Source organism: Aliirhizobium smilacinae, from assembly GCF_006335145.1.
Lineage (GTDB): Bacteria > Pseudomonadota > Alphaproteobacteria > Rhizobiales > Rhizobiaceae > Neorhizobium > Neorhizobium smilacinae.
In genome coordinates, this window is record NZ_VDMN01000004.1 from 1 (window position 1) to 56,208 (window position 56,208).

Sequence of the window (56,208 nt, forward strand, 5' to 3'; positions counted from 1 at the left end):
GACACGCCGCGCAAGTGCCTAGGGTTTCAGACGCCGAAGGAGATGTTCAGCCGGCATCTCTTGGCTTTAGAACAGTGATGCGTGTAGATTTCCGACCAGCGTTGCATTCAATCTGGAACCAGCACGGGTGCATTCTAGTTTCAAGCGCGACATGTCAATGATTTCAGTGTTTTCGTTTCCGAGATTTAGGCATGCCCGGTGTTATACGCAGAACCCCCTCGCCGATCATCGGTGCCTGCATCACCTGCAAGCTGGCTGAGCACGATGGATTGCGAGTGTCGCGCGTGTCGCTGCGCGGCTGGATGGTTGATGCAGGACTTTGACTGTCAAAAGCAGCGCCGGACATTCATCAGTCACCGTTGCGGCGCGAAGCAGAAGCTCAGCGGACTGTGCAAATACCAAGTCACTGCCTGCATGATATGCCTGCCCGCAAAATCACGTCCCTTGAAGTCGTATTTCGAGTGCTGCTTCAGCCTTTCGGCAATGGTATCCAGTAGTATCAGCAGGCTCCGCAATAAGAGAACCCGAATTCGAGCCGATCCTTGCACTACGATCACGTATATGTGCGTTCATCGGTGTAACTTTGCCTGCCTCATCTCCGTATTTAACGGAAGTAAGGTTTCATTGGAGGATTTGGACGTGGTGAACAGACGCGGACTTCTCAAGACTGCAGCTTTTGGAGCGATCGCCGTGCATTTTGCATCGATTGCCCGCGCTGCCAATCCACCCGGCAATTTTGCGGTGACACATACGGAGGCGGAATGGCGCAAACTGCTGACGCCGGACCAGTTCTCGGTGCTGCGGGAAGAAGGTACTGAATATCCCAACAGCAGCCCGCTCCTGCATGAGGTGCGCAAAGGCAACTTTGCCTGCGCGGGCTGTGATCAGGAGGCCTTTTCTTCGGCCACCAAGTTTGAGAGCGGTACCGGCTGGCCAAGCTTCTGGGCTCCTCTCGACAACACGATCGGAACCACCTCGGACAAGACTTTCGGCATGGTGCGTAACGCCGTTCATTGCGGACGCTGCGGTGGTCATCTTGGCCATGTTTTCAACGACGGCCCGAAACCCACCGGTCTGCGATATTGCCTGAACGGCGTTGCTCTCAAGTTTCACCCGGCGTCGGTGTAACCGACAAGGACCAGGTAAATGCTGCTTTTCCTTCTCGCCTATCTCGGCGGCGTGCTGACCATTGTCAGCCCTTGCATTCTGCCGGTGCTGCCCTTCGTCTTCGCCCGCGCCGGAAAACCGTTCCTTCAGAGCACCTTGCCCATGTTGATCGGCATGGCGGCGACATTTGCTGGAGTGGCGACGCTTGCTGCCGTCGGTGGCGGCTGGGCCGTCGAGGCCAACGAATACGGCCGGCTTGCGGCCATCGCGCTGCTTGCCGTGTTCGGCGTCATCCTGTTGTTTCCATCGCTGTCCGAACGCCTGACGCGACCGCTGGTCGCCCTCGGCGCACGGCTGTCTCAATCGGCGGACCAGGAAACTCGCAAAGGATCAGTCGTTGCCGGCTCGCTGGTTCTGGGTGTTGCCACGGGCCTTTTGTGGGCACCTTGCGCCGGGCCGGTTCTCGGGTTGATCCTGACGGGTGCAGCCCTTCAGGGTGCGAATGTCGGCACCTCGTTGTTGTTGCTCGCCTATGCGCTTGGAGCAGCCACCTCGCTGGCGTTTGCGTTGCTGATCGGCGGGAGGGTGTTTCAGGCGATGAAGCGGTCGCTTGGCGCTGGCGAATGGGTCCGTCGAGGCCTCGGTGTTGCGGTTCTGGTCGCGGTGGTAGCGATCGGCCTCGGGCTTGATACAGGCTTTCTGACGCAGGCATCGCTTGCGAGCACCTCGAAGCTTGAGCAGAACCTCATCGACAAACTGCAGGGCGAACGCTCACAGTCCATGGCTGGTAATCCCGGCGGGGCAATGCAGCCCTCTGTGGTCATGCCGAAGAACGCGATGCAGGGCGAAGCCATGCAGGCTGGCGGCGCGATGATGGCCGGCAACACCCAGATGATGATGCAGGGCGGCAATGACGCCATGCGAGGCAACGCCCCGGCGATGGCTGGCGCCAATCCCAATATGATGATGATGGGCGGCTCAAATGCCATGATGATGCAGGGCAAGCCTCCGGAAAACGCCGCCCCCACCCTACCGGTCGAAAATACAGTGCCGTCGCTGCTCGGTGCCGTGGAATGGCTGAACTCGCCGCCGCTGACGATGGATCAGTTGAAAGGCAAGGTCGTCGTCATCGATTTCTGGACCTATTCTTGCATCAACTGCCTGCGCGCCGTTCCCTACGTTCGGGCCTGGGCAGAGAAATACAATGATCAGGGTCTGGTGGTGATCGGCGTGCATTCGCCGGAATTCGCCTTCGAGAAGCGTATCGACAATGTCAGGAAGGCAACGACCGATCTCGACATCGGTTATCCGGTCGCAGTCGACAACGATTATGCCATTTGGAGAGCCTTCAACAACCAGTATTGGCCGGCACATTATTTCATCGATGCCAACGGCCGCGTGCGTTACCACCATTTTGGCGAGGGTGAGTACGACCAGTCCGAGCGCGTCATCCAGCAACTGCTGGCCGAGGCCGGCAATACCGAGGTCGCAAGGGACGTGGTGGCCGTCAATGCCAGCGGCGCACAGGCCGCTTCGGACAGCGCCGACGTGCAGTCGCCGGAAACCTATGTTGGTTATGAACGCGCCCAGAACTTTATCGGGCAGACCGATATCCAGAACGATGTCGCTCACCTCTATGCCGAGGAACGGCCTCGGCGCAATGAATGGGGGCTGACCGGCAATTGGACGGTCGGCGCCGAGCATGCAAGCCTGAACGATGGCGGCGGCAGCGTTTATTACCGCTTTCATGCCCGTGATCTGCACCTCGTTCTCGGGACCGGCAAGGATGGCACGCCGGTGCGCTTTGAGGTTACCATCGACGGAAAGCCGCCAGGAACTGATCACGGCATGGATGTCGATGCCGACGGCAAAGGCACGATCACCGAGCAACGCCTTTATCAGCTCATCCGCCAGAACGGGCCGGTAGAAGACCACACATTCGAAATCCGCTTCCTCGACGCAGGTCCGGAAGCCTACGCATTCACCTTCGGCTGAGGATATTGTCATGAAGACCAGACTGTTTTTTGGAATGCTCGCGGGTTCCGCACTTCTGATATCCGGCTTGACGCTGGGCGCATCCGGCGCGTCGGCTCAGGAGGGCATAGCCATCCCGGCACCGGCCGTGGACCTGGCTGCCGGTTCCGCCGCAACAGAGACGGCAATATTCGCGGGCGGCTGCTTCTGGGGCGTCCAGGGCGTGTTCCAGCACGTCAATGGTGTCACCAACGCGGTCTCCGGGTATGCCGGCGGCGCCAGGGAGACAGCACAGTATGAAATGGTCGGCAGCGGCCGCACCGGTCATGCGGAAGCCGTGAAGGTGACATTCGACCCCAAAAAGGTCACCTATGGTCATCTGTTGCAGATCTACTTTTCCGTGGCGCATGACCCGACCGAGCTAAACCGCCAGGGACCCGATACCGGCACGCAGTACCGGTCGACGATCTTTCCGGCCAATGACGATCAGGCTCGTGTCGCCAAAGCCTACATCGCCCAGCTCAACAAGGCTCGACTGTTCGACGCCGCCATTGTCACCACGATCGAGCCGGGACACGCCTTTTACAATGCAGAGGCCTATCATCAGGATTTTCTGACGCAGAACCCGACCTACCCTTATATCGTCTACAACGACCTGCCGAAGATCGAACATCTGAAGAAACTGTTCGCCTCCGACTATCGCGCAGAACCTGTGCTGGTCGCTTCAGCGGGCTTGAATTAGGTCAAAGAGGTGGCTCGCCAGCGGGCCTTGCAGGCTCGCTGGCGATTCCTCCAGACCGCGCTGGGATACATTTTACTTCTAGAAGCGGCATGCCAATGATTTCAGTGGCTTCGTGCTGAAGATCTTGGATATCTCGGTGCTGTTCGCAGCTCACCCTTGCCGATCGTCGACACCTGATCACCTGGTCGGGTCAAAAGTTCCGCAAGCTGGCGGTGATGTAGGGGATCGGTACGGGCGCCTCTGCGTGGCGAGATCATTCCGATACCTGCGCACTGGATAGCAAACAGACATCGCGAAGTCGATGAAATGCATATAAGGTGGCCCTAAATGAGAGGGCGTGGTTGTGGTTCAAATCTACGGCGATGTGTCGAGTTTCGTCCAACCCGATACCGTTGAATTTTGAGCGCCGTTTTTTCGGGCCACGCAGGAACGTTCGGGATAAGCATCCGTTTCAACGCTGCTGATTGGGATTTATTGACGCCCCTCTCATGGGGCTCACGGTGTGGAGGAGAAGGTCATGGTGAGTGGTCAACTTAAAGCATTACTCGGTGTACTGGCTGTCGCCGGATATCAAAACAGAGACAAGATCGCAGAGGTCCTGCGGGGAATACAGAAGCCGCAACCTGCAGGCACAGATGCCGAGCCTGGCAACACTTCGGCGCAAACGGGGGGCCTGGACGACCTGTTGGGCAAGCTGACGGGTGGCAATGGCGCCGGCGGCCTTGGCGGCATCCTTGGTGGCCTGACATCGGGCGGTATCCTCAGCGGTGGTCTGGGCGACCTTTTGAAGACGTTTCAACAGAACGGACTTGGTGAGAAGGCCGAGTCATGGGTGAGCCCGGGCACGAATGAGGACATCGACGGGGATCAGCTCGAGCAAGCGATAGGACCGGATGTGCTCGACGAACTCGCGACAAAGACCGGCCTGTCGCGAGATGAAATCCTCTCGCGCCTGAGCAAGGATTTGCCGCGCGCGGTGGACGATCTGACGCCGGATGGTCAGGTACCACACGACGACGGGTTCAGATCGGCCTGAGAAGCGGCCTCGTGGCGCAGCTCAGCGCGTTGTCTGCTCACCGGCGAACACGGTCAACGCATCTCCGGTGAGCCGATAGCGGATCCATTCCTTCTGCGGTTCGGCGCCGATTGCGTCATAGACCCTGATCGCCGGCTCGTTCCAGTCGAGCACGCTCCATTCGAAACGGCCGCAGCCGTTTTTCAGTGCAATATGGGCCAGTCGTTTCAAGAGTGCCTTGCCGGCACCCAGCCCACGGGCGCTCGGCGTCACGTAGAGATCTTCAAGATATAGCCCATTGCGGGCCTGCCATGTGGAATAGTTGAAGAACCAGATCGCCATGCCGATCGCCTGCCCGTCTCGTTCGCAGACCAGCGCCTGCGTTACCGACCGGGGACCGAAGATCGATTCCTCGATCGTCTCGACGGTGGCCGCCACCTCGTGCTCAGCCTTTTCGTAGATCGCCAGTTCGCGGATGAAGCCGAGCAGAGTTGCAGCGTCCTCGCGCATGGCGGGGCGAATGGTGAGCGACATGTCGAATAGTCTCCAACGGATAGGATGGCGCCGGATGGAGCCGCACGATTATTCGGCGGCGTCCTTCACTTCGGTGATCTCCAGCTCGTAGGCGTAGCCGTCGAGCATGACATAGGCCTGCTCGATCGTCTTGATCTCCGTTTCGGATTTTCTGATCGCCTCGCCTATCGTTTCGGAGCGCGCCTTCAACATGCGCCCGAGTACATCGGTTCCCGGCTTGCGGCCCATGCGGTCCATATGGTTGCGAATGCGGGCGCGGTGACGTTCCATCTCCAGAATATGGAACCTTGCGCTGACGATACGATCGGTCAGCTTGCGGCGCATCGAGGCAACCGGATCGAAGGAGCCGGGCTCGCGCTCGTCGAGGATCATCTCGTTGACGAGTGTCTCCAGGATGACAAGACCCTGCAAGTCCTTTGTATCAGCCAATTCGGGATCATAACCTGTATCGTCGAAAACCTTGCGGCGCACCGGATCCAGCAGGAGTTCATAGGCAAGCTTCAGGTCGCCGAACATCTCCGTATCCCCACCCGTATCGGGATGGGCCGTTTTCACACGCTTCCTGTAGGCGGATTTCACGGCCGCGCTGTCAGCCTCTCGCGAAAGGCCCAGAATGTCATAGGGGTCGATCAAGGAGCGTCACCTGTCTTCGGCATTACATGCATAATCGTAAGCGTTAAGCCACGACGGCTCAACCCCTTACCCATTCTTATGGCCAATTATGGGCGCGGCTCAGCTGTTTCGTCGCCCCTGCCCGCCTTGCCCACAGCTATTGTTTTCTGAAGCGGAACGGGCGCTTTCCTTCGGCGACCGGGGCCATCAGGAAACTGACGAGAATGCAGGGCAGAAGCACAAGGAAGGTCGCTGAAAGGCTCACATGTTCGGCGATGAAGCCGAGCAGCGGCGGAACGCCGATGGTGGACAACATCAGCGTCAGAGACAATGCGGCCAGGTTTTCGGAGGTCTGGCCCTTACCGAGCGCGATCGTCGTCGCCACCGCGAGCGGAAAAGCCAGTGCGATGCCGCAGCCGATCAGGAAAAGTGCCGCACCGGCAAAGATGTAGTCCGATGTCGAGACCAGCAGAATCACGCCAACCGCGACCGCGACCGCCGAAAGACGGATCAGGATGATCGCACCGAGGCGATCCCGCATCGTGTCGCCGAACATTCGGGTCAACCCCATGCCGACGGTGAAGGCGGCATAAAGCGTGCCGGCGAGTGCCGGATCGACACGCAGTTCCTCGCGTAGGAAGAAGATGCCCCAGTCATAGATCGCGCCCTCGACGATGCAAAGGCCGAAGACCATCACGCAAATCAAGAGGATGGTCCGGTCCGGCAGAACATAGGCAGAGCGTCGCACTGCAGGGGCCGCGTGCGCAGGATCAGGTGGGGTAAGCAGGAAGACTGTCAGACAGGCCAGAATAGCCATGCCGGCCGCCATGCTCTGCTGCACGGTCGATGAAACGCCCTCCTCCGCCAGAAACCCCGACGCCAGAGAACCGACCAGCAAGCCGACCGACCAGAAACCGTGGCTACGAGAGAGGACTTTCACGCCGGTGCGTCTCTCGATACCCGCAGAAATCATGTTCGCGGCGACGTCGAAAATCGTCCGGAAAAAGCCGAACAGAAAAAAGCAGAAAATGAAACCGGGCAGCGGAAGGAGCGTGAGAAGCGGGGTCAGCAGCGCGCAGATCGGCAGCATGACGATTGCGGTCATCCGCGGCGTCAGGCGATCGGTGACCCTCCCCGCCAAAGGCAATGCCAAAAATGTTCCAACCGGCGCGCTGAGCAGCGCAAGTCCAAGAACGGCCTTGTCTATTTCCAGCGAGGCCTGGATGGACGGAAGGCGGGTGAAAAGGGAAACGAAGAGAATGGCATTGCTGAAATAGAGCAAGGCCGGAGGCAGCAGGGTCATCAAAATATCCGGTCGAATCAGTCGTGTCATTGGTGGCAGCAGGACGGATCGACGACAACCGACGAAGACGGGACCCTGCCCTGCGCGTTCATGCAAGGACGGCGCGCGAACTTACTGCCGCGCAAAGATGACGCCGGAGTGACTGAAAAAGCCGAAACCACATCTTTCCCGCGGGCAAAAAAGCGCTACCCTTGGATATCTTGCTGGAGACCATCCGATGGCTGCACGATTTTCTTCTCTCGTTGCGTTCCTGATGTTTGCGTTTGCCTTGCCTGTCCATGCTGAAGATCCTGCCGCTGAAGCCCAGGCAATCATTTCGGCCCAGATCGATGCGCTGATGGCGGAGGATGCCGATCGAGCCTATGCACTCGCCTCCCCGGATATCCGCGGTCTCTATCCCGACAAGGATAGCTTTTTCGCCATGGTGAAGAAGAACTACGAGCCGGTCTACCACGCCGGAAACTATGCCTTCGGCCGCTCGAAACTGGTTGGTGGGGGCGAGATGGTGTTTCAGGAAGTGATGATCACCGGCCCGGACGGCAAGGACTGGACGGCGATTTACGAAATGCGGCTGATGGATGACGGTAGCTACAAGATAAACGGAGTCCGGATGATGAAAAATTCCACAAGTACGGGCATTTAGAAAGCGTCTGCATTTACCGGCCGGGTCATCCAGGAATGATCAAGGCGAATGGACGTAATCAATGGGCAGACGCCATCATCTCATCCGCCTCGTCTCTGTTTAGCCCTATGACCCGCCGAGATACTTCCTGGCTGAAGCCATTGCGCGCCAGTGACGATAATTCCCTCACAATCCTTTTGTCATCGGCTATGTCGCGACGATAAGGCCCAAAGCCACGTCGCCTCACATACGCGAGGGCAGCATGAAAATCATCGATATCCTCAAGGGCGGTCGCTGCCGTGTCGGAATCGATGCCCTTCTCATGCAACTTCCGCTGCAGCATCCGCCGCGAACGGCCTGTTCTGACACCGGAACGCACCTTCGTCTCGGCATATGCCTTGTCGTCCAGACAACCGAAGACACGGCCGCATTCGAGTGCAGCCGCTACCAGAACCTGAAGGTCTTCTTCAGGAATATCCTCGAACTTCTGCTTTGCCTTGCGCCTGATGGCATCTGCCAGCTCTCGCTCCGACATCATCCGGCGTGACAGCCGGTAGACCGTGGAGTTACGCGCCCAGCTCAGCATGCGAGCGGTAACGCCGGTGGCTTGATCCTGTCCGTCCTCGCCGCTCACGCTGCCCAAAATCCTCAGAGCTTGTCGATGTCGCCCTTGGCCCAGGCTTCCTGGGTCTCGGCATAGAAATCCGCGAAACGGCCCTCGGCGATCGCCTGACGGATGCCCTTCATCAGATCCTGGTAATAATGCAGATTGTTCCACGAGAGCAGCATGCCGCCCAGTGCCTCGTCGGCGCGGCACAGGTGGTGCAGGTAGGCGCGGGAATAATCGCGTGCCGCCGGGCAGCTCGATTCCTCGTCCAGCGGACGCATGTCCTCCGCATGGCGGGCATTACGCAGATTGACCTTGCCGCGACGGGTGAAAGCAAGGCCATGACGGCCCGAGCGGGTCGGCATGACGCAGTCGAACATGTCTATGCCGCGTGCGACCGATTTCAGCATGTCGTCCGGCGTGCCGACGCCCATCAGGTAACGCGGCTTTTCGGTCGGCAGGACCGGAAGCGTCGTATCGAGCATGGAGAGCATGACATCCTGCGGCTCACCGACGGCCAGACCGCCGACCGCATAACCCTTGAGGTCGAGCTGTTTCAAGCCTTCGGCCGAGCGGATACGCAGCGCCGGCTGGTCGCCGCCTTGGACGATGCCGAACATCGCCTTGCCCGGCTGCTCACCGAAGGCCACCCGGCAGCGTTCCGCCCAGCGCAGCGACAGTTCCATCGCCCGCTCGATTTCCTTCGGCTCTGCGGGCAGCGCCACGCATTCGTCGAGCTGCATCTGGATATCGGAGCCGAGCAGCCCCTGGATCTCGATCGAACGTTCCGGCGACATATGATGCAGGGAGCCATCGATATGGCTCTTGAAGGTTACGCCCTTTTCGTCAAGTTTTCTCAAGCCCGACAGCGACATGACCTGGAAACCGCCCGAATCCGTCAAGATCGGGTGTTCCCAACGGATCAGCTTGTGCAGGCCACCAAGTCGGGCGACGCGCTCGGCGCCGGGGCGCAGCATCAGGTGATAGGTGTTGCCGAGAATGATATCGGCGCCGGTATCCTTCACTTGATCCAGATACATGGCCTTGACCGTGCCAACGGTGCCGACAGGCATGAAGGCCGGTGTGCGGATCGTGCCCCTGGGCATCGACACTTTACCGAGACGTGCTCCGCCATCGGTCTTTTTCAGGGTGAACTGGAAGTTCTCGGTGCTCATTTAGTCTTTCCGGAAAAGCAGGCTGGAATCGCCATAGGAATAAAAACGATAGCCTGTCTGAATGGCGTGGGCATAGGCATGCCTCATCGTCTCCAAGCCGCAAAAGGCCGAGACGAGCATGAACAGGGTGGATTTCGGCAGGTGGAAATTGGTCATCAGCAGGTCCACCGCCTTGAAGCGATAACCGGGCGTGATGAAGATGCCGGTCGGGCCGCTCCAGGGCAGGATCTTCCCGTCCTCCGAAGCTGCACTCTCAATCAATCGCAACGAGGTGGTGCCGACGCAGACGATACGCCCGCCCCTCGCCTTCACCGCGTTGAGCCTTTCAGCAATCTCGGCGCTCACGTAGCCGATTTCCTGATGCATCTTGTGATCGACGGTGTCGTCGACCTTCATCGGCAGAAATGTGCCGGCGCCGACATGCAAGGTAACGAAATGTCGTTCGATGCTGGCGGCGTCGAGCTTTGCAAAAAGATCGGGCGTGAAATGCAGTCCTGCGGTCGGAGCGGCCACTGCGCCTTCTTCGCGGGCATAGATGGTCTGGTAGTCCTGCCGGTCCTTTTCGTCTTCCGCGCGCTTGGCGGCGATATAGGGCGGCAACGGAATATGGCCGACGGACATGATCGCCTCATCGAGCGCCGGCCCGGAAAGATCGAATCGGAGGGTGACTTCGCCGCCCTCGCCTTTCTCTTCAACCGTCGCCATCAGCGAACCGAGCAGGCAGGTCTCCGTCCCATGGCCGAATTCGATACGGTCGCCGACCTTGATGCGCTTGCCGGGCTTGGCAAAGGCCTTCCAGACATCCTGTTCGGTGCGCATATGCAGCGTCGCAGAAACCTGCTGGCCGCCGGCGCCTTCTCGGTGCCGGATACCTTCAAGCTGGGCCGGAATGACCTTGGTATCGTTGAACACCAGCGCATCGCCGGGCTTGAGAAAATCGGGGAGTTCAAAGACCCGATGATCCGCCAGCACGGGCTCTGCTTCCGGGCGCACAACAAGAAACCGAGCGCTGTCGCGCGGGTTTGCGGGCCGCAGAGCGATGTTTTCTTCCGGCAGATCGAAATCGAAAAGTTCGACGCGCATAACGTATTTTCAGGCCTGTTCTTGAAATGCGTAAGCCCGCCCCGCCTTAAGGGACGGAGCGGGCCAAAGGTAAACGGTCAAATCAGACGTCGGCAGCGACGCGGACCGAAACGATCGAATCCGGATCCTGAACGGGCTCGCCCTTCTTGATCAGATCGATAATGTCCATGCCTTCGGTGACCTGGCCCCAGACCGAGTACTGCTTGTTCAGCCAGGGAGCGTCGGTGAAGCAGATGAAGAACTGCGAGTTGGCCGAGTTCGGGCTCTGCGAACGGGCCATCGAGCAGGTGCCGCGGACATGCGGTACGGCCGAGAATTCTGCCTGCAGGTCCGGCTTTTCGGAGCCGCCCATGCCGGCGCGTGACGGGTTGAAGCTTTCGCCGCCCTTCTTGCCGAACTTGACGTCGCCTGTCTGGGCCATGAAGTCGGGGATGACGCGGTGGAAGACAACGCCGTCATAGGCTTCTTCGCGGGCCAGTTCCTTGACGCGGGCAACGTGGCCCGGTGCCAGATCAGGAAGCAGCGAGATCACGACCTTGCCCTTGGTGGTTTCCATGATGAGGGTGTTTTCGGGATCCTTGATCTCCGCCATGTGCGTCTCCTTTTTCGCCTTTCGAGGCTTTTCTCTGGTTTAGGAATTGGGGCGCAGAGCGCTCTTACTTCTTGCCGACCGTGACCTTGATCATCTTGTCGGGATTGCTGACTTCACCGTTGCTGCCTGCGCCGCGCTTGATCTTGTCAACGAATTCCATGCCGGACACGACCTGGCCGACGACCGTATACTGGCCGTTCAGGAACGGACCTTCATCGAACATGATGAAGAACTGCGAATTGGCCGAATTCGGGCTCTGCGAGCGAGCCATGCCGACGGTCCCGCGCTTGAACGGTACCTTGGAAAATTCGGCCTGGATGTCGGGCATTTCCGAACCACCCATGCCGGCGCGCTGCGGATTGAACTTCGCACCGCCCTGCTTGCCGAACTCGACATCACCCGTCTGTGCCATGAAGCCCTCGATCACCCGGTGAAAAACGACATTGTCGTATTCGCCCTTGGAAGCCAGAGCCTCGATCTGGGCCACATGTTTCGGTGCCACTTCGGGCGCCAGCTTGATGACGACAGGGCCATCCTTCAGCTGGATCGTCAGGAACTGATCTTCGGCCAGAGCCGGCGTCATCATGGATGCCAGCGCAATCAGGCCGGCAAAGGCAAGGTGAAGCAATTTCATTTGAAACTCCGTGGTTCTGAACAAATCAGCGCGCAAATCTTGATTTCAAGGCCGCGAGCACGGTCGGCGGCACAAAAGCAGCCACATCTCCCCCCATGGCCGCGATCTGACGGACCAATGTGGCGGTTATGGGCCGGGAGGCCGTTCCCGCTGGCAGGAACACCGTCTGCACATCCGGCGCCATCTGGCGGTTCATGCCGGCCATCTGCATCTCGTAGTCCAGATCGGTCCCGTCGCGCAGGCCGCGGATCAGGAGCTTGGCACCATTGGCGCGGGCGGCATCGACGACGAGGCGGTCGAAGGAGACGACGTCTATGCTGGCTGTTTTTTCCGGCAGTGCGTCTTTGAGGGATGCCCGGATCAATTCCGCGCGTTCCTCGAAGGAAAACAGCGGCGTCTTGCCCGGATGAACCCCGATCGCAACGATCACATGGTCGGCCACCTGCAGCGCCTGAACCAGAACGTCGAGATGCCCGTTCGTCATCGGATCGAAAGATCCGGGGTAGAAAGCAGTTGTCATGCCTAGGCCCCAGCCCCTGACTTCGCCGGTTGAGATTCAACGGCCTTTTGTCACGTCGGCCCCTTCTCTGCAAGGGTCGAGCCGCAGTCGTCGCCGTGAATGGCGGATGAACGGTCCATTCAAGGTCGTTTCAGCGGCGGTTTGTTTTACTCCGGACAGAGACAGGGGTTCCTGTCCGTTCATGGAGAAACAGATGCTGGTTGTTATTGTCCTGTGCGCCGTCTTTGCAGCGCTGATGCTCGAAGGAGTGCTCTTCGCACTCGGTCAGGACGATGCCTGAGGCGTAAGAAACCTGAACGCCAGATGAACAACCCCTTCAGGGAGGCTTCAGAGGCGATAGGTTAAGTTTCTCTCAAAATGCGGTGGAACCTGTCAGCGCTCGTCGCAAACAGGCCAGTAAGAAGGAATGCGGAGATGTTTACCAAGAAGAACCCGATGATGCTCGACAAGGTCACCATGATCAACGTCGTCTGGACGTCGATGATCGCAGTGATGCTGACGGCAACGGTCACGCTCTATCAGAGCAAGCCCGATTCTTCCGAGATGAACTACTCGCAGGTAACCGGTCGGTACCACGACGTTTCCTACTATTGATATCGAACCGGCGAAGAGCCGAATGGTGAGCCATGTTAGCGACGTTGACATTACTTGCAGCCTTTATCAGCAGCATGTCCGTCCTATCTGTGGCCTACACAATCTCCGAGCTTCACCGCGAGCATAGGGATTTGGAAGATTTTGCCCGCCGACGCCCATTCTAGGCATCGGGCAGGTTTGAGCCATTAAGGTTCGAAGTCGCCACAAGATCGACAGGTATGACAAATTCAAAAAGCCGGAGAACATGTTCTCCGGCTTTTTTCATGTCTTGCTTCAGGATGGATCCTGATATTTCGGGCGGAAAAGAAGCGGCGCGCCTTACGCGCCGCTGTCGTCACCTTCAGGTGTCTCACCAGCCGTCGGACCAGCATCTGCAGCATCGACTGTGGACTCTTCGCCCTCAACGCCGTTTTCCTCTTCGCCTTCCGGCTCGCTGATACGTTCGACGGAAACCACCTTCTCATCCTTGGCTGTCGAGAAGATTGTGACGCCCTTGGTCGCACGGCTGGCGATACGAATGCCGTCTACCGGTACGCGGATCAATACGCCGCCATCGGAGACGAGCATGATCTGGTCCTTTTCCTCGATCGGGAAAGCAGCAACCTGTTCGCCGATTTCCGAAGTCTTCGAGGTATCGGTGGCACGGATACCCTTGCCGCCGCGTCCCGAAGTGCGGAAATCGTAGGAAGACGAGCGCTTGCCGTAACCCTTTTCGGAAACCGTCAGAACGAATTGTTCGCGGGCCTTGAGGTATTCGTAGCGTTCGTCGGACAGCTGTCCTTCTTCGACCACTTCCTCACCGACGAGAGCGATATCCTCTTCATCGACGCCGGCCGCACGCCGTTCGGCGGCTGAGCGCTTCAGATAGGCAGCGCGTTCCCATGGCTCGGCATTGACGTGACCGACAATCGTCATCGAGATGATGCGGTCGCCGTCGGCCAGTGAAATGCCGCGCACGCCGATCGAGTTGCGGCCCGCAAAGACGCGGACTTCATCGACCGGGAAGCGGATCGCCTGACCAAGCGCCGTCGTCAGCAGAACGTCGTCACCTGGAATGTCGAGATCGTGGTTCGGCGCGGTGCAGGTCTCGACGGAAAGGATTTCATCGCCCTCTTCCTCGAGCTTCATGGCAATCTTGCCGTTGCGGTTGACCTGGACGAAATCCGACAACTTGTTGCGGCGAACCGTGCCGCGGGTCGTCGAGAACATCACATCAAGGTTTTCCCAGGATGTTTCGTCCTCGGGCAGCGGCATGATGGTGGTGATGCGTTCGCCGGCTTCGAGCGGCAGCATGTTGATCAGGGCCTTGCCGCGCGATTGCGGCGTGCCGATCGGCAGGCGCCAGACCTTTTCCTTGTAGACGATACCACGCGAGGAGAAGAACAGCACCGGCGTGTGGGTGTTGACCACGAACAGACGGCTGACGAAATCCTCGTCGCGCGTTGCCATGCCGGAGCGGCCCTTGCCGCCGCGACGCTGGGCGCGATAGGTCGCCAGCGGCACGCGCTTGATATAGCCGAGATGCGAAACCGTGACGACCATGTCTTCGCGGGCGATGAGGTCTTCATCGTCCATGTCGAGGCCGGCATCGAGTATCTGCGTGCGACGCGGCGTACCGAACTCGTCGCGAACGGCGGCGAGCTCGTCCTTGACCAGCGTCTGAATGCGGATGCGCGACGACAGAATGTCGAGATAGTCGCTGATTTCGGCACCGATCTTGTTCAACTCGTCGGCGATTTCATCGCGGCCGAGTGCCGTCAGGCGGGCCAGACGCAGTTCGAGTATGGCGCGGGCCTGCTCTTCGGAAAGATTGTAGGTCGCGTCCTCGTTGATCTTGTGGCGCGGATCATCGATCAGACGGATCAGTGTTTCGACGTCGTGCGCCGGCCAGCGGCGGGTCATCAGCTGTTCGCGGGCGGTCGCCGGATCGGGCGCGCGACGGATCAGGGCGATGACTTCATCAATGTTGGCAACCGCAATCGCCAGACCGACCAAGACGTGGGCGCGATCGCGCGCCTTGCGCAGAAGGTATTTCGTCCGACGGCTGACGACTTCCTCGCGGAACGAGACGAAGGCGCGTAGCATGTCGAGCAGCGTCAGCTGTTCCGGCTTGCCGCCGTTGAGCGCCACCATGTTGCAGCCGAACGAGGTCTGCAGCGGCGTGTAGCGGTAAAGCTGGTTGAGAATGACGTCTGCGTTGGCATCGCGCTTCAGTTCGATGACGACGCGATAGCCCTGGCGGTCGGATTCGTCGCGAAGGTCGGAAATGCCCTCGATACGCTTGTCCTTGACCAGTTCGGCCATCTTTTCGATCATCGTCGCCTTGTTCACCTGGTAGGGAACTTCGGTAACGATGATCTGCTCGCGGTCGCCGCGCATCGGCTCGACCGTGGCGACGCCACGCATCATCACCGAGCCGCGACCGGTCTCGTAGGCCGAACGAATGCCGTGCTTGCCGAGGATCATGGCGCCGGTCGGAAAATCCGGACCCGGAATGATCTCCATCATTTCCGGCAGATCGATCGCCGGATTTTCGATCAGCGCGATACAGCCGTTGATGACTTCGACCAGATTGTGCGGCGGAATGTTGGTGGCCATGCCGACGGCGATACCGCCCGCGCCATTGACCAGCAGGTTCGGGAACTTTGCCGGAACCACAACAGGTTCCGACATCGTGCCGTCGTAGTTGTCGCGGAAATCGACGGTTTCCTTGTCGAGGTCGTCGAGAAGCGCGTGCGCGACCTTCTCCAGACGGCACTCGGTATAACGCTGAGCCGCTGGCGGATCACCGTCGATCGAGCCGAAATTGCCCTGACCGTCGATCAGCGGCATGCGCAGCGACCAGTCCTGCGCCATACGGGCCAGCGCATCGTAGATCGCCGAGTCGCCGTGCGGATGGTATTTACCCATCACGTCACCGGTGACACGGGCGCTTTTCACGTATTTCTTGTTCCAGTCGAGCCCCAGCTCGTTCATCCCGTAGAGAATGCGGCGATGAACCGGCTTCAGGCCGTCACGAACATCGGGAAGCGCGCGGCTGACGATCACGCTCATGGCGTAGTCGAGATAGGAGCGCTGCATTTCCTCTATAATGGAAATGGGTTCGATGCCTGGTGGCAGCTTTCCGCCGCCGGGTGTGCTTTGCTCAGTCAAATCGGATCACGATCTCTGTACGGAATCAGTTGCATTTTTATAGCGGAAAGAGATAACGAGCGCCAATTTCCGCAAGCGTTTTGAACAGCTTTCGACGCCATTCACGGCAAGACTTTGTCCATCGCCGCAAGCGCGGCAAAGGTCGTGACTTCCCGTTAAGCCGAGACTGTCCTAACAATCATCCATCGTGTTCGCAAGGAACTCGAACCATCAGGGAAAATATACATGGCGACTGCCGACGCGCTGATCAACGCGATGACGACGATGCTGGTGACGCTGGACCCACCCGGTCTCGCTCCGGTTTTCCTCGGCCTGACGATCGGCATGACCGCAGCGCAGCGCAAGCAGGTCGCCCTGCGCGGCTCGATCATCGGCTTCGGCATCCTTACCGTCTTCGCGCTGTTCGGTGCCGGCGTGCTCGGTCTTCTCGGCATATCGATGGGAGCATTCCGCATCGCCGGCGGCCTGCTCCTGTTCTGGATCTCTTTCGAAATGGTTTTCGAGAAGCGGCAGGAACGCAAGGAAAAGACCTCGCAGGTGGCGATCACCATAGACCACATCCGCGATCTCGCGGTATTTCCGCTGGCAATCCCCCTGATCGCTGGACCGGGCGCCATATCAGCCACGGTGCTGCTCGCCGGCACGTTCACCACCGCATTCGACCGTGCACTGCTGATCTCCGTCATCGCTTTGATGATGGTCATTCTTTTCGTGACGCTGTTGCTTGCGGAAAGACTGGATCGCATCCTGGGCGTGACCGGCAGGGCGATCCTGACACGACTTCTCGGCGTTATCCTCGCCGCTCTTTCGGTACAGTTCGTCGTCGATGGTGTTCGCGCGGCATTCGATCTTTAAGAACTCCGGTATCGATATTTTGACAGACGACAAATCAGCCGCTTCTGATAGAAGCAGGCGCTGCCGCCCGAGAACGCGGATATTGTTGCCTGATTGAGGACATACCGATGCGATCCATCTTGCGCCGGCTGCGACCCGAAACTCCGTCGGTCAGCAAGAGGGAACGGTTGCGTGCCTCGATTGGTGCGCTTGTCGGCATATTGGTCACCGCGTTGATCGGAAGCCTTGCCGTCGGCCTAGGCCCGGCACTTCCCGCAATCATAGCCCCGATGGGCGCGTCGGCTGTTCTGCTTTTTGCGGTTCCCGCCAGCCCGCTTGCCCAGCCGTGGTCAATCCTTGGCGGCAATACGGTGGCAGCCCTTGTCGGTGTCGTTGCCGCGATACTCATCGACAACCCGTTCCTGGCGGCTGCCGGGGCAATCGGGGTCGCGATCGGATTGATGATGACCTTGCGCTGCCTGCATCCGCCAAGCGGCGCAATCGCGCTGACGGCCGTGCTCGGCGGCCCAGCCATTCACGATCTCGGTTATGGCTTCGTTGTCTGGCCCGTGCTTGGCAATTCGTTGGCTCTGCTCACGCTAGCCCTGATTTTCAACAATCTGACAGGCCGCAGTTATCCGCACCGGGTTAAGCAGGCGCCTGTCGACCATGGCACTAGAGACCCCGCCCCTATCCAGCGGATCGGCTTTTCCTCGGAAGATCTCGACGAGGTATTGAAGGAATACGATGAGTTTCTCGACATAGACCGGGACGATCTCGAATCCATTTTGAGGCGCACCTAACTGCGTTCCTACCGCCGCCGTGCCGGCGATCTTGATTGCAACAGCTTCATGTCGCGAGACGTCATCACCGTTTCACCGACAACGCCTGTGCAAAAAGCCCAGGAGCTGATGCGCTCGCACCACATCAAGGCTCTGCCGGTCATCAACCCGAAGGCCGAGGTCGTTGGCATCGTCACGCAAACAGATTTGTTCGACAAGGTGAACTGGACCGGCAAAGCGCAAGGTTTCGCAGCACGGGTTCGGCTGGCTTTTTCCGGCACCGTCGCACCGCAAGGCTCCGTCAGCGCCATCATGACTTCGCCCGTCAAGACGGTTCGGCCGGAAATGCCTCTGGCGCAAGCCATCATCATGTTCGCAGAAAACGGCCTGCATTATCTCCCCGTATTGAACGAGGACAAAACGCTGGCCGGCATACTGTCCCAATCAGACGTTCTGGTGGCTATGCTTGCAGATGCCAATGCAAGGTGACCGACGCGGACGCGATCGCCTCTAGCGATCGGTCCGTTTAGCCCTCAAAATCCGCTTCCAGATCGTTCCGCCGAGAAATTTGTTGAACACGACGAAATAGGCGACGATCAGCGCGAAACACAAGAATGCCGGGCCGCCATCGAGCGCGAAACCGTTTTCGGTCCGGCCTCCGAAAGTCGACGCGACGAAAAAGCCTGCGGCCCAGAAGATCGTGAAGAAATCGAGGATGGCCGCCAGGACGATCCTCCACGTCGCTGGCTGCCTCGGCACATTGGTGGTGTCACTCATGAAATAAACCCAGTTCCGGATGTTTCAGGATATGAGAAAGGCGCCTTGCGGCGCCTTTGCATCAGAACGGGATATCATCATCCAGATCGCGGGAGAAATTCCCGCCTGAAGTCTGGCCACCGCCACCGGCACCGCCGCGAGCAGGCTGACCGCCACCCTGGCCGCCGGAACGCGGGCGATCGTAGTCGTTGCCGCCTCCGCCATAACCGCCGCCGAAGTCATCGCCGCCACCACCAAAGTCGCTGGAGCCACCGCGACCGCCACGGTCACCGCCACCTTCGCCACGGCCGTCCAGCATGGTCAGCGTCGAGTTGAAGCCCTGCAGCACAATTTCCGTCGAATAACGGTCGTTGCCGGCCTGGTCCTGCCACTTGCGGGTCTGCAGTGCGCCTTCGATATAGAGCTTGGCGCCCTTCTTCACATATTGCTCGATGACCTTACACAAGCCTTCGTTGAACACGACGACCGTGTGCCATTCGGTCTTTTCCTTGCGCTCGCCGGAATTGCGGTCACGCCAGCTTTCCGACGTGGCGATGCGCAGGTTGGCGATCGGGCGACCGTCCTGCGTCCGTCGAATTTCGGGATCCGCACCCACGTTGCCGATCAGGATGACCTTGTTGACGCTACCTGCCATGATATTCTCACTTTCTCCGCCGCGATCCGCAGCTCAAAATTCAATGGTGGCACCATAAACCATAGGCCATGCATGGCGCGACCTCGCGGCTGCTAATTCCACAGGCAAAATCCACATCTAATTTCGAACGCGCCACGGGATATTTTGTTCTTTATTTGTTCTATTTTATTCCTATAGTCGTGTCAATCGAATCGGAACCGGTTTTGCGTTGCGGCAGTTTCGTCTCGACAGGCGCCGATGAGTTACTACATAAGGGCCTTCAATTCTCCCAAAGGCATGACGATGAGCGAACTCAAGACCATCTCCATACGTGGTGCGCGCGAGCACAATTTGAAGGGCATCGATCTCGACCTGCCCCGCAACTCGCTGATCGTGATGACCGGCCTGTCCGGTTCCGGCAAGTCGTCGCTCGCCTTTGACACGATCTATGCGGAAGGTCAGCGGCGTTATGTCGAAAGCCTGTCGGCCTATGCCCGCCAGTTCCTGGAGATGATGCAGAAGCCGGATGTCGACCAGATTGAGGGCCTGTCGCCGGCAATCTCGATCGAACAGAAGACGACGTCGCGAAACCCGCGCTCGACCGTCGGCACCGTCACCGAAATCTACGACTACATGCGCCTGCTTTTCGCACGTGTCGGCGTTCCCTATTCGCCGGCAACCGGCCTGCCGATCGAAAGCCAGACGGTTAGTCAGATGGTCGATCGAGTGCTTGCCTTCGAAGAGGGAACACGCCTCTACATCCTTGCGCCGATGATCCGCGGCCGTAAGGGCGAGTATAAGAAAGAACTCGCCGAGCTGATGAAGAAGGGGTTTCAGCGCGTCAAGGTCGATGGCCAGTTCTACGAAATTGCCGACGTCCCTGCCCTCGACAAGAAATACAAGCACGATATCGACGTCGTGGTCGATCGTCTTGTCGTGAGATCCGACATTTCCGCGCGTCTGGCGGACAGTCTCGAAACCTCGCTGAAGCTTGCAGATGGTCTTGCCGTTGCGGAATTTGCCGACAAGCCGTTACCCGCGAATGAAACCGCGGCCGGCGGATCGGCCAACAAATCGCTCAACGAAACCCATGAGCGTGTGCTGTTTTCGGAAAAATTCGCCTGCCCTGTTTCCGGGTTCACAATCTCGGAAATCGAACCGCGCCTCTTCTCGTTCAACAACCCGTTCGGCGCCTGCCCGACCTGTGACGGTCTCGGCTCGCAGCAGAAGGTGGATATCAATCTAATCGTCCCCGAGCCGGCTCGCACGTTGCGCGATGGTGCGATCGCCCCTTGGGCGAAATCCTCCTCGCCTTATTACAACCAGACTCTCGAAGGCCTCGGCAAGGTGTTCGGTTTTAAGCTCTCCACCCGTTGGGACGAACTGTCCAAGGCGGCGCAGGATTCGATTCTGAAGGGTACTGAGGAAAAAATCGAATTCAACTACGCCGACGGTGCACGCTCCTACAAAACGACGAAAAACTTCGAAGGCATCGTGCCGAACCTCGAGCGCCGCTGGAAGGAAACCGACAGTGCATGGGCGCGTGAGGAAATCGAGCGCTACATGTCGGCAGCCCCCTGCCCTGCCTGCGCCGGTTACCGCCTGAAGCCGGAAGCACTGGCGGTCAAGATCAACAAGCTGCATATCGGCGAAACCACCGAGATGTCGATCCGCGTAGCACGCGACTGGTTCTCCGCACTGCCGGAACATCTCAATGCCAAGCAGAACGAAATCGCCGTTCGCATACTCAAGGAAATCCGCGAGCGACTGCAGTTCCTCAACGATGTCGGTCTGGACTATCTCAGCCTGTCGCGTAATTCCGGCACGCTTTCGGGCGGCGAAAGCCAGCGAATCCGGCTTGCCTCGCAGATCGGCTCGGGCCTGACGGGCGTGCTCTACGTGCTGGACGAACCGTCGATCGGCCTGCACCAGCGCGATAACGCGCGCTTGCTCGATACGCTGAAACACCTTCGCGACATCGGCAACACAGTCATCGTTGTCGAGCATGACGAGGACGCGATCCTGACGGCGGATTATGTCGTCGATATCGGCCCTGCGGCCGGCATCCATGGCGGCGAAGTTATCGCCGAGGGTACGCCTCAGCAGGTCATGGCCAATCCGAAGTCGATAACCGGCAAATATCTGTCGGGCGAACTCGGCGTTGCCGTGCCGACCGAACGCCGCAAGCCCAAGAAGGGGAAGGAAATCAAGGTCGTTGGCGCGCGCGGCAACAACCTGAAGAATGTCACGGCAGCCGTGCCGCTCGGTGTGTTCACGGCGGTTACCGGCGTTTCGGGCGGCGGCAAGTCCACCTTCCTGATCGAAACGCTTTACAAATCGGCGGCACGCCGCGTCATGGGCGCTCGCGAAATCCCGGCCGAACACGACCGCATCGACGGCTTCGAGCATATCGACAAGGTCATCGATATCGACCAGTCGCCGATCGGCCGCACGCCACGCTCCAACCCGGCCACCTATACCGGCGCCTTCACGCCGATCCGCGACTGGTTCGCAGGCCTGCCGGAAGCCAAGGCGCGTGGTTATGCGCCCGGCCGTTTCTCGTTCAACGTCAAGGGCGGCCGCTGCGAAGCCTGCCAGGGCGATGGCGTCATCAAGATCGAGATGCACTTCCTGCCGGATGTCTATGTCACCTGTGACGTCTGCCACGGCAAGCGTTACAATCGCGAGACGCTCGACGTACATTTCAAGGGCAAGTCGATCGCCGACGTGCTCGACATGACGGTCGAGGAAGGTGTCGAATTCTTCTCCGCGGTCCCTGCCGTGCGCGACAAGCTACAGGCTCTGTTCGAAGTCGGCCTCGGCTACATCAAGGTCGGCCAGCAGGCCAATACGCTTTCGGGTGGCGAGGCACAGCGTGTCAAGCTTGCCAAGGAGCTGTCGAAACGCTCGACCGGCCGCACGCTCTACATTCTCGACGAGCCGACGACCGGCCTGCATTTCCATGACGTCGCGAAACTTCTGGAAATGCTGCAGGAACTGGTCAACCAGGGCAATTCCGTCGTCGTCATCGAGCACAATCTGGAAGTCATCAAGACGGCCGACTGGATCATCGATATCGGCCCGGAAGGTGGCACAGGCGGCGGCGAGATCGTCGCGCAGGGTACGCCGGAACAGATCGTCAAGGAAAAGCGGTCCTATACCGGCCAGTTCCTCAAGGATCTTCTGGAGCGCCGGCCGGCAAAAAAGGTCGAGGCTGCCGAATAACCGACGGTTCAATTCTTTGGAGGGTGAGATGAGCAAGAGCGGCACAATCCGCACCGGTATCGGTGGCTGGACCTTCGAGCCTTGGGAAGGCACGTTTTATCCCGACAAGCTGACAAAGAAGCGGCAGCTCGAATATGCATCGAGCAAGCTTTCGGTGATCGAGGTGAACGGAACCTATTACGGTTCGCAGAAACCCGAGACTTTTGCGAAGTGGGCGTCGGAAGTGCCGGACGGTTTCATCTTCTCGCTCAAGGCCAGCCGTTTCACCACCAACCGCAAGGTTTTGGCCGATGCCGGCGAATCCATCGAAAAGTTCCTGAGCCAGGGATTGGTGGAGCTGAGAGACCATCTCGGCCCCCTACTTTGGCAGTTCGCGCCCACCAAGAAGTTCGAGCCCGAGGATTTCGAGGCATTTCTGAAGTTGCTGCCGAACACGCTCGAAGGCCTGCCATTGCGGCATGTCGTCGAAGTGCGCCACGACAGTTTCAAGGTGCCGGAATTCGTCGAACTTCTCGAAAAATACAATATCGCACCGGTCTGCGCCGAACATTTCGATTATCCGATGATCGCGGACGTCACGGCCGATTTCGTTTACGCGCGGCTGCAAAAAGGCTCGGACGACATTCCGACCTGTTATGCCGATGCGGACATGAATGCGTGGGCGAAAAGGCTCACCACCTGGGCCAAGGGTGGCGTCCCGGAAGACCTTCCGCTGGTCGACGAAAAGCGAAAGGTCAAAGAATCGCCTCGCGAGGTATTCGCCTTCTTCATCCACGAGGGCAAGGTCAATGCCCCGCAGGGCGCGATCGCCATGCAGCAATTGGTCGGCTAACGAGACCGGCTTAGGTCGGCCATGGCCTGGCCGGCCTGTTCGGCAAGATCCTCTGCCGTCATCCCCGGTCCTGCGATAGTGGCGGCCTCTCCGTGCAGATAGACGCCCGCGGCCGCCGCTTCGAAGGCCGGCATTCCCTGCGCCAGCAAGGCGCCGATCATTCCAGCCAGCACATCTCCTGATCCTGCCGTCGCAAGCCAGGGCGGACCATTGGTGTTGATCATCGCACGGCCATCCGGCGAGGCAATCACGGTATCCGCCCCTTTGTAAACGATTGCCGCATGGGCGCGCTCGGCTGCTTTCAATGCCTTGTCGACCTTGCTCAAGCTCTCGTCCGCCGCAAGGTCCGGAAAAAGCCGGCCGAATTCTCCCTCATGCGGCGTGAGCACCAGCCGCACCTTTCCGTCTGCGAAAGCTTCGAACAGCGCTGCGGGATCATCCTTGAATGACGTTATGCCATCGGCGTCCAGCACCAGCGGCATGTTTTTCAATGCCAGAACGAAGTCTCGGGCGCGATTTCCGATGCCGAAGCCGGGACCGAGGACAAAGGCTGAAAGCCTGGCGCTATCCAGCCATTCGTTCAGTTCCATCTCGGTCTCTATCTGTCTCAGCATCACGGCCGTCAGATGAGCGACATTGGCCGCCATCGCATCCGCGGGCGACGCAACGGTAACAAGACCCGCTCCGGTCTTCAGGCCGGCAAGCGCAGAAAGCCTCGCCGCCCCTGTTTTCGAGGCCTCGCCGGAGAAAACGACCAAGTGCCCTCGCCTGTATTTATGACTGTCCGAACCGGCGATCGGCAGCAGCCCGGACCAGATCTCCGGCAGGTTTTCGGCAAGCAACCCGGCCGCAGCCTCAATGATGCGACCCGGGATGCCGATGTCGGCAACCTCGATGTCTCCACAAAGAGACCGGCCGGGAAGCAGCAGATGGCCCGGCTTCCTCGCCATGAAGGTGATGGTGCAATCTGCCTTGAAAGCTGCCTCGAGAATATTGCCGCTGCGTCCGTTCAGGCCCGAAGGCAGATCGACCGCCAGGACCGGCACGGCAGCCTTGGCCACCGCGGCAATCACCTTCCCCACCTCAGGCGGCACATCACGTGACAGACCCGCGCCGAAAAGCGCGTCGATAACGATGTCACCGGCCAGTGGCTCGAATTCCTCGAGCGGAGCAACACCCCCATCCCAGGCCTCGAAAGCCAATCTCGCATCGCCGTTGAGCCTTGCGGTGTCACCCAAGGCAAACACCGCCACGCGGCCGCCAGCAGCCGCAAGCACGCGCGCTGCAACATATCCATCTCCACCATTGTTTCCCGGTCCGCAAAGAACCGTAAAGCGCAGGGCTTCAGGGAAACGGGACAGTGCAGCCGCGGCAACCGCGTGTCCGGCGCGGATCATGAGATCGAAAGAGGGAATTCCCGATTGCGCCGCCATGCCGTCGGCAAAAGCCATTTCATTCGACGTCAGCAGAAGATAGGATGGAATTTGAGCCATACTGCAATTGACCTCAGAGCAATAGAAAACACAAGCTGCGCCGGCAACGCAAGAAAGGCTTCAATTTCATCATTTGCACAATTATTAAGCAACTCTACACCCTATAGGCGAGAGCCAAAATTTCGCAAATTTGTCACAAAATAGACCACTGCGGCGTCATCCCGCATCGAAATCGTCACGAGTCGAGCGCTGACGGGGCTTTCCGGCATGGAAACCGCGAGGAATACGTGCAAAAGGAGAATATCCTTTTGAAAGTCCAACATTAGTTTGGCACGATATCTGCATTGGCATGGCCGAGCGGGTCTGGGACCTGCCACGGGGAGAAGCGGAGAGAAAGTTTCTCATGAAGAAGATCGAAGCGATCATTAAACCTTTCAAGCTCGACGAAGTGAAGGAAGCCCTTCAGGAAGTCGGATTGCAGGGTATTACGGTAACCGAAGCCAAGGGTTTCGGTCGCCAAAAGGGCCATACCGAACTTTACCGCGGCGCCGAATACGTCGTGGACTTTCTGCCGAAGGTTAAGGTGGAAGTGGTGCTCGCCGACGAAAATGCCGAAGCCGTGATCGAAGCGATTCGTAACGCGGCCCAGACTGGACGGATTGGCGACGGCAAGATATTCGTGTCCAACGTCGAGGAGGTCATCCGTATCCGCACAGGCGAGACGGGTGTAGACGCAATCTAGCCGGCTCGGCGTGACCGTTCATATCGTTACTGAAATCGAGGAACCTGTAATGACGAGCGCAAGCGAAATCATGAAACAAATCAAGGAAAACGACGTCAAGTTCGTTGACCTTCGCTTTACCGACCCGCGCGGCAAGCTGCAGCATGTGACGATGGATATTTCCGCCGTTGACGAGGACATGTTCGCCGATGGCGTCATGTTCGATGGTTCCTCGATCGGTGGCTGGAAGGCGATCAACGAGTCCGACATGGTCCTCATGCCGGACCCCGCAACGGTTCATATGGACCCGTTCTTCGCCCAGTCGACGATGGTCATCTTCTGCGACATCCTCGATCCGGTTTCGGGTGAATCCTACAACCGCGACCCACGCGGCACGGCCAAGAAGGCGGAAGCCTATCTGAAGGCTTCGGGTATCGGCGACACCATTTTTGTCGGTCCGGAACCAGAATTCTTCGTCTTCGACGACGTGAAGTACAAGGCCGATCCCTACAACACAGGCTTCAAGCTCGATTCGTCCGAACTGCCTTCCAACGACGACACGGATTACGAGACCGGCAACCTCGGTCACCGTCCGCGCGTCAAGGGCGGCTATTTCCCGGTCCCGCCGGTCGATAGCCTGCAGGACATGCGCTCCGAGATGCTGACTGTGCTCACCGAAATGGGCGTTGTCGTCGAGAAGCACCACCATGAAGTCGCATCCGCCCAGCACGAGCTTGGCGTGAAGTTCGACACGCTGGTGCGTAACGCCGACAAGATGCAGATCTACAAATATGTCGTGCATCAGGTCGCCAACGCATACGGCAAAACGGCAACCTTCATGCCGAAGCCGATTTTCGGCGACAACGGCTCAGGCATGCACGTCCACCAGTCGATTTGGAAAGATGGCAAGCCGACCTTTGCCGGTGACGAATATGCCGGCCTGTCGGAAAGCTGCCTCTTTTATATCGGCGGCATCATCAAGCATGCCAAGGCGATCAACGCCTTCACCAACCCGACGACCAACTCCTACAAGCGTCTCGTCCCTGGTTACGAAGCACCGGTCCTGCTTGCCTATTCGGCCCGCAACCGGTCGGCCTCCTGCCGTATTCCGTTCGGCTCCAACCCGAAGGCCAAGCGCGTCGAAGTGCGCTTCCCGGATCCGATGCAGAACCCCTATCTCGGTTTTGCTGCCATGCTGATGGCCGGTCTCGACGGGATCAAGAACAAGATCCATCCGGGCAAGGCCATGGACAAGGATCTCTACGACCTTCCGCCGAAAGAACTGAAGAAGATCCCGACCGTTTGCGGATCGTTGCGCGAAGCGCTCGAAAGTCTCGACAAGGACCGTAAGTTCCTGACGGCCGGTGGCGTGTTCGATGACGACCAGATCGACGCCTATATCGAACTGAAGATGACGGAAGTGATGCGCTTTGAAATGACGCCTCACCCGGTCGAGTTCGACATGTATTATTCGGCCTGACCGGCCGTATGACATGACCGCGGTGCACGCCGCATTGTGAAACGGCGGGGTCTTCCCGCCGTTTTTCGTTTCAAGTCCTCATGGCCGCTCGCGGCTGATATTTTATCTGTTTGGTGAAGCATGGCGCCTCAAACGAAGGCTGGTCCCGGCAGGCCGGTCGACTGGTTGATTTTTTCTCTCGTTCCGATCTTCTTTTCCAGCAACATGATTTTCGGCCGCGGCATTATCGGGGATGTGGCGCCCTATACGACGGCATTTCTGCGTTGGGCCGGATCAACGGCGATCATGTTGCCCTTCATCTATGCGGACCGCCGCGCCAGTGCGCTTTTCATACGCAATCATTTCTGGCTGTGGCTGCTGCTTGGCGGCCTCGGCATGGGCATATGCGGCGGTCTCGTCTATTGGTCGCTGACCTACACAAGCGCTGCCAACGGCACGCTGATCTACACGACCTCGCCGCTCTTCATCATCCTGTTTCAGTGGATGTTCGGCGGACGCCATATCGGCGGGCGCGAACTGGCCGGCATGATAGTCGCCTTTGCCGGCGTCATCTCCATCGTGCTGCGCGGAGATCCATCAGCACTGCTGCATCTCAGCTTCAATGTCGGTGACTTCGGCATTCTCGTCGCCGCCATCTCCTTCGCCATCTACTCCATCCTGCTGAAAAATTCGGCGCTTCAGCAGCTCTCGCCGCTGGCGCTGTTCGGCATTATCGCACTGTCGGGCGCACTCGTGCTGCTGCCTCCAAGCATCCTGGAATTCATCGACGGCGGGCCACTTCCCGATTCCGCTTCGGACTGGTGGAAGATTGCCGGGATGGTCGTCTTTGCCTCGCTTGCCGCCTTCTTCTGCTTCCAGCATGCGGTGCGCGTGTTTGGTCCGTCGACGGCAGGCATAACGCTCTATCTCATGCCGCCGGTCTCCATCGTCATGGCCGTCATTTTTCTTGGCGAGACATTCGAACCTTATCATGCGCTCGGCATTGTGCTTGTATTGGGTGGAGTCGTTCTCGCCTCTCTGAAAGGCAAAAGACAGATCGAGAGCAAACGAACGGAAGCGGACAGTTGACAGACTACATCTTGATGTTCGTGAATTTTATTCCCACATGATCTTGCGAAAGGACATCGCACCATGAAGCAGAAAAACGCAAAATTCATGATTGGGGAAGTTGTCCGTCACAAGGTATTCCCGTTCCGTGGCGTCATATTCGACGTAGATCCGGAATTTGCTAATACTGAAGAGTGGTGGAACTCAATCCCGATTGAAATCCGACCCAGCAAGGACCAGCCTTTTTATCATCTGCTCGCCGAAAACGACGATATGGAATATGTCGCTTATGTTTCGGAACAGAACCTGGAGCATGACGAAAGCGAGCAGCCTTTACGCAATCCGCAGATCTACCAGATCTTCGAACCTCGCGACGGCGGTCAGTTCAAGCCGAAGATGATTCTTGCGCACTGACGTCAATTGCGTCGATAAGCCGAAAATCCGCACATGCGAATTTGGATTGCTGACAAACCCCTGGCGTAAGCTGGGGGTTTGAGATTCTCGGAAACATGTCGAAGAGACATGTTTCCGAGAAGATGGCTTCGATATCCCATCTGGAGCCCCGCAGAACATCAAGCCGCGAGTGCCGCCCTCTCTCGTAACTCAGGCAAGTTCGCTCTCGTCGAACTTCGAGCGCGCAGCCTTTACCGACGAATGATTATTCTCGGCCCAGGCCAACACTTTCGACAGCGGTTCGAACAGCGAATAACCGAGTTCCGTCATGCGGTATTCGACACTCGGCGGCTTGGTCGGAAATACTTCGCGGCCGATATAGCCGTCGCGCTGCAGGTCCCGCAAAGTCTGGGTCAGCATGCGCTGCGAAATATCCGGCACCAGCCTGCGCAACTCTCCGAAGCGATAAGGTTTCTCCGCCAGCGCCTGCAGAATGAGCGTCGACCACTTGCCGGCGATCTGGTTCATCACATCGCGCACCGGGCAGTTTCCCGCATCCCATGTGGACATGTCGCATGGTTCTCCGGAAAGCATCGGCACACGCGCTCTGTTGTCCATACTGGTGGTTCCCTTTTGGTAACGATCTCCCTGAAATGTGCCTCCTTTACATATCCTGGTCAATTCCTATTCTAGTGCTAGTCTCTTTTTGAGACCAACAATCATGCCGCGCTGATCTGCCGGTATTGCAAGAGGAAACGACATGACCAAACTTCTCGTCACTGGCGCCGCCGGCCAACTCGGCCGCGCAGTCCTCAATCACCTCCTGGAGACATCGAAAGTGTCCGCAGGCGATATCGTTGCCGCGAGCCGCGATACGTCCAAGCTTGCCGATCTTGCATCCAAAGGCGTCGAAACCCGCAAGGCCGATTTCACCGACGAGAATGGCCTCGCCGCAGCCTTTGCCGGCATCGATCGTGTTCTGATCATCTCGACCGACGATCTTGCCACGCCGGGCGGCAGACTGAAGCAGCACAAGGCCGCGGTTGCAGCGGCCGTAAAGGCCGGGGTCAAGCATATCCTCTACACGTCCATGCCGAACCCGGACAAATCGCTGGTCAGCTTCGCGCCCGATCACCTCGGCACCGAGGAGGCCATCAAGGCGACCGGCATTCCCTACACGATCCTGCGCAATGCCTGGTATGGCGACAACTATCTGATGTCGATGCCGCACAATCTGGAAACCGGCACATGGTATACCGCCTATGGTGCGGGCAAGGTATCCAACATCAGCCGTGACGATTGCGCCCGAGCTGCAGCCGCAGCCCTTGCCAATCCGCCAACAGGCAGCAACATCCTCACATTGACCGGTTCCGAAAGCCTGACGGCCGAAGAGATCGCAGCGCTTGTATCCAAGGCAAGCGGCAAGCCGCTCAACATCGTGCATGTCACCGACGAACAGCTGGCAGGCGGATTGACGTCGGCCGGCCTTCCCGATTTCCTCGTCAGGATGCTGGTTTCGGCCGATGCCAATATCCGCGCCGGGAATTTCGATCTGGTGACCACCGACTACGAAACGCTGACAGGCATCAAGCCACAGGATCTTTCGGCTTATCTCGACAGCCAGAAGAACGCGCTTCTCGGAGCCCATTGAACTGAAAACAGCAACGTCGGCAGAGACACATGCTCTGCCGGTGTTACAAGATTTTCCCGCTCAGTGAGCCGCGACGGAAAAAGTATGATCGGAGATGACCTGATTGCGACCAGACATCTTGGCCATGAACAGAAACTGCTCCGCCGCATTGAGATAATTGTCGAACGTTTCCATACCGTGGATCTCGGCAACTCCGATCGATACCGTGATATTGAACATCTCGCCCTTCCAGCCGATCGCGCGTAACACCAGTTCCTGCCTCAGGCGATCGAAGCTTTCCGTTGCCAGGGCGACATCCTGCCCGACCAGAAGCAGCCCGAACTGGTCGAGGCCGAGATGCGCGACGGACATTTCAAGATCCGCTGAAAGGTGGAGGAGATTGGTGCCGAATTCCGAAAGCACATGAGCGGCACATTCGGATCCATGCAACTCGGAAATCCGGAAAAGCCGGTCTATGTCGACGATGGCTATGCTGCAGGCACGCCCGCCTTCGATGCATTCCGAAACGATAGGCTCGCCGAACCGATAGAAATCCTCGATGGACAGGATGCAACGGTCAGTCGCGGAAGCGGTCCAGAGACCTCCTGCCGCCCCACTTGTCGCGACCTGTTCGGAATAGTCAAACGAGTCCGGCTGCTCGCGTTTCTGACTGACGATATAAGGCATGCGGCACCTGGCTTCAGCGCTTAAGCGACATTCTTGATATCGCCGACGCTTCGAGCAGACCGCATCGAGCGGATCTGAATCAACGTGTCGAGGTTCTGGTTGACGCGACAATAGAACTCTTCATCGATGAACGGCCGCAGCATGAAGTCGTTGCCGCCCGCCTTCAGGAAACGGGCCGACAAATGCCGGTCAGACGAAGACGATACGCCGATGATCCGCAGCTCATGCGAACCGCGAACGGAGCGAATGCGGCGGGTAAGCTCGAAACCATCGATATCCGGCATGTTGTAGTCGGTGATGACCAAACCGATATCGTTGTTCTTTTTGAGGATCTCGAGCGCCTTTGCGCCGTTTTCAGCCGTGCTGACGCGGAAATTGTACCGCTTGAGACGGCTGGAGAGCAGTGCCCGCGCCGTCGGGCTGTCGTCGACGATCAGGACGTGGTGGCGATGGTTGGTCAGGAACCGGCACACGGATTCCGCCAGCATCTCGACCGCAAAGACATTGTCCTTGAGGATATAATCGACGATGTCCTTGGTCAGCAGCTTGTCGCGCGTTTCCTGGTGAAACGTACCTGTAAACACGACCGTCGGTATCGACAGGTCGATCAGGTATTCGAGCGCCTCGCCGTTTTCGGCGCCCGGAAGATTGATGTTGGAAATCGCCAGCATGATCGGATCGGTCGATCGGTCGTATGCGAGCTGAAGGTCTTCGAAATTGCGGCAAATCTCGACGTCGATGTCGAAAAGCTCCTTCAGCCTCATGCCGATCATAGATGTGAAGACGTTGGAATCCTCGGCCAGAAGAATGCGGGAATTGCCAAGTGACTCACCGGAATACTGCATCCCGGAAATACCAAGGAATGTCATTGTCGACCCTTACAAATAAATTCATGCCCCGAGCATATTTTTATTTGGCGCGATTTGCGGAACGGTTAACTCGCCGGCTCAATTCAGAACAAATCGAGCCGGGAGATCGTTCTCGTCATCTTTTAGGTCAATGAAACATGGCGATATATGCTTAACCGCCGTGAAATTTCTGCCGCAACTTCGCCGGACCGGTGGATCGTCATGCGCCTCCGCGAACGTCGGGTTCTTCCAGCAGGATCGGCGAGCCGCGATGATAGACGACCTCCGAACGGGGGAATGGTATCTCGACGCCCTGCTCACGGAATTGCTTCAGTATCTCGATACGGATGTCATTGCGGACACGCAGCCCTTCCGACATGTCGGCCAGATGGAAGCGCAGTTCGAAATCCAGAGAGGATCCACCGAACGCAAGAAACTCCACATGCGGCCCTGGATTTCGGAGGATTTCAGGCACTTTCTCGACGATGGCCAGAAGAATGGCCATGACCTTTTCGGGATCGCTCTCGTAGCTGACCGAAACCTTGATCTCCGATCGCTGTATCCGGTTCTTCAGGGTCCAGTTACCGACGGCCGCGTTGATGAGATCCGAATTCGGAACGATGATCGCCTGCTGGCGGAACGTTTCGATTTCCGTGGCACGCACCGAAATCCGTTTCACGATGCCTTCCGTCGTGCCTGTTACGACATGGTCTCCGACCTTGAAAGGTCGCTCGACCAGCAGGATCAGGCCGGACACAAAGTTCGACACGATGTTCTGTAGGCCGAAACCGATACCGACGGACAGGGCAGAAGCGACAAGAGCCAGGTTGGAAAGATTGATCCCTGCGGCCGACACGCCGATGATCACCGCCAGCCCGACGCCCAGATAACCAATACCGGTTTTCACCGAGTTGCGGACGCCGATATCGACATGGCTACGGGCAAGCACGTTGCCGTCTATCCATTTCTGGGCCCAACGGGTGACGATATAGCCCAGTGCGAACAGAAGCACGCCGCCGAATATGCCGACGATCGAGATCGAGATACTGCCGATGCGGAATTCCGTGAAGAAGCTGACAACCCAGGATTCGATGTCGGTAATCTGGAATCCCCAGGTGATCAGGATCAGCGGGATGCCGAGCGCAAGCGCGATGACATAGATCCCGAGACCGACGAGGAGCCCGGCCTGGTCAAGTCCGATCTCGCCGAAGCGATGCCGCTCGACCAGTCGCCGTCCAAGCGCCGTATCGTTGAAGGCGCCCCGTTTCGCAATCGCCTTGCCTGACAGAATCCCGATGTAGATGAGAGCAAGCACCGCTCCGGTCAGAACGATCTGTGTAGATGCGAAGCGCGCCAGGCCGACATATCCGGCGATGACGCAGAGAAGCAACAGGCCGCCCATCACCCGCAACGCGACGGAAAAGTAACGCGGCCAAGGGCGCCCCTGCCCCGTAGGATCCTCTCCCTCGGTCATAACCGGCCGAATAAAGGAGATGGCAATAAGAATGAGGCCAATCACTACCGAGGCAATCAGGCTCTTTGCGATCGTCAGCACCAAAGGGGAACCAAGTGCCTCGCTCACGGCGCCGAGCAGATAATCCAGCCCGTTGACGACGGCCATGGCGATGATCGCCAGGCTGAGAAGACGAGCCCCCCTGTCCGTGATCCTGACCAGCCTCCAGCCCGTTTCGTTCGGTGCGAGCGCTGCATAGGTCAGTTTCCAGACAAAATGTACGAACCAGACGAAGCCGAAGAACGTGGCAATCATCGGCGCCACGTCCGGGCGCAGGACATTGAAGCCTTCAAGGAACAAGTATGAGGTTATGAGAAAGGCAGCGAAACTCACGCTCTGCATCACCGTCGACCAGAACGTATAGGAAAGCCGTTTGATGTAGGCGGGATTTGCGCTGTCATTGCGTCTCAAAAACCTGCCGAAAAGCCGATATCCGCCCGCGAGGAAAAGAAAGGCGGCACCCACGGACAGGCCGATGGCGCCAAGCAGCGAAAACGCCTTGAAGCGCCAGACGAAGCTCGTCCAGCTTGCGATCGTCGACGAGAAATCCCGCATTTCGGTAATGAACGCATTGCCCGCATCGACGAAGACCTCGGGTGTCAATTCCGTGTGCCGGAACAGCGTTTGTGCAAACAGCGCTCGGCGAAGATTGGTTATCGTATTGGCAAGTTGCGTGGCGCTGTTCTGCAGATTGCCCGCGTCATCGACGATCAGGTTGAGCTGCGAACGCTCGTTCTGAAGCTTTCCTCTTTCCTCGGCCACAGCCGGTGCCTCTGCCGGCTGTCCCGTGGCAGGCGGCTCGCCAAGACTGGTGATGCGCCCCTGGATCTGCTCGACACGCACCTTCATCGCATCCGAGGCAACCCGCATATCTTCGACGATCGCTTCGGCTCTCACCCTGATGTCGGCGAGCTTCGCATCGTCATCGGCGGCGGTATTGACGCTTTCGCGAAATGCGCTGAGCTGCTGCCGCAACCCGTCCAGCTTGTCCTTCATCTCGATGTTGATCGAGTCGGCCGTGACATCCGTCGGGGCAGCCTGGTCGGTTTGCACCTGCGCGGATGGCTGCGCTGGCGGCTGGGATTGAGCCGCTGCGTCGTGAGCGAAGCCCGAAGAAACGGCGAGCGACAGGAGAAGGGCGATCGACATGCGCCCTCGGAAAAGATCAAGGAGTTCGCCGAGGCGGCGACCGAGGAAGAAGGATGGGTTCACTGTTCTCTCGTCTTGCTAACCGAATCGGTTCGCAAAATAGGACCTGTTCACGGCGAAGAAAAGGAATGTTGTATTTCTAATAAAGTGATCGGGAACCCTGGAACATTTTGGCGCGTTACCTGCCGCACCCCAAGGACGGGGTTATTGAAAGGGTAACGATATGGAAGACGCAGGTATCGGCTGGATTGCAGCCATCATCATCGGCGGCATTGCCGGCTGGCTCGCCGAAAAATTCATGAAGAGCGACATGGGCGTCTTCATGAACATTATTCTGGGTATCGTCGGCGCAATCATCGCCAACGCCATCCTTGGCGTATTCGGTGTCGTCCTCGGGGGCTGGATCGGATATCTGATCGCCGGCTTTATCGGCGCTTGCATTTTGATCGCAGTTGCCCGCGCCTTCAGACGCTGAAGAAATTCGATCCTTTTGTCGGCCGGCAGTTCCCGGCCGACAAAACGCTCCTAGGGCGCAAGCGCGATTTTCTGCGCATCGTGCCCCAGCATCTCCGCAAGCACGGCAACAACCAGATTATGGTCTTCTCGTTGCGGCAATCCTGAAACCGTCACCGCTCCGATACAGCCCACACCTGCGACGGTGATCGGGAAACTGCCTCCATGGGCGGCATAGTCCGTATCGGAGAGACTGAACTTTTCTTCCAGCGTCGCATCCTGCTGCGCCAACCGCAGTCCCACGGCGTAGCTCGAGCGAAGAAAGTGCAATACGATGTTCCGCTTGCGACGCACCCATCGGGCATTGTCCGCAGTCGACCCCGAAAGAGCGGTGTAAAACACCGGCATCGAATGCAGGGTCACATCGATGGCAACAGGCAGACCACGCTCACTCGCCAACCGCCTCAGCCGCTCCCCCAGCGCCCAGGCCTCGTCGCTATCGAACCTGTCGAAAACAAGCAGGCGTTCCTGCTCCGCGATTGCTGCGGTATCGTCTTCCAATGATGACATTCTATCCCTCCCAGAATTCGTCTGACAGCGCACGTCACGCTCGTCTATTCGCCTGCCGATTCCTGTTTTCGGGAAACGAAAGCAGCGAGTTCGTCGACAGCAAACCCGATCCGTTCGCGCAGCGCCGGAGAGACAATCTCGGAGCCCGAAAAATCACGGTTTGACGCGTAGATCGCCGTCGGAATCGTATGCGCCATGAAAAATCCGAACAACGGTCGCAGCTGATGCTCGACCATCAATGCGTGCCGCTCACCGCCACCCGTGGCAGCGATCAGAACCGGCTTGCCGCGCAATTGCTCCGGATCGATGAGGTCGATGAAATGTTTGAACATGCCGGGATAGCTGCCCTTGTAGGTGGGCGAACCGATGACGAGCAGATCTGCCCCGACCACGGCATTGAGTACCGCTGCCGCATCCGTATCCAGATCGGCTTGCGACTTCGCAAGACCCAGCGAGTCCCCCACGTCCGTGAGGTCGAAAACCGACTTTTCCAGATCATACCGGTCGGACGCGAGTTCCGCGATATGCTCGACCAGAGCGGATGTCTTGGATGGTCGACCGTAACTTCCCGAGAGCCCAACGAGTTTCAACTGCGTCATTCAAATATCCGTTTACCGACCACCAGCCATGGCATGGCATTTTATTCGACCTACCACTTCGACGACCGTCCGAAAAGGCATCGTGTTTGTTGCATTGTCACGCTGCACTCGCCGCCTGTGACTTGCTATTCCATCAGTTGATGAATGGACGAAAGCAATTCGTCATATTGGTAAGGCTTCGGCAGAAAAATCGTATTTGCGGGCAAGAGCATTGGATCAAGTCGCACGATGCCGGACGTGATGATGATGCCGATACCAGGCCGGATCGCCCTCACCCGCTGAACCAGCTGCAATCCGTCGATCGAGCCATCCATGTTGACGTCGGTGAAGACGATATCGATGTGAGGATTGTTTCGGAAAAGCACCATCGCTTCGTCGGCATTGGCCGCCTCAAGCACGTCATGGCCGACTTCTTCCAGCGCATCGAGTGTTGCAAATCGAACAACCGGCTCGTCTTCAACGACAAGAACTACGGCGTTTTGGGCTGCCATCTATCTCTCCCTGCCGCGTGAGCAAGCGGCAAAATATCAAATTGCCACATCCAAAAATCGAAATATGGCCGCCGATATAGGGGAATAGGCGGTCATCGACAAGGAGAACAAGCTTACCGGTGCCCGACTGTCATGCCGGAAACGGCAACCACCCACCCCGAAAACCGCCATAGGGCGCGGCAAACGGCAGCAATGGCAGGCGACAGGTCTTGTATGACGGGTAACGCGCTTGCTTTGCTCGCCTTTCGGGAATAACTCCCGAATTACGTCAACAAGCGCCCTCTGCTCTGCGGCCGAGAGCCTCGAACGACACTCCTGCATACCCTTCACCTAGACAATGATAACGGGCATAAAAGGTCACGCCTCATGATGGAATTGTTCACGGCTGCCGGCTTCATGGCACTCGTCGAGGTCATCGCAATCAATCTTGTTCTTTCCGGCGACAATGCGATCGTCATCGGGCTGGCCGCTGCCGGCCTGCCGGCACATATGCGCCAGAAGGCCATTCTCTTCGGCATTATCGCCGCCACGGTCCTGCGGCTGGTTTTTGCGGTCGTCACCACCTATCTCCTCGGCATTCCGGGGCTGCAGCTCCTCGGCGGTCTTCTGCTCGGCTGGGTCTGCTGGAAGATGTGGTCGGAGCTTCGCGTGGCTCAGCACGATGACGCTCACGGAACCGCCGACGGAGCAGCATCAACCCGCGCGCCCGAAAAGACGTTTTTCCAGGCCGCCATGCAGATCGTGCTGGCCGACGTTTCGATGTCGCTGGACAACGTCCTGGCCGTCGCAGGTGCGGCGCAGGGGCACTCTACGGTCCTGATCATCGGCCTTATCGTGTCGATCGCGCTGATGGGCGTTGCTGCGAATTTTGTCGCAAAGCTTCTTTCCCGCTTCCGGTGGATCGCCTATCTCGGCCTGATCATCATCGTCTACGTCGCTCTGAGCATGATCTATCATGGTTTCGACGAGGTGCTGCCGCTCATCTCCAACTATCTTTTCGGCGCCTGAGCAGATCATGGATCAAATACGGCCCGGCGGGCAGCGCTTGCCGGGCCTATTGGTTTTAAAGCGCCCGGGCAGCAGCCAGAACGTCTTCTGCATGGCCGGCGACCTTGACCTTCGGCCAGATCTTCGCCACCCGGCCTTCGGCGTCAATCAGGAATGTCGTACGTTCGATACCCATATAGGTCTTGCCGTACATACTCTTCTCCTTCCACACGCCATAAAGCTGTGAGACCGCGGTGTCCTCGTCAGATCCGAGCGAGATGGTCAACTCGCGCTTGCTGACGAAATTGTCATGCTTCTTCACGCTGTCGGCCGAGACGCCGACGACCGCAGCCCCCAGTTTCTCGAACTCCGGTTTGAGATGTGAAAAAGAGATCGCTTCGGTCGTGCAGGCGGTCGTGTCATCCTTCGGATAGAAATACAGGACCAGCGGCTTGCCGCGAAAGCTCGCCAGAGAAATTGCCCGGGCGCCATTTCCGGGCAGTGTGAAATCCGGCGCTTCGTCGCCGATGTTCAGGTTCGCCATGGTTTTCCTTTCTTTTGCCAGCATCTTGAGTGACTGTTATCGCCATGGGTATATACAGCCCGACGAGGCGTCCAGATCAGCGGTGGATGCGAAAAGGATGAGTTCTTCACTGAATGGCGGAAATAAGAGGAGAGAAGATCGATTTCGGCAGGAAGGACATCGTCCCACTGCACGAGCTTCCGTCCGCCCAGACCGAAGATCCCATTATCGTCCACTGCCCGCCGCACCGCACGAGAACCTGGCGTTTCTGCAAGACAGTGGCGCTTTTTGTCGTCCTCATCATGGTAGCTGTCGGCAGCGCCGTCTTCGCCATTGAAGGCGGCATCGTCGATGGCACGCTGACCAGTCGCGCCCAGTCTGCCCTGAACAACGCGATCGGCCCCCGCTACATCTCCAATGTCGGCTCCACAGCGATCCGTTTCGATTCGGATTTTCGTCTGGCGATCGAAGCGCGCGACGTTGATATCGTCGAGCGCGCGACCGGACAGCATTTGAGCCGTGCAGGCGCCCTGCGCATGGCTGTGGATCCGCTCGCCTTGCTCGGCGGGCGCATATCGATCAACAGCATAGCGGCACAGTCCATTCGGCTAGAGACCGCACAATTGCCCGAAGGCGATCCCATCGCACTTGCCAAGGTCAGGGTCGATGCCGTTCCTCAACTTCTGGAGCAGGCATTTCAGAGGCTTGATGAAGCGCGCGGCCTGATCGAACGAACCGGCACGGCATCCATCCGTCTCGCCGGCATCGAGATCGTCCTGCCCGCCGCACCTGAACGCTCGCCGACAGTTCTCAAGGTCAACGACCTTCAGCTGGCACGCAATGCTGAGGGGGAGATCGGCATCGACGGCACCATCAGCATCAATGATCGCAAAGCCAAGCTGACGGCCGCCTCCAAAACTGTCGATGGCGTGACGGCCGCCCTTTCCGCACACCTCTCCGGGCTGGAAGTCACACAGTTCCTCCTGAAGCGAACGGAAGACGGACAACCGCGAGAAGGCCTCGAAAGCTCCGTCGATTTCGACATGTCCGCCGAGCGATCTCGCGGCGATGCCCAGAAGCCGGCCATGTCGGCGACACTGACGAATTCGCCGGGCAATTTCTATTTCGACGGTATCCAGCAGACGTTCAGTGGCGCAACCATCAATGTCGCCTACGATTTTGCCAAGGACTCGATCGAGATCTTGAAGTCGGAGGCTAGTTTCGGCCCGACGATCCTCCCGTTTACCGGCGCCGTCATCGATCTGAACAGGTTGAACCAGAGTGATACGCGCCTCGGCTTCGGTCTCGATGTTCTGATTAGAGGCGGCAAAGCCATTGGTGCATCTCAGGGAGAACAGCCAGCGGATTTCGACCTCAAGGCGACAGGCCGATATCTTTCTTCTGACCGCCAGCTGGAATTTGACGAGATGACTGTGGCGAGCCCGCTCGGGCATATGGCCGCGGCGCTCAAGGTTCGTTTCGGCAAACAGTCTCCCGAGATCAGTTTCGGAGGCCAGCTTCCGCAGATGCAGGTGACCGGCATCAAGCAGCTCTGGCCCTTCTGGATGGCGCGCAAACCACGCGACTGGGTGATGGCCAATCTTTTCGGTGGCAACGTGACCAACGGAACGATTGCCGTCTTCATTCCCGCCGGTCGGATGAAAGGCCCCGGAATACCGATGGAGCTCGACGCCAACGAGCTGCAGATCAGCTTCGGGATCACAGATTCCCGCCTCAATCTACCGGGTGAAGTTCCGCCGCTGCGCGATCTGGCCGGAAAATTCTCGCTGAAAGGTGAGGACATGGTGGTCGATGTCAGCAAGGCGGCGTCCTATGCGCCGTCCGGTCGCGTCGTTTCCGTCGAAAGCGGACGCTTTGCCATTCCATCGACCTATGCAAAACCGTTGATGGCGGATCTCACGCTCAAGATCGCAGGCCAGGCGGACGCAATCACGGAGCTTGCCAATTTCGCGCCGATGAACGCGCTGAAGGGCACCAATTTCAAGCCTGGCGACTTTTCGGGAAATGCCAGAGCCGATATCCAGGCCCGCTTCGGACTGATCTCGGATCACCATCCGCCAAAGCCGATCTGGAACGCCCAGATACGTCTCGACGGGGTCAATCTGGCCACCCCGATGGAGGGGCACAAGATCGGCGGACTGATAGGGATGTTGGCTGTCGACAATCAGGCCGCCCGGCTTTCAGCGAACGGAACCATAGACGATATACCGGCCGAACTCTCGGTTACGGAACCGGTGGATGCCAATTCGACCGTCAAACGGGAACGCATCATCAAGGCCACACTGAACAATTCCCAGCGGGACAAGCTCGTTCCCGGGCTGTCGGATTTGGTCGATGGCCCGATCGTGGCTGAGCTGACGAGGCTGGATGAAAAGCGCCAGTCCGTCACGCTCGACCTGAGTCGCTCCTCCCTCACCGTCCCGTGGATCGGATGGACGAAGGGCAGCGGGATCGGCTCCAAGGCCCAGTTCGAAGTCTCGACCGGCGCTGCAAAGGAAATTGCCCTCAACGGATTCCAGCTGAGCGGCGATAGTTTCGGCGTCAAGGGTGACCTGCAGCTGTCAGACGGAGCCTTGAAGTCGGCGTCATTTTCTCACGTCCAGCTTTCGCCTGCCGACAACTACAGCGTCAGTGTAAAGCGCTCCAAGGGCGCATATGACATTGCCATTGGCGGTTCGAGCGTCGACCTGCGGCCGATCATCACGATGCTGCGCGCCAACAGCACCGGCGGCGGTTCGACGAAGGGTTCGGGTGATGGCGGCAGTGCCAGCTTACGTGCACAAGTCGATCGCGTCGTCGGTTTCAACGATGAATCGCTTTCAAATGTTGCGCTGAACTTCTCTTCACGCGGATCGAACATCGTGCGTGCCGACATGTCTTCAGTCACCGCAAGCGGACAGGCACTGGTGACGCAGATGTCGCGTGGCGACACGATTTCCGTCACCAGCGGCGATGCCGGAGCGGTCGCTCGCTTCACGGATCTCTATGACAACCTGAGGGCCGGCCTCCTGAACCTGAAGCTCAAGGCTCGCGGTAACGATTGGGTCGGTTCGCTCGATATCCGCAATTTCCAGCTCGCGAATGAACAGCGACTTCAGTCTCTCGTGTCCAGCCCCGTCGGACAGGATGGCGAGAGCCTCAATTCGGCGGTGAAAAAGGATATCGACGTCAGCTCGGCGCGTTTCCAGAGAGGTTTCGCCGCACTGGTTTACCGCGAAGGTGCGCTGTCGGTTGCCAATGGCGTCGTACGCGGCGAGCAGATCGGCGCCACCTTTCAGGGCAAGATCCGCGATGCGAACGGCAACATGGACCTCACCGGCACTTTCATGCCGGCTTACGGGCTGAACCGGCTTTTCGGTGAGCTTCCCCTGATCGGTGCGATCCTTGGAAATGGTCGCGACCGTGGCCTGCTCGGCATCACATTCAAGCTGGACGGCCCCTTTGAGAAACCTCGGCTGATCGTCAATCCACTCTCGCTCATCGCACCCGGCGTGTTCCGCCAGATATTCGAATTCCAGTAATGCAAAAGGCCGCTCGAAAGCGGCCTTTTATCAACTGCTTCGCTTCCGTCCGGCTCAGGCGGGACGAACCAGAATGTGCTTCTTCTTGCCGAGCGACAGCTTGATCACACCATCGGCGGTCACTTCGCCCGAACCGATGACTGTGCGCTCGTCGGAGATCGCAACATCGTTGATGCGCACAGCCCCGCCCTGGACATGCCGACGGGCTTCGCCGTTGGATGCAGCAAGGCCGGCCTTGACGATCAGCGCAAGCAGACCGATGCCGGCTTCGAGTTCGCCCTTCGCCACGTCGATAGATGGCAGGTTGTCGGCCAGAGCGCCTTCCTCGAAGGTCTTGCGCGCCGTCTCGGCTGCCTGCTCGGCATTGTCACGGCCATGCAGCATGGCGGTCACTTCGGTCGCGAGGATCTTCTTCACCTCGTTGATTTCAGAGCCGCCAAGCGCCGAAAGCCGGGCGATCTCATCCATCGGCAGCGTCGTGTAGAGCTTGAGGAAGCGCGAAACGTCGGCATCCTCGGTATTGCGCCAGTACTGCCAGAAGTCGTAGGCAGATAGCATGTCCGGGTTGAGCCAGACGGCGCCGTTCAGCGACTTGCCCATCTTGGCGCCCGAAGCCGTGGTCAGAAGCGGCGAGGTCAGCGCGTAGAGCTGCGGCGTCCCCATCCGGTGACCGAGGTCGATACCGTTGATGATATTGCCCCACTGATCCGAGCCGCCCATTTGAAGGCGTGTGCCGTATCGCTTGTTGAGCTCGACGAAATCGTAGGCCTGCAGGATCATGTAGTTGAATTCGAGGAAGGACAGCGACTGCTCGCGGTCGAGGCGCGTCTTGACGCTGTCGAAGGACAGCATCCGGTTGACCGAGAAATGACGGCCCACGTCGCGCAGGAATTCGAGATAGTTGATATCGCGCAGCCAGTCGCCGTTGTTGATCATCATGGCGTCCTTCGCACCCTCTCCGTAGGAAAGGTAATTGGCGAAGACGCGCTTGATAGAGGCGATATTGCTTTCGATCGTATCGACCGTCATCAGCTGGCGAGCATCGTCCTTGAACGACGGATCGCCGACCATGCCTGTACCGCCACCCATCAGCGAGATCGGACGGTGTCCGGTCTTCTGCATCCAGTGCAGCATCATGATCTGGATAAGTCCGCCGGCATGCAAGCTTGGTGCCGTCGGATCGAAGCCGATATAGGCGGTCACGGTTTCCTTGGCGAACAACTCGTCGAGACCTGCCTCGTCGGAGATCTGGTGAATGAAGCCGCGCTCATCGAGCGTGCGGAGGAAATCGGACTTGAACCTGGACATCTCTCTTCTCTGCGGATGTGTTTTTAGTTGCGAGACGGCGTCTAGCACCGTTTTTTCGCATAATCACTTCAAAAGTGATCCCGCCACCCGAAGAGCACCACGGGATTGCGAGGCAACGCTCCGCACATAAGGCTTCGTTAACCTTAAGGATGTGTAATCAGGCCATACAAGCATCGGATTTGACTCGCTTTTCAGGAGCATAACGTGGCCGACCGAGCCGAAAACAAGGTTTTTGGAAAACGGGCAGCGAATCACGTCCTGATTCTCGCAAGCGGCGAAAACATCCGCCACATGACCATTCGCCCCTGGATGATCGCCCTCACCGTCTGTTTCACCGGCATTCTCACGATCGGCTATCTCGGAGCGACATCCTATCTGGTGATCCGGGATGACCTGATCGGAGCGACGATCGCCCGTCAGGCCCGCATGCAGCACGATTACGAGGATCGTATCGCCGCGCTGCGCGCGCAGCTGGATCGCATCACGTCCCGCCAACTCCTCGACCAGCAAGTCGTCGAGAAGAAGGTCGAAAAGCTTCTCGAACAACAGGACGCGCTGTTTTCCCGTCACGGCAAGCTGGGTTCGCTTCTTGATCGCGCGGAGGAATCCGGGCTTCAGCCTGGCGCGGAAGCCCCGGCAGTCGATATTCCCGCCTTCGCGCCCGTAGGCGACGGTCGCCGGGCATCCTCGACCGGAGGGTCTGCGGCGATCGCCAAGATCCTGCAAGGCAGCGAGCCGTCCGCAAAATTGGATGTCGCCTCGACCATGGCCGGTACCAGTCTGCGTGAAGGCCCGGCCGATCGCGCCGACCGGATTTTCTCCAAGGTCACTTTGTCGCTCAAGACGCTCGAGAGCCAGCAGCTGACGAAGATCGCGAGCCTGACGACAGGAGCATCGGACGCGGCGAATGCGATCACCACGATCCTGCTGCGAAGCGGCGTCGATCTGGACCCTCCATCCGGCAAGGAAGGTGGTATCGGCGGCCCTTATGTCGAACCTCGCCTGCCGGGCAATCGTTTCGATACCTCTCTCGATGATCTCGATGCCGCCCTGACCCGGCTGGAAAGCGTGCGCGAGACAGCCCGTGACCTGCCCTTTTCCAATCCCGCCCCCGGACAGCCCGTCACCAGCCGGTTCGGAAACCGGGTCGATCCCTTTCTTGGTCGTCTGGCACTGCATGCCGGTATCGATTTTGCTGCCCAGACCGGCGACGATGTAAAGAGCACGGGCGCTGGAAAGGTCATCGCGGCCGGTGTCGTCGGCGGTTATGGCAACATGGTCGAGATCGACCATGGCTACGGCATTTCCACACGTTTCGGCCACCTTTCCAAGATACTGGTCAGCGTCGGAGACGAGATCAAGACCGGCGACGTGATCGGCCGCGCCGGGTCGACCGGGCGGTCCACCGGGCCGCACGTTCACTACGAAGTGCGACGAAATGGCCAGGCGGTCGATCCCATGCATTTCTTGAATGCCGGCATGAAGCTCACCACTTATCTCGAGTAGGAAGCTTCGTCATTCACGCGGCGTATCGCCGCGAGGTTACTTTCATTCACCAAAACGACGGCCACCCCAGCTGGTTTTCTTGACTTTCCGGCATTTTGGTCATATGTCGCGCCCTGTTGTCGCCCCATTTGCGCGTAGCGACGGATCATGTTCTTCTTGAACGGAACGGAATAGTATTTCCATTGACCACTTTTGCTGATCTTGGCCTGAGCCAGAAAGTTCTCAACGCCGTCACCGACGCCGGCTACACGATCCCCACGCCTATCCAGGCCGGAGCGATCCCGCATGCGCTGCAGCGACGGGATATCTGCGGTATTGCGCAGACCGGAACGGGCAAGACAGCATCCTTCGTCTTGCCGATGCTGACGCTTCTCGAAAAGGGCCGTGCGCGGGCACGCATGCCGCGAACCCTCATCCTTGAGCCGACCCGCGAACTCGCGGCCCAGGTTGCCGAGAACTTCGAGAAATACGGCAAGAATCACAAGCTCAACGTCGCCCTTCTGATAGGCGGCGTTTCCTTCGACGAGCAGGATCGCAAGCTCGAACGTGGCGCCGATGTGCTGATCTGCACGCCCGGCCGCCTTCTCGATCATTGCGAGCGCGGCAAGCTGCTGATGACCGGCGTCGAAATCCTGGTGATCGACGAAGCCGACCGCATGCTCGACATGGGCTTCATCCCGGATATCGAACGCATCGCCAAGATGATCCCGTTCACCCGCCAGACCCTGTTTTTCTCGGCCACCATGCCGCCGGAAATCCAGAAGCTAGCCGACCGCTTCCTGCAGAACCCGGAACGCGTCGAAGTCTCCAAGCCCTCCTCGACGTCGAAGACCGTGACGCAGCGCCTCGTCGCAGCCCATGGCAAGGACTATGAGAAGCGCGCCGTCCTGCGCGACCTGATCAAGGCCCAGGACGATCTAAAGAACGCCATCATCTTCTGCAATCGCAAGAAGGATGTGGCCGATCTTTTCCGCTCGCTCGAACGCCACGGTTTTTCTGTTGGCGCGCTGCACGGTGACATGGACCAGCGCTCGCGCACGACCATGCTGGCCGGCTTCAAGGATAACCAGATCACGCTGCTCGTGGCATCCGACGTCGCCGCCCGCGGCCTGGATATTCCCGACGTCAGCCACGTCTTCAACTTCGACGTTCCGATCCATGCGGAAGACTACGTTCACCGCATCGGCCGTACCGGCCGTGCCGGCCGCTCGGGTCGCGCATTCACCATCGTCACCAAGTCCGACTCGAAATATCTGGACGCGATCGAAAAGCTGATCGGCGAAAAGATCGAATGGCAGAATGGCGATATTGCCGCCCTGCCCGCCCCCATGGAAAGCCACGAAAGCGATCGCAGCGGACGCAAGAGTGGTGGCCGGGAACGTGGCGGCAAGGACCGCAGCCGTGGCAATCGCCACGAACAACCGGCAGCAGTAGCAGCGGCAGCACCGCAGCAGGAAAAACAAATCGTCACGGAAGAGGCAAGCGTGGAAGCAGTTCTGGAAAATACGAAGTCGGAGCGTCGCACCGACCGGAAGAATCAGCCTGCCAACAGCCGCGGCCGGGAACGCCGCCCGAACCCTGCCAATGACGACAACCGTGATCGCCGTCGCTATCGCGACCACGATGACGGCCCGACCCCGGTCGGTTTCGGCGATGATATCCCCGCCTTCATGCTGATCGTCGCCAACGCGGCGAAGTAATGTCCGCTCTCGCAAAACCGGGCCAGGATTTCCCTGGCCTTGGCGTTGGCCTGGTGATCCGCCGGGCCGACGGCAAGGTGCTTGTCTGCCGACGCCTGAAGGCGCCGGAAGCGGGCCACTGGAACATCGTCGGCGGCAAGGTCGACATGATGGAACAGGCCGAGGATGCCGCTCGTCGGGAAGCCGAAGAAGAGACCGGCCTGAAGATCGGCAAGATCAACTTTCTCTGCGTGATCGAAGGTATCCTTGAAGAAGAAGGCCAGCACTGGCTTTCCCTGATCTATGTGACCGACGATTTTTCCGGAGAACCGGTTCTCACCGAACCGGAAAAACATGCCGACCTCATGTGGATCGACATGAACGAGCCACCCGCTCCATTGTCGGTGTTCTCCTCCCAAGCTTTCGAGCTGCTGAAATCCCATTAAAAAAGCCGTCTCGGTTTTCCGAAACGGCTTCTCTTGATTGAAAAAACACACAATATCGTCGGATGCTGTCGTCGGCCCGGCAGGTCCCGGACCACATCCCCCATTACGAATGCAGAATATCTGCGTGTCAGCATTCTTCGCAATACGCGAAATCTCGCAGTTGCAAAGAAATCCGATCAGGTGTCGCGATTGACTCGCAAGGCAGCCTCAAAAGCCATCGTCACCCAATGACGCAACTCATCGGTATCGTCGAGCGCGACATCGGGTATCGAACAATAGGGCATCAGCACCGGCTTGCCCCTCTTGCCTTCATAGGACCATTGAACGGCGCCTGCAGCCTTGAAAGCCGGAGCACTTGTCTCATCCGCCTTCAGCAAGATCTCGTCGCGCAGATCAATGGCGACGATCAGCCCCTGATGATAGATCCCCTTGCCACCGAACATGCGCCGGATCGAGACCGGTCCAAGATCTTCGAACATTTCCTCGATCGCAGCATTGTCCATAATCACCCTCGAACTCTTCAGGATGCCTCCTGCAGCGAATACCGCCTGGAGCACGTCAACATGGATATAATTGAATCTCTTGCCGAAGCCACGACGTCATCGACATCCACGCCGATCGGTTCCCAGAATTGCAACAACATTAGCCAACTCATGAAAACCGCCGCTATTTCCCGCAGAAAACCAATTAGCACCTCCTGATCCTGGGAAAATCAAGCGACATCATAAGCCGACTACCGAAATTGATTGATACTGGTCGAAAACTCCAGATGCCTCGTCCCCTACGGATTATCAGGATGCCGCAATACCCTTGCAATCGGTGTCACCGATCCATTGCATCTGGATTTGACTGGATAAGTGTCGGAATTCCGCTCACGATCATGCTACATTTGGGGCACGAACGGCAAAAGACGGGAAAAAGCTTGGACGCTCTCACCCTTGCGGGTTAAAGCTGCGGCGAACACGGCATCAAGGAAAAGCATGCGTTCCCTGCGTCTCGATCTAGCCGTCCTGCTGACGGCAGCGACCTTTGGATATGTTGCTCCGGCAACAGCGGTCCCAGCCGCGACCATCGGCGTCGTCGCCCCTAAAACAGGGCCTTACGCACTGCTCGGCACGCAAGCATTCGAAGGTGCACGCGCTGCCGCGGAATCGACCGGCGATCGGCTCGTTGAAATCGAAGAAACATGCAATGAGCCCGGCGGCGCTGCTGCCGCCAAGGCCCTTGTCGATGCGAAGGTCTCGATCGCGATCGGATTTCTATGCGTTGAGACGCTGACCTCTGCCATGCCGATACTGGCCGGCAGCAAAATCCCCGCCATTACCATCTCCGTCCGCTCACGCATTCTCATGGAGGATGCCCTGCGCAATGGCTGGCCGCTGTTTCGCATGGCACCGTCCGAATCAGCCGAAGCCGATAAAATCGCTGAAGCGATCGTCAGTCGCTGGAAAGCCGAGCCGATAGCCTTCATTGATGACGGCACCATCTACGGGCGCGAACTCGTCAGCGCCGTCCGCCAGAAGCTCGAGCCACTCGGTATCACGCCGGTTTTCACCGATACGCTCCGGCCGGGCCAGGAACAGCAGATCGCATTGGTCAGGCGCCTGCAGAAAGCCGGCGCAACCCATGTTCTGGTCGGCGCGGACCGTAACGACGTGGCGATCCTCGCCCGCGATGCCGCCAGCGAAAATATGCCGCTGACCGTGCTCGGCGGCGATGCCATGAAGGCCGCCAACCGGCCCGTCGCTCTTCGCGATGGCGTTCTGGCCGTGACGCAGCCTCCCTACCAGACACTGCCGGTTGCCGGACAGGCAGCTGCATCGCTGAAAAGCCGAGGCATCGAGCCCGAGGGCGGCGTGCTTCCCGCCTATGCGGCAACCGAACTGGCCAGTCAGGCAGCTTCTTCCGCCGGTACCGATCCGGCAAAGCTCCTGTCCGCGCTGAAGGCGCAGCGTTTCGAAACCGTAGTCGGGCAGATCCAGTTCGATACTGGCCACGAACTCGCAGACAATCCTTACCGACTGCTGGAATGGCGCGGCAACGAATTCCTCGCGCCTGCCTCCGTGACCGAGTAGCGATTGCGGCAGACGCCCTGGAATGCTAGTCGGCAGACGACACAGGAGATCCGCTGATGACGCTGCCGCTTCGTATTGCCCCTTCCATTCTCGCCTCTGATTTTTCGAAACTGGGCCAGGAGGTCGGAGACGTCATCGAAGCCGGCGCGGACTGGGTCCATCTCGACGTCATGGACGGCCATTTCGTTCCCAATATTTCCTTCGGGCCGGATGTCATCAAGTCGCTGCGTCCCTATACCGACGCTTTCTTCGATTGCCATCTGATGATCGCTCCGGTCGATCCCTATATCGAAGCCTTCGCCAAGGCCGGCTGTGATGGCATCACCGTCCATGCCGAGGCCGGTCCGCATCTGCATCGCTCGCTGCAGACGATCCGCTCTCTGGGCAAGAAGGTCGGTGTGACACTCAACCCGGCAACGCCGGTCTCCGTTCTCGAAAACGTGCTCGACGACGTCGATCTGATCCTCGTCATGAGCGTCAATCCCGGTTTCGGCGGCCAGAGCTTTATCCCTTCCGCACTCGACAAGATCGCCCGCATCAAGTCCCTGATCGGTGACCGCCCGATCGAGATCGAAGTCGATGGCGGCATTACGCCGGCGACCATCGGGGCGGCCCGCAAGGCCGGCGCCAACGTTTTCGTTGCCGGATCGGCCGTCTACAAAGGTGGCAGCAAGGACGCCTACCGCGAAAACATCTCGGCACTTGTGAAGGCAGCCGAAGGCTGAAAGCCTTAAAGGCAGGTCAAAGTCCCAAAAAGATTGAGCTTCGCCGTTCTTCTTGATAGAGCGGCGGCAATTGTCATTCACCAAGCGAGCCACCCATGATCCCCCGCTACTCCCGACCGGAAATGGTCGCCATCTGGTCTCCCGAAACCAAGTTCCGCATCTGGTTCGAAATCGAGGCCCATGCCTGCGACGCTCTGGCCGCGATCGGCGTCATTCCGAAGTCTGCTGCCGAGACGATCTGGGAAAAGGGCGGCAAGGCCGAATTCGACGTCGCCCGTATCGACGAGATCGAAGCCGTCACCAAGCATGACGTCATCGCCTTCCTGACGCATCTTGCTGAATTCGTCGGTCCGGATAGTCGTTTCATCCACCAGGGCATGACCTCGTCCGACGTGCTCGATACCACCTTCAACGTCCAGCTCGTTCGCGCCACCGACATCCTGCTCGCCGGTGTCGATCGCGTGCTTGCCGCTCTGAAGACCCGCGCCTTCGAGCACAAGGACACTGTCCGCATCGGCCGCAGCCACGGCATCCATGCCGAGCCGACCACAATGGGCCTGACCTTTGCCCGCTTCTACGCAGAAATGGACCGCAACAAGACGCGCCTGCTCGAAGCCCGCGAGGAAATCGCTACTTGCGCCATCTCCGGTGCCGTCGGGACTTTCGCCAATATCGATCCGCGCGTCGAAGAACATGTCGCCGCCGCCCTCGGCCTGAAGCCCGAGCCGGTCTCGACCCAGGTTATACCGCGCGACCGTCACGCCATGTATTTCGCCGTCCTCGGCGTCATCGCCTCGTCGATCGAAAACGTCGCGATCGAGATTCGCCACATGCAGCGCACCGAAGTTCTGGAAGCGGAAGAGTTCTTCTCGCCGGGCCAGAAGGGTTCGTCGGCAATGCCGCACAAGCGCAACCCGGTTCTGACAGAAAACCTGACCGGCCTTTCCCGCCTCGTGCGCATGTCTGTCGTACCGGCGATGGAAAACGTTGCCCTCTGGCACGAGCGTGACATCAGCCATTCCAGCGTCGAGCGCGCCATTGGCCCCGACACGACCGTCACCCTTGATTTCGCCCTCAATCGTCTTGCTGGTGTCATCGAAAAGCTGGTCATCTACCCCGAGAACATGTTGAAAAACATGAACAAGTTCAAGGGTCTGGTAATGAGCCAGCGGGTTCTTCTGGCCCTCACCCAGGCCGGCGTCTCGCGCGAGGACAGCTACCGTCTCGTACAGCGCAACGCGATGAAGGTTTGGGAACAGGGCAAGGATTTCCTTGAAGAACTGCTCGCCGACCAGGAAGTGCTTGCCGCACTTTCGGAAGAAGAGATCCGCGAAAAATTCGATCTCGGCTATCACACCAAGCACGTCGACACGATCTTCACCCGTGTCTTCGGCGAAGCTTGATATCGACGCAATACGAACCCAGATACGCGGCATGAAAGCATCAGAAGCCGACATCCTCATCATTCCCGGTTACACCAATTCCGGCCCCACCCATTGGCAGACCCGTTGGGAGCAGAAGCTCGCAACGGCCCGCCGGGTGGAGCAGGCGGAATGGGCAAAGCCGGTGAAGGAAGATTGGGTCCAGCGTCTCGTCGAGGAGGTCAACGCCTCGACGAAGCCCGTTGTGCTTGTCGCCCATTCGCTGGGCGTACCGACGGCCATCCACGCGATACCGCATTTCAACAAGCCGATCGCCGGAGCCTTTTTTGTCGCTCCGCCGGATGTGCAGAACCCGAACATCCGGCCCAAGCACCTGATGACCTTCGGCCCCTATCCGCGAAATCCCCTTCCCTTCCCGACCCTCACAGTTGCCAGTCGCAACGATCCCTTCGGCTCCTATGAACACGCGGGTGACGTCACCAATGCCTGGGGTTCGGTTCTGGTCGATGCAGGCGAATCCGGCCATATCAATGCCGAGTCCGGACATGGCCCATGGCCGGAAGGAACCATGGTTTTCGCCCAGTTCCTGAGTCGACTGAAGGTCTGAATCCGGCGACATGCGCTGAAACAACCCACCGTCGTCATCTCGTTTTCGACGGACAATTTTAATGGCACTTTAATTCGTATTTGCTAACATTAGGATATTCCTGCGAATGTAGGCGATCCGATGTCATCCAAACCAGTCTTGTACGCAGGCCCATCGATATCACCAGTGCGGGACATCGGCCTGTCGGTGGGTATCCATGATGCCATCCCTTTTGCGATCGTGTTGCTTGATCGGCAGGGGCGATTTCTCCATGCGAACAAGGCGTTCAAGGCCAACTGGAGCCTGTCAGAGCCGCAGCTTCTGACCGACTTGGTTCCCGCCGAAGACCGCACGAATTTTCTCGCCGAGCTTCGGCACTGCGAAAGCGGGGCAGACCGCCAGATCGAATTGTGCCTGCCGCAGCCGGACGGAACGCTGAGATGGGCGCAGGTAAGCCTTGCCGTCGCATCGGCGAGGCTTGATGGACCGCTCGTCATCGCCGCCTCGTTTGCCGATATCACCGCGTTGAAGACAAAGCTTGCAGATCTCGAAATATGGGAAAGCCGCTGGAACAAGGCGCTTGTCGGATCATCGACCGGCGTCTGGGACCATAACTGGAACCGCGGGGAAAAATACTACTCACCCACATGGCGGCGCATCCGGGGCATGTCCGAGGATGATCCGCTTGCCGAAAGCACCGAGGCTTGGCTCGAACTCGTCCATCCGGACGATCGGGATCATGTGACCCACTGCATAGAACGACAGAATGCGGGCGACCCGGCCTATACGGTGTTCGAATACCGTGAACGTCACAAGCATGGCCACTGGATCTGGATCGAGTGCCGCGGCGATTGCGTCGAATGGGACGAAAGCGGCAAACCTATACGCATCGTCGGGACAGATACCGATATCACCGCTCGCAAACAGGCCGAGGAAGCCACCGCCCGCATGGCAAGACGCCTGGACATGGCGCTGGAGATATCCGGCGTCGGCACATACGAATGCGACCTGACAACCGGCGTGGTGGACTGGGACGACCGCATGTACCGCATCTATGACGTCGGCCGGCGCGAGGATGTCAGGGTCGGGGGGCTATGGGAAACCTTCCTCCATCCTGACGATTCCGAACGCGTGTTGAAGAACGTCGACGAGCATATCGAGAATGGTAACCGCTTCTCGGATCAATATCGTGTCGTCCTCCGTGACGGCTCGGACCGGATAATCCGAGCACGCACCATGACTTTCCTTGATGGAAACGGTCACCAGATGACGGTTGGAGCCAACTGGGACGTCACCGAGGATGTCGGCTTGCATCGCGAGCTTGAGCGGGCAAAGCTTCTTGCCGAGGCACGAAACAGCGAACTGGAGGCCGCCAAGGACCGGATCGAGCATAGCGCCATGCACGATTACCTGACCGAGCTCCCCAACCGCCGTTATCTCGACGAGGTGCTTCAGCGTATGGGTGCCGAATGCCGCAGCAACGGAACCGGCATCGCCATCCTCCATGTTGATCTCGATCGCTTCAAGCAGATCAACGACAGGCTCGGTCACGACGCGGGAGATGCCATGCTGCTTCATACCGCCAGGACTTTGCGCGCGACGCTCAGCGACGAGGATTTCATTGCCCGTGTGGGCGGTGACGAGTTTATCGTTGTATCGCAGCTCGTGGGCATGCGCGAACCGCTGTCATCTGTCGCGATCCGCATGATCGACGCCCTGCGCAAACCGGTCACCTACGAGGGACATCTCTGCCGGGTCGGGGCGAGCATAGGGATTGCGTCCGAATACGGCGAAGCCATCGACGTCCGCCAGCTGCTTCGCAATTCAGATATCGCCCTCTATGAGGCCAAACGACAGGGACGAAACCGTTACGTTCACTTCTCAACCTCGGCGTGACGCGGAAACATCACGATTTTCCTACTGGTTTTCCACCTGAAACGAGGCTTCGGTCAGCAAATCGAGCATCTTCGTGCGGATCTCCGTATCCGATACGGCAATGCCGGCGGCATCGAAATCCTGCCTCAGCTTGCGAAAAACATCCTCATGCCCGGCTTCCTCGAGATCCGCCACGACAACCTCCCTGGCGTAAGCATCCTTGTCCGCTTTTCCAAGCAGGCTCGCCGCCCACAACCCTGCGAGCCTGTTGCGACGGGAAAGGGCCTTGAACTTCAGTTCCTCATCATGCGCGAACTTGTTTTCGAACGCTTTTTCACGATCACTGATACCACTCATCTTATTCCTCCCACATTCATATTAGAATATTCAAATAAGAACGACTGACCCCTTTCGCAATCCGATCGCCGGAACCTGCGTGCCAACCCTCCTCGGCAACGACGACAGGCTGCAGGCGCGTTCATGCCATCAATCGGGATCTTGCGGGAGGACTTCGCGATGCCCCGCCTGATTGTGGCTGCTATGGAAAGATAGGGCCCGAAGTCCTATCTGTCGTGGAAAGTCTCTGCTGTCGGAAAAAAGTCGGACAATCCGATGTAGTCTGGCCGTACTGATTCTTCGCATGCCGAACACTGGGCAATTTGCTCGCCGGGAGACGCCTGCATTGTGAAAACGAAACTTTTCCGATATGGGACCGCTTCAAAGAAGACCGCAGCGGCTTTGGCCGCTTACAACGAGATAAAAATATCATGAATCGTCGCCGCCGTATTTATGAAGGCAAGGCCAAGATCCTTTACGAGGGACCTGAGCCGGGCACGCTGATCCAGTTCTTCAAGGACGACGCGACAGCCTTCAACAAAAAGAAGCATGGTGTTATCGACGGCAAGGGTGTGCTGAACAATCGTATTTCCGAATATCTGTTCACGCACCTGAACAAGATCGGCATTCCGACGCATTTCATCCGCCGGATGAACATGCGCGAGCAGCTGATCAAGGAAGTGGAGATGATCCCGCTCGAGATCGTCGTTCGCAATGTCGCCGCCGGCTCGCTGTCCGAACGCCTCGGCATCGAAGAAGGCACGGTCCTGCCGCGCTCGATCATCGAATTTTATTACAAGTCCGACCAGCTCGCCGATCCGATGGTTTCCGAAGAGCACATTACCGCCTTCGGTTGGGCCAATCCCGCCGAACTGGATGACGTGATGGCATTAGCTATCCGTGTGAACGACTTTTTGACCGGCCTTTTCCTCGGCGTCGGCATCCAGCTCGTCGATTTCAAGATCGAATGTGGACGCCTTTACGAGGGCGACATGATGCGCATCATCCTGGCCGACGAAATCTCGCCCGACAGCTGCCGGCTGTGGGACATCGAGACGAAGGAAAAGATGGACAAGGACCGCTTCCGCCGCGATCTGGGTGGTCTGGTCGAAGCCTATTCCGAAGTCGCCCGCCGACTCGGCATCATCAACGAAAACGAACCGATCCGCGGAACGGGTCCGGTTCTCGTCAAGTAATCAGGGGTATTTTGCAGTGATCAAGGCACGCGTGACCGTCACGCTGAAAAACGGCGTTCTCGACCCGCAGGGCAAGGCGATCGAAGGCGCGCTCGGCAGCCTCGGTTTCGAAGGCGTCCACCAGGCCCGTCAGGGCAAGGTGTTCGATCTCGAACTCGACACCGCCGACAGGGCCAAGGCCGAAACCGATCTCAAGGCCATGTGCGACAAGCTTCTGGCAAACACGGTGATTGAGAACTACACTATCGCAATCGACTAGAGGTTGCGGAGCGTGTGATGGCTGAAGTCACCAATGAGCTGATGTATGAACTGCTGAAGAAACTGAACACACGGTTCGACAAGGTTGATTTATCTCTGAGCGAGCTTCGCGCCGAGATGAATGCAATGAGGGGAACTATGGTGTCCATGCATCAGGAGATACATAACATCTACTCTACTCTGGCCCGCCACGAAAACCGTCTCGACCGTATCGAACACCGACTGGAACTGCGCGAGTTCCAGGAAGCCCAAGCAAGGTTTGAACCACAGCCATGAAGTCAGCCGTCGTCCAGCTCCCAGGCCTCAACCGCGATCGCGACATGATCGCCGCCCTTACCAAGATTTCCGGCAAGGCGCCGATCACCGTCTGGCAGACGGAGACGAGCATCCCCGATGACGTCGATCTGATCGTCATTCCGGGCGGCTTCTCCTATGGCGATTACCTGCGCTGCGGCGCGATCGCTGCCCGCATGCCGGTCATGCAGGCGATCAAGGAAAAGGCCGAAAAGGGCGTCAAGGTTCTCGGCGTCTGCAACGGCTTCCAGATCCTCGTCGAGGCCGGCATGCTGCCCGGCGCCCTGATGATGAACGCCTCTTTGAAATTCGTCTGCAAGGAAGTGAAACTCGAAGTCGTCAATGCCGAGACCGAGTTCACCCGCGCCTATGACAAGGGCCAGATCATCCGTTGCCCGGTTGCTCATCATGAAGGCAACTATTTCGTTGATGCCGAGACGCTGAAGTCGATCAACGGCAACGGCCAGGTCGTGTTCCGTTATGCAGACGGCACCAACCCCAACGGCGCGATCGACGACATTGCCGGCGTCGTTAACGCACGCGGCAACGTGCTCGGTATGATGCCGCATCCGGAGAACCTGATCGAAGCCGCTCACGGCGGCACCGATGGCCGGGGTATCTTCGCCTCCGCACTGGATGTCATCGCGGCTTAAGCGCTGCGTGCGGTGGCCGACCACCTCGACCACCGCTCAAAAATCACAACAATTCGGGAACGAAACGCAGATGTCCTGCCGTATTTCACATGCTGTCTCTGCCGCCGTTCTCGCAAGCCTGCTTGCCGCCTGCCAGGCCAAGCCTGTAGCCCACCAGACAAGCCCGTCCGCACTCGACATCATGGAAAAGGTTGCCGTTGCGGCAAACCGCTGCTGGTTCAAGTCTGGTGATACGGCTTTCAAGTCCTACGGATTCGCACCGGAACTCACCTCATTTTCGGGCCGCCCACGCATCCTCCTGACCCGCAAGGGGTCGTCGGATATTCGCCCGCTCCTCGTCGTGCAGGCTGAAGGCAAACCAGCCCGTCTCAGCGCCTTCGGTCCTCTGATGGATGAGCCGCTCAGCGGACGCATCAGCACCGACGTCAAGCGCTGGGCTGCAGGCAATTCGAACTGCTGAAAAAGCCAACCCGGCGATTGGATTGCCGGACCG

55 protein-coding genes and 1 pseudogene are annotated in these 56,208 nt (G+C 58.6%); 32 read left to right on the forward strand and 24 right to left on the reverse strand.

Annotation, left to right across the window (positions count from 1 at the left end; all coding sequences use genetic code 11):
- The first annotated feature begins 191 nt into the window (after positions 1-191).
- The 5 genes from FHP24_RS29235 (at position 192) to FHP24_RS17945 (ending at position 4,859) form a co-directional block, all read left to right on the forward strand.
- Entirely contained in the window at positions 192-323 is a 132-nt protein-coding gene (locus tag FHP24_RS29235) for a hypothetical protein (protein WP_281287461.1), read from the forward strand.
- Positions 324-639: 316 nt separating this feature from the next.
- Entirely contained in the window at positions 640-1,128 is a 489-nt protein-coding gene (gene msrB / locus FHP24_RS17930; RefSeq protein WP_139677966.1) for a peptide-methionine (R)-S-oxide reductase MsrB, read from the forward strand.
- Between the two features lie 18 nt (positions 1,129-1,146).
- Positions 1,147-3,102: a cytochrome c biogenesis protein DipZ gene (locus FHP24_RS17935; RefSeq protein WP_139677618.1), complete on the forward strand. Its 1,956-nt coding sequence runs from the start codon at positions 1,147-1,149 to the stop codon at positions 3,100-3,102.
- A gap of 10 nt (positions 3,103-3,112) precedes the next feature.
- Positions 3,113-3,823 (forward strand): peptide-methionine (S)-S-oxide reductase MsrA, encoded by a 711-nt coding sequence (gene msrA, locus FHP24_RS17940; protein ID WP_139677619.1) that lies wholly within the window; start codon positions 3,113-3,115, stop codon positions 3,821-3,823.
- Positions 3,824-4,340: 517 nt separating this feature from the next.
- Positions 4,341-4,859 carry a YidB family protein gene (locus tag FHP24_RS17945; protein ID WP_139677967.1) on the forward strand — a complete coding sequence of 173 codons (519 nt, stop codon included), beginning with the start codon at positions 4,341-4,343 and terminating at the stop codon, positions 4,857-4,859.
- A 21-nt stretch (positions 4,860-4,880) separates the two neighbouring features.
- Here FHP24_RS17945 and FHP24_RS17950 read toward each other — a convergent pair whose 3' ends face one another.
- From FHP24_RS17950 to FHP24_RS17960, 3 genes are all read right to left on the reverse strand, one after another.
- On the reverse strand, positions 4,881-5,372 hold the full coding sequence (locus tag FHP24_RS17950) for a GNAT family N-acetyltransferase (RefSeq protein ID WP_139677620.1): 492 nt from the start codon (positions 5,370-5,372) through the stop codon (positions 4,881-4,883).
- Between the two features lie 48 nt (positions 5,373-5,420).
- Entirely contained in the window at positions 5,421-6,005 is a 585-nt protein-coding gene (locus FHP24_RS17955) for a J domain-containing protein (RefSeq protein WP_139677621.1), read from the reverse strand.
- 136 nt (positions 6,006-6,141) lie between these two features.
- Positions 6,142-7,287, reverse strand: a complete 1,146-nt coding sequence (locus FHP24_RS17960; protein WP_180356047.1) for an MFS transporter — start codon at positions 7,285-7,287, stop codon at positions 6,142-6,144.
- 217 nt (positions 7,288-7,504) lie between these two features.
- Between FHP24_RS17960 and FHP24_RS17965 the strand changes: the two genes are divergently transcribed.
- Complete coding sequence (locus FHP24_RS17965) at positions 7,505-7,930, forward strand: DUF4864 domain-containing protein (RefSeq protein WP_139677623.1); 426 nt, start codon at positions 7,505-7,507, stop codon at positions 7,928-7,930.
- Between the two features lie 58 nt (positions 7,931-7,988).
- Here the strand turns inward: FHP24_RS17965 and FHP24_RS17970 are convergent, their stop codons facing one another.
- From FHP24_RS17970 to coaD, 6 genes are all read right to left on the reverse strand, one after another.
- The gene (locus FHP24_RS17970; protein WP_246091826.1) at positions 7,989-8,543 is read right to left on the reverse strand and encodes a regulatory protein RecX; all 555 of its coding nucleotides are present in this window, start codon (positions 8,541-8,543) and stop codon (positions 7,989-7,991) included.
- A 14-nt stretch (positions 8,544-8,557) separates the two neighbouring features.
- Positions 8,558-9,691, reverse strand: coding sequence for a tRNA guanosine(34) transglycosylase Tgt (gene tgt / locus FHP24_RS17975; protein WP_139677624.1), 1,134 nt, complete (start codon positions 9,689-9,691; stop codon positions 8,558-8,560).
- A complete protein-coding gene (gene queA / locus FHP24_RS17980) occupies positions 9,692-10,774 on the reverse strand; it encodes a tRNA preQ1(34) S-adenosylmethionine ribosyltransferase-isomerase QueA (protein ID WP_139677625.1) in 1,083 nt (360 codons plus the stop codon).
- Between the two features lie 82 nt (positions 10,775-10,856).
- Positions 10,857-11,366: a peptidylprolyl isomerase gene (locus FHP24_RS17985; protein WP_139677626.1), complete on the reverse strand. Its 510-nt coding sequence runs from the start codon at positions 11,364-11,366 to the stop codon at positions 10,857-10,859.
- A 64-nt stretch (positions 11,367-11,430) separates the two neighbouring features.
- Entirely contained in the window at positions 11,431-12,000 is a 570-nt protein-coding gene (locus FHP24_RS17990) for a peptidylprolyl isomerase (protein ID WP_139677627.1), read from the reverse strand.
- Between the two features lie 25 nt (positions 12,001-12,025).
- The gene (gene coaD / locus FHP24_RS17995; RefSeq protein ID WP_139677628.1) at positions 12,026-12,520 is read right to left on the reverse strand and encodes a pantetheine-phosphate adenylyltransferase; all 495 of its coding nucleotides are present in this window, start codon (positions 12,518-12,520) and stop codon (positions 12,026-12,028) included.
- A 414-nt stretch (positions 12,521-12,934) separates the two neighbouring features.
- Here coaD and FHP24_RS18000 point away from each other — a divergent pair, with 414 nt between their 5' ends.
- Positions 12,935-13,114, forward strand: coding sequence for a hypothetical protein (locus FHP24_RS18000; protein ID WP_139677629.1), 180 nt, complete (start codon positions 12,935-12,937; stop codon positions 13,112-13,114).
- Between the two features lie 318 nt (positions 13,115-13,432).
- Here the strand turns inward: FHP24_RS18000 and gyrA are convergent, their stop codons facing one another.
- Positions 13,433-16,267 (reverse strand): DNA gyrase subunit A, encoded by a 2,835-nt coding sequence (gene gyrA / locus FHP24_RS18005; protein WP_139677630.1) that lies wholly within the window; start codon positions 16,265-16,267, stop codon positions 13,433-13,435.
- Between the two features lie 225 nt (positions 16,268-16,492).
- Here gyrA and FHP24_RS18010 point away from each other — a divergent pair, with 225 nt between their 5' ends.
- Positions 16,493-17,122 carry a MarC family protein gene (locus FHP24_RS18010; protein WP_139677631.1) on the forward strand — a complete coding sequence of 210 codons (630 nt, stop codon included), beginning with the start codon at positions 16,493-16,495 and terminating at the stop codon, positions 17,120-17,122.
- A 107-nt stretch (positions 17,123-17,229) separates the two neighbouring features.
- Positions 17,230-18,372 (forward strand): annotated as a pseudogene (locus tag FHP24_RS18015) (HPP family protein).
- 21 nt (positions 18,373-18,393) lie between these two features.
- On the opposite strand, the gene FHP24_RS18020 reads toward FHP24_RS18015, so the two are convergent.
- Both FHP24_RS18020 and FHP24_RS18025 read right to left on the reverse strand, forming a co-directional pair.
- Positions 18,394-18,660 carry a hypothetical protein gene (locus FHP24_RS18020; protein WP_139677632.1) on the reverse strand — a complete coding sequence of 89 codons (267 nt, stop codon included), beginning with the start codon at positions 18,658-18,660 and terminating at the stop codon, positions 18,394-18,396.
- Positions 18,661-18,721: 61 nt separating this feature from the next.
- Positions 18,722-19,294: a single-stranded DNA-binding protein gene (locus FHP24_RS18025; RefSeq protein WP_139677633.1), complete on the reverse strand. Its 573-nt coding sequence runs from the start codon at positions 19,292-19,294 to the stop codon at positions 18,722-18,724.
- A gap of 282 nt (positions 19,295-19,576) precedes the next feature.
- Between FHP24_RS18025 and uvrA the strand changes: the two genes are divergently transcribed.
- Together uvrA and FHP24_RS18035 are read left to right on the forward strand one after the other, a co-directional pair.
- Entirely contained in the window at positions 19,577-22,498 is a 2,922-nt protein-coding gene (gene uvrA / locus FHP24_RS18030) for an excinuclease ABC subunit UvrA (RefSeq protein ID WP_139677969.1), read from the forward strand.
- 28 nt (positions 22,499-22,526) lie between these two features.
- A complete protein-coding gene (locus FHP24_RS18035; RefSeq protein WP_139677634.1) occupies positions 22,527-23,330 on the forward strand; it encodes a DUF72 domain-containing protein in 804 nt (267 codons plus the stop codon).
- Here FHP24_RS18035 and FHP24_RS18040 read toward each other — a convergent pair.
- Complete coding sequence (locus FHP24_RS18040; RefSeq protein WP_139677635.1) at positions 23,327-24,823, reverse strand: NAD(P)H-hydrate dehydratase; 1,497 nt, start codon at positions 24,821-24,823, stop codon at positions 23,327-23,329. The two genes, FHP24_RS18035 and FHP24_RS18040, sit on opposite strands and share 4 nt — an antisense overlap.
- 343 nt (positions 24,824-25,166) lie before the next feature.
- On the opposite strand from FHP24_RS18040, the gene FHP24_RS18045 reads away from it, so the two are divergent.
- From FHP24_RS18045 to hspQ, 4 genes are all read left to right on the forward strand, one after another.
- A complete protein-coding gene (locus FHP24_RS18045) occupies positions 25,167-25,505 on the forward strand; it encodes a P-II family nitrogen regulator (RefSeq protein WP_003515720.1) in 339 nt (112 codons plus the stop codon).
- 49 nt (positions 25,506-25,554) lie between these two features.
- On the forward strand, positions 25,555-26,964 hold the full coding sequence (gene glnA / locus FHP24_RS18050; RefSeq protein ID WP_139677636.1) for a type I glutamate--ammonia ligase: 1,410 nt from the start codon (positions 25,555-25,557) through the stop codon (positions 26,962-26,964).
- 120 nt (positions 26,965-27,084) lie between these two features.
- Positions 27,085-28,032, forward strand: coding sequence for a DMT family transporter (locus tag FHP24_RS18055; protein WP_139677637.1), 948 nt, complete (start codon positions 27,085-27,087; stop codon positions 28,030-28,032).
- 63 nt (positions 28,033-28,095) lie between these two features.
- On the forward strand, positions 28,096-28,425 hold the full coding sequence (gene hspQ / locus FHP24_RS18060) for a heat shock protein HspQ (protein WP_139677638.1): 330 nt from the start codon (positions 28,096-28,098) through the stop codon (positions 28,423-28,425).
- Positions 28,426-28,614: 189 nt separating this feature from the next.
- Here the strand turns inward: hspQ and FHP24_RS18065 are convergent, their stop codons facing one another.
- The gene (locus tag FHP24_RS18065; protein ID WP_139677639.1) at positions 28,615-29,022 is read right to left on the reverse strand and encodes a winged helix-turn-helix transcriptional regulator; all 408 of its coding nucleotides are present in this window, start codon (positions 29,020-29,022) and stop codon (positions 28,615-28,617) included.
- Positions 29,023-29,164: 142 nt separating this feature from the next.
- Here FHP24_RS18065 and FHP24_RS18070 point away from each other — a divergent pair, with 142 nt between their 5' ends.
- Positions 29,165-30,055, forward strand: coding sequence for an SDR family oxidoreductase (locus tag FHP24_RS18070; RefSeq protein ID WP_139677640.1), 891 nt, complete (start codon positions 29,165-29,167; stop codon positions 30,053-30,055).
- A gap of 60 nt (positions 30,056-30,115) precedes the next feature.
- Here the strand turns inward: FHP24_RS18070 and FHP24_RS18075 are convergent, their stop codons facing one another.
- The 3 genes from FHP24_RS18075 to FHP24_RS18085 all read right to left on the reverse strand — a co-directional run bounded on the left by FHP24_RS18075 (position 30,116) and on the right by FHP24_RS18085 (position 34,294).
- Entirely contained in the window at positions 30,116-30,721 is a 606-nt protein-coding gene (locus FHP24_RS18075) for a diguanylate cyclase (protein ID WP_139677641.1), read from the reverse strand.
- 20 nt (positions 30,722-30,741) lie between these two features.
- Positions 30,742-31,590, reverse strand: coding sequence for a response regulator (locus FHP24_RS18080; RefSeq protein ID WP_139677642.1), 849 nt, complete (start codon positions 31,588-31,590; stop codon positions 30,742-30,744).
- A gap of 199 nt (positions 31,591-31,789) precedes the next feature.
- Complete coding sequence (locus FHP24_RS18085; RefSeq protein ID WP_139677643.1) at positions 31,790-34,294, reverse strand: mechanosensitive ion channel family protein; 2,505 nt, start codon at positions 34,292-34,294, stop codon at positions 31,790-31,792.
- 160 nt (positions 34,295-34,454) lie between these two features.
- Between FHP24_RS18085 and FHP24_RS18090 the strand changes: the two genes are divergently transcribed.
- Positions 34,455-34,706, forward strand: a complete 252-nt coding sequence (locus tag FHP24_RS18090; RefSeq protein WP_139677644.1) for a GlsB/YeaQ/YmgE family stress response membrane protein — start codon at positions 34,455-34,457, stop codon at positions 34,704-34,706.
- Positions 34,707-34,756: 50 nt separating this feature from the next.
- Here the strand turns inward: FHP24_RS18090 and FHP24_RS18095 are convergent, their stop codons facing one another.
- The 3 genes from FHP24_RS18095 to FHP24_RS18105 all read right to left on the reverse strand — a co-directional run bounded on the left by FHP24_RS18095 (position 34,757) and on the right by FHP24_RS18105 (position 36,344).
- Entirely contained in the window at positions 34,757-35,254 is a 498-nt protein-coding gene (locus FHP24_RS18095; RefSeq protein ID WP_139677645.1) for a heme-degrading domain-containing protein, read from the reverse strand.
- Positions 35,255-35,298: 44 nt separating this feature from the next.
- The gene (gene msuE, locus FHP24_RS18100) at positions 35,299-35,853 is read right to left on the reverse strand and encodes an FMN reductase (protein ID WP_139677646.1); all 555 of its coding nucleotides are present in this window, start codon (positions 35,851-35,853) and stop codon (positions 35,299-35,301) included.
- Positions 35,854-35,978: 125 nt separating this feature from the next.
- Positions 35,979-36,344: a response regulator gene (locus tag FHP24_RS18105; protein ID WP_139677647.1), complete on the reverse strand. Its 366-nt coding sequence runs from the start codon at positions 36,342-36,344 to the stop codon at positions 35,979-35,981.
- 369 nt (positions 36,345-36,713) lie between these two features.
- Between FHP24_RS18105 and FHP24_RS18110 the strand changes: the two genes are divergently transcribed.
- Positions 36,714-37,352, forward strand: a complete 639-nt coding sequence (locus tag FHP24_RS18110; RefSeq protein WP_139677970.1) for a TerC family protein — start codon at positions 36,714-36,716, stop codon at positions 37,350-37,352.
- A 55-nt stretch (positions 37,353-37,407) separates the two neighbouring features.
- Here FHP24_RS18110 and bcp read toward each other — a convergent pair whose 3' ends face one another.
- Positions 37,408-37,875, reverse strand: coding sequence for a thioredoxin-dependent thiol peroxidase (gene bcp / locus FHP24_RS18115; RefSeq protein WP_139677648.1), 468 nt, complete (start codon positions 37,873-37,875; stop codon positions 37,408-37,410).
- A 113-nt stretch (positions 37,876-37,988) separates the two neighbouring features.
- On the opposite strand from bcp, the gene FHP24_RS18120 reads away from it, so the two are divergent.
- The gene (locus FHP24_RS18120) at positions 37,989-41,396 is read left to right on the forward strand and encodes a YhdP family protein (protein ID WP_139677649.1); all 3,408 of its coding nucleotides are present in this window, start codon (positions 37,989-37,991) and stop codon (positions 41,394-41,396) included.
- A 54-nt stretch (positions 41,397-41,450) separates the two neighbouring features.
- Here the strand turns inward: FHP24_RS18120 and tyrS are convergent, their stop codons facing one another.
- The gene (tyrS, locus tag FHP24_RS18125; protein WP_139677650.1) at positions 41,451-42,704 is read right to left on the reverse strand and encodes a tyrosine--tRNA ligase; all 1,254 of its coding nucleotides are present in this window, start codon (positions 42,702-42,704) and stop codon (positions 41,451-41,453) included.
- A 204-nt stretch (positions 42,705-42,908) separates the two neighbouring features.
- On the opposite strand from tyrS, the gene FHP24_RS18130 reads away from it, so the two are divergent.
- The 3 genes from FHP24_RS18130 to FHP24_RS18140 all read left to right on the forward strand — a co-directional run bounded on the left by FHP24_RS18130 (position 42,909) and on the right by FHP24_RS18140 (position 46,335).
- Positions 42,909-44,210, forward strand: coding sequence for a M23 family metallopeptidase (locus tag FHP24_RS18130; protein WP_139677651.1), 1,302 nt, complete (start codon positions 42,909-42,911; stop codon positions 44,208-44,210).
- 182 nt (positions 44,211-44,392) lie between these two features.
- The gene (locus FHP24_RS18135; RefSeq protein ID WP_139677652.1) at positions 44,393-45,910 is read left to right on the forward strand and encodes a DEAD/DEAH box helicase; all 1,518 of its coding nucleotides are present in this window, start codon (positions 44,393-44,395) and stop codon (positions 45,908-45,910) included.
- Positions 45,910-46,335, forward strand: coding sequence for an NUDIX domain-containing protein (locus FHP24_RS18140; protein WP_139677653.1), 426 nt, complete (start codon positions 45,910-45,912; stop codon positions 46,333-46,335). Before FHP24_RS18135 ends, FHP24_RS18140 begins: the two co-directional genes overlap by 1 nt.
- A gap of 176 nt (positions 46,336-46,511) precedes the next feature.
- On the opposite strand, the gene FHP24_RS18145 is transcribed toward FHP24_RS18140, so the two are convergent.
- Entirely contained in the window at positions 46,512-46,838 is a 327-nt protein-coding gene (locus tag FHP24_RS18145; protein WP_139677654.1) for a TfoX/Sxy family protein, read from the reverse strand.
- Between the two features lie 477 nt (positions 46,839-47,315).
- Between FHP24_RS18145 and FHP24_RS18150 the strand changes: the two genes are divergently transcribed.
- The 5 genes from FHP24_RS18150 (at position 47,316) to FHP24_RS18170 (ending at position 52,999) form a co-directional block, all read left to right on the forward strand.
- The gene (locus tag FHP24_RS18150) at positions 47,316-48,410 is read left to right on the forward strand and encodes a branched-chain amino acid ABC transporter substrate-binding protein (protein WP_139677655.1); all 1,095 of its coding nucleotides are present in this window, start codon (positions 47,316-47,318) and stop codon (positions 48,408-48,410) included.
- 56 nt (positions 48,411-48,466) lie between these two features.
- Positions 48,467-49,135 (forward strand): ribulose-phosphate 3-epimerase, encoded by a 669-nt coding sequence (gene rpe / locus FHP24_RS18155; protein WP_139677656.1) that lies wholly within the window; start codon positions 48,467-48,469, stop codon positions 49,133-49,135.
- A gap of 95 nt (positions 49,136-49,230) precedes the next feature.
- Positions 49,231-50,538: an adenylosuccinate lyase gene (purB, locus tag FHP24_RS18160; protein WP_139677657.1), complete on the forward strand. Its 1,308-nt coding sequence runs from the start codon at positions 49,231-49,233 to the stop codon at positions 50,536-50,538.
- Positions 50,539-50,569: 31 nt separating this feature from the next.
- Positions 50,570-51,124, forward strand: coding sequence for an RBBP9/YdeN family alpha/beta hydrolase (locus FHP24_RS18165; protein WP_139677658.1), 555 nt, complete (start codon positions 50,570-50,572; stop codon positions 51,122-51,124).
- Between the two features lie 165 nt (positions 51,125-51,289).
- Positions 51,290-52,999 (forward strand): sensor domain-containing protein, encoded by a 1,710-nt coding sequence (locus FHP24_RS18170; RefSeq protein WP_246091827.1) that lies wholly within the window; start codon positions 51,290-51,292, stop codon positions 52,997-52,999.
- Between the two features lie 21 nt (positions 53,000-53,020).
- On the opposite strand, the gene FHP24_RS18175 is transcribed toward FHP24_RS18170, so the two are convergent.
- On the reverse strand, positions 53,021-53,335 hold the full coding sequence (locus tag FHP24_RS18175) for a DUF1476 domain-containing protein (RefSeq protein ID WP_139677660.1): 315 nt from the start codon (positions 53,333-53,335) through the stop codon (positions 53,021-53,023).
- A 410-nt stretch (positions 53,336-53,745) separates the two neighbouring features.
- On the opposite strand from FHP24_RS18175, the gene purC reads away from it, so the two are divergent.
- The 5 genes from purC to FHP24_RS18200 all read left to right on the forward strand — a co-directional run bounded on the left by purC (position 53,746) and on the right by FHP24_RS18200 (position 56,175).
- A complete protein-coding gene (gene purC, locus FHP24_RS18180; RefSeq protein ID WP_139677661.1) occupies positions 53,746-54,510 on the forward strand; it encodes a phosphoribosylaminoimidazolesuccinocarboxamide synthase in 765 nt (254 codons plus the stop codon).
- A 16-nt stretch (positions 54,511-54,526) separates the two neighbouring features.
- Entirely contained in the window at positions 54,527-54,769 is a 243-nt protein-coding gene (gene purS, locus FHP24_RS18185) for a phosphoribosylformylglycinamidine synthase subunit PurS (RefSeq protein WP_139677662.1), read from the forward strand.
- Between the two features lie 17 nt (positions 54,770-54,786).
- Positions 54,787-55,044 carry a hypothetical protein gene (locus FHP24_RS18190; RefSeq protein ID WP_139677663.1) on the forward strand — a complete coding sequence of 86 codons (258 nt, stop codon included), beginning with the start codon at positions 54,787-54,789 and terminating at the stop codon, positions 55,042-55,044.
- A complete protein-coding gene (gene purQ, locus FHP24_RS18195) occupies positions 55,041-55,715 on the forward strand; it encodes a phosphoribosylformylglycinamidine synthase subunit PurQ (RefSeq protein ID WP_139677664.1) in 675 nt (224 codons plus the stop codon). The genes FHP24_RS18190 and purQ overlap by 4 nt, the downstream gene beginning before the upstream one ends.
- 70 nt (positions 55,716-55,785) lie before the next feature.
- On the forward strand, positions 55,786-56,175 hold the full coding sequence (locus FHP24_RS18200; RefSeq protein ID WP_139677665.1) for a hypothetical protein: 390 nt from the start codon (positions 55,786-55,788) through the stop codon (positions 56,173-56,175).
- Positions 56,176-56,208 lie beyond the last annotated feature (33 nt).

Excerpts from the sequence above, each read along its gene's own strand:
- FHP24_RS18150 (WP_139677655.1), top strand. The coding sequence starts at position 47,316 with ATGCGTTCCCTGCGTCTCGATCTAGCCGTCCTGCTGACGGCAGCGACC.
- FHP24_RS18065 (WP_139677639.1), bottom strand. The coding sequence starts at position 29,022 with ATGGACAACAGAGCGCGTGTGCCGATGCTTTCCGGAGAACCATGCGAC.
- FHP24_RS18140 (WP_139677653.1), top strand. The coding sequence starts at position 45,910 with ATGTCCGCTCTCGCAAAACCGGGCCAGGATTTCCCTGGCCTTGGCGTT.
- FHP24_RS18165 (WP_139677658.1), top strand. The coding sequence starts at position 50,570 with ATGAAAGCATCAGAAGCCGACATCCTCATCATTCCCGGTTACACCAAT.
- FHP24_RS18080 (WP_139677642.1), bottom strand. The coding sequence starts at position 31,590 with ATGACATTCCTTGGTATTTCCGGGATGCAGTATTCCGGTGAGTCACTT.
- uvrA (WP_139677969.1), top strand. The coding sequence starts at position 19,577 with ATGAGCGAACTCAAGACCATCTCCATACGTGGTGCGCGCGAGCACAAT.
- hspQ (WP_139677638.1), top strand. The coding sequence starts at position 28,096 with ATGAAGCAGAAAAACGCAAAATTCATGATTGGGGAAGTTGTCCGTCAC.
- purB (WP_139677657.1), top strand. The coding sequence starts at position 49,231 with ATGATCCCCCGCTACTCCCGACCGGAAATGGTCGCCATCTGGTCTCCC.
- msrA (WP_139677619.1), top strand. The coding sequence starts at position 3,113 with ATGAAGACCAGACTGTTTTTTGGAATGCTCGCGGGTTCCGCACTTCTG.
- FHP24_RS17965 (WP_139677623.1), top strand. The coding sequence starts at position 7,505 with ATGGCTGCACGATTTTCTTCTCTCGTTGCGTTCCTGATGTTTGCGTTT.
- FHP24_RS18090 (WP_139677644.1), top strand. The coding sequence starts at position 34,455 with ATGGAAGACGCAGGTATCGGCTGGATTGCAGCCATCATCATCGGCGGC.
- FHP24_RS17935 (WP_139677618.1), top strand. The coding sequence starts at position 1,147 with ATGCTGCTTTTCCTTCTCGCCTATCTCGGCGGCGTGCTGACCATTGTC.
- rpe (WP_139677656.1), top strand. The coding sequence starts at position 48,467 with ATGACGCTGCCGCTTCGTATTGCCCCTTCCATTCTCGCCTCTGATTTT.
- tyrS (WP_139677650.1), bottom strand. The coding sequence starts at position 42,704 with ATGTCCAGGTTCAAGTCCGATTTCCTCCGCACGCTCGATGAGCGCGGC.
- FHP24_RS18010 (WP_139677631.1), top strand. The coding sequence starts at position 16,493 with ATGGCGACTGCCGACGCGCTGATCAACGCGATGACGACGATGCTGGTG.
- FHP24_RS17990 (WP_139677627.1), bottom strand. The coding sequence starts at position 12,000 with ATGAAATTGCTTCACCTTGCCTTTGCCGGCCTGATTGCGCTGGCATCC.
- FHP24_RS18190 (WP_139677663.1), top strand. The coding sequence starts at position 54,787 with ATGGCTGAAGTCACCAATGAGCTGATGTATGAACTGCTGAAGAAACTG.
- purQ (WP_139677664.1), top strand. The coding sequence starts at position 55,041 with ATGAAGTCAGCCGTCGTCCAGCTCCCAGGCCTCAACCGCGATCGCGAC.
- FHP24_RS18045 (WP_003515720.1), top strand. The coding sequence starts at position 25,167 with ATGAAGAAGATCGAAGCGATCATTAAACCTTTCAAGCTCGACGAAGTG.
- tgt (WP_139677624.1), bottom strand. The coding sequence starts at position 9,691 with ATGAGCACCGAGAACTTCCAGTTCACCCTGAAAAAGACCGATGGCGGA.
- bcp (WP_139677648.1), bottom strand. The coding sequence starts at position 37,875 with ATGGCGAACCTGAACATCGGCGACGAAGCGCCGGATTTCACACTGCCC.
- FHP24_RS18075 (WP_139677641.1), bottom strand. The coding sequence starts at position 30,721 with ATGCCTTATATCGTCAGTCAGAAACGCGAGCAGCCGGACTCGTTTGAC.
- FHP24_RS18040 (WP_139677635.1), bottom strand. The coding sequence starts at position 24,823 with ATGGCTCAAATTCCATCCTATCTTCTGCTGACGTCGAATGAAATGGCT.
- FHP24_RS18105 (WP_139677647.1), bottom strand. The coding sequence starts at position 36,344 with ATGGCAGCCCAAAACGCCGTAGTTCTTGTCGTTGAAGACGAGCCGGTT.
- msuE (WP_139677646.1), bottom strand. The coding sequence starts at position 35,853 with ATGACGCAGTTGAAACTCGTTGGGCTCTCGGGAAGTTACGGTCGACCA.
- FHP24_RS18200 (WP_139677665.1), top strand. The coding sequence starts at position 55,786 with ATGTCCTGCCGTATTTCACATGCTGTCTCTGCCGCCGTTCTCGCAAGC.
- FHP24_RS29235 (WP_281287461.1), top strand. The coding sequence starts at position 192 with ATGCCCGGTGTTATACGCAGAACCCCCTCGCCGATCATCGGTGCCTGC.
- FHP24_RS18055 (WP_139677637.1), top strand. The coding sequence starts at position 27,085 with ATGGCGCCTCAAACGAAGGCTGGTCCCGGCAGGCCGGTCGACTGGTTG.
- queA (WP_139677625.1), bottom strand. The coding sequence starts at position 10,774 with ATGCGCGTCGAACTTTTCGATTTCGATCTGCCGGAAGAAAACATCGCT.
- FHP24_RS17985 (WP_139677626.1), bottom strand. The coding sequence starts at position 11,366 with ATGGCGGAGATCAAGGATCCCGAAAACACCCTCATCATGGAAACCACC.
- FHP24_RS18035 (WP_139677634.1), top strand. The coding sequence starts at position 22,527 with ATGAGCAAGAGCGGCACAATCCGCACCGGTATCGGTGGCTGGACCTTC.
- FHP24_RS18070 (WP_139677640.1), top strand. The coding sequence starts at position 29,165 with ATGACCAAACTTCTCGTCACTGGCGCCGCCGGCCAACTCGGCCGCGCA.
- FHP24_RS17945 (WP_139677967.1), top strand. The coding sequence starts at position 4,341 with ATGGTGAGTGGTCAACTTAAAGCATTACTCGGTGTACTGGCTGTCGCC.
- FHP24_RS18020 (WP_139677632.1), bottom strand. The coding sequence starts at position 18,660 with ATGAGTGACACCACCAATGTGCCGAGGCAGCCAGCGACGTGGAGGATC.
- FHP24_RS18095 (WP_139677645.1), bottom strand. The coding sequence starts at position 35,254 with ATGTCATCATTGGAAGACGATACCGCAGCAATCGCGGAGCAGGAACGC.
- FHP24_RS18145 (WP_139677654.1), bottom strand. The coding sequence starts at position 46,838 with ATGGACAATGCTGCGATCGAGGAAATGTTCGAAGATCTTGGACCGGTC.
- FHP24_RS18120 (WP_139677649.1), top strand. The coding sequence starts at position 37,989 with ATGGCGGAAATAAGAGGAGAGAAGATCGATTTCGGCAGGAAGGACATC.
- FHP24_RS18175 (WP_139677660.1), bottom strand. The coding sequence starts at position 53,335 with ATGAGTGGTATCAGTGATCGTGAAAAAGCGTTCGAAAACAAGTTCGCG.
- FHP24_RS17950 (WP_139677620.1), bottom strand. The coding sequence starts at position 5,372 with ATGTCGCTCACCATTCGCCCCGCCATGCGCGAGGACGCTGCAACTCTG.
- FHP24_RS18025 (WP_139677633.1), bottom strand. The coding sequence starts at position 19,294 with ATGGCAGGTAGCGTCAACAAGGTCATCCTGATCGGCAACGTGGGTGCG.
- coaD (WP_139677628.1), bottom strand. The coding sequence starts at position 12,520 with ATGACAACTGCTTTCTACCCCGGATCTTTCGATCCGATGACGAACGGG.
- glnA (WP_139677636.1), top strand. The coding sequence starts at position 25,555 with ATGACGAGCGCAAGCGAAATCATGAAACAAATCAAGGAAAACGACGTC.
- purC (WP_139677661.1), top strand. The coding sequence starts at position 53,746 with ATGAATCGTCGCCGCCGTATTTATGAAGGCAAGGCCAAGATCCTTTAC.
- FHP24_RS17960 (WP_180356047.1), bottom strand. The coding sequence starts at position 7,287 with ATGACCCTGCTGCCTCCGGCCTTGCTCTATTTCAGCAATGCCATTCTC.
- FHP24_RS18000 (WP_139677629.1), top strand. The coding sequence starts at position 12,935 with ATGTTTACCAAGAAGAACCCGATGATGCTCGACAAGGTCACCATGATC.
- FHP24_RS18110 (WP_139677970.1), top strand. The coding sequence starts at position 36,714 with ATGGAATTGTTCACGGCTGCCGGCTTCATGGCACTCGTCGAGGTCATC.